40 protein-coding genes and 1 tRNA gene (1 of these 41 only partly in view) are annotated in these 51,462 nt (G+C 70.7%); 15 read left to right on the forward strand and 26 right to left on the reverse strand.

The window, feature by feature from the left end; genetic code table 11:
* Nucleotides 1-972, forward strand: the 3' portion of a protein-coding gene (locus ACFVH5_RS11540; RefSeq protein WP_385833334.1) for an aKG-HExxH-type peptide beta-hydroxylase. It extends 684 nt beyond the left edge of the window; the window shows 972 of its 1,656 coding nt (coding positions 685-1,656); its start codon lies off the left edge, out of view; the stop codon is at nt 970-972.
* A gap of 3 nt (nt 973-975) precedes the next feature.
* Here ACFVH5_RS11540 and ACFVH5_RS11545 read toward each other — a convergent pair whose 3' ends face one another.
* From ACFVH5_RS11545 to sucC, 5 genes are all read right to left on the reverse strand, one after another.
* Nucleotides 976-1,674: a response regulator gene (locus ACFVH5_RS11545; RefSeq protein WP_385833335.1), complete on the reverse strand. Its 699-nt coding sequence runs from the start codon at nt 1,672-1,674 to the stop codon at nt 976-978.
* 239 nt (nt 1,675-1,913) lie between these two features.
* Nucleotides 1,914-1,998 (reverse strand) — tRNA-Leu (locus ACFVH5_RS11550).
* Between the two features lie 214 nt (nt 1,999-2,212).
* Nucleotides 2,213-3,778 (reverse strand): aldehyde dehydrogenase family protein, encoded by a 1,566-nt coding sequence (locus tag ACFVH5_RS11555; protein ID WP_385833336.1) that lies wholly within the window; start codon nt 3,776-3,778, stop codon nt 2,213-2,215.
* Between the two features lie 218 nt (nt 3,779-3,996).
* The gene (gene sucD / locus ACFVH5_RS11560) at nt 3,997-4,896 is read right to left on the reverse strand and encodes a succinate--CoA ligase subunit alpha (RefSeq protein ID WP_385833337.1); all 900 of its coding nucleotides are present in this window, start codon (nt 4,894-4,896) and stop codon (nt 3,997-3,999) included.
* A gap of 11 nt (nt 4,897-4,907) precedes the next feature.
* Nucleotides 4,908-6,038 (reverse strand): ADP-forming succinate--CoA ligase subunit beta, encoded by a 1,131-nt coding sequence (gene sucC, locus ACFVH5_RS11565; RefSeq protein ID WP_385833338.1) that lies wholly within the window; start codon nt 6,036-6,038, stop codon nt 4,908-4,910.
* 187 nt (nt 6,039-6,225) lie between these two features.
* Here sucC and ACFVH5_RS11570 point away from each other — a divergent pair, with 187 nt between their 5' ends.
* From ACFVH5_RS11570 to ACFVH5_RS11585, 4 genes are all read left to right on the forward strand, one after another.
* Complete coding sequence (locus ACFVH5_RS11570; RefSeq protein WP_385833339.1) at nt 6,226-7,911, forward strand: thiamine pyrophosphate-binding protein; 1,686 nt, start codon at nt 6,226-6,228, stop codon at nt 7,909-7,911.
* A 31-nt stretch (nt 7,912-7,942) separates the two neighbouring features.
* Nucleotides 7,943-9,196: a formyl-CoA transferase gene (gene frc / locus ACFVH5_RS11575; RefSeq protein WP_385833367.1), complete on the forward strand. Its 1,254-nt coding sequence runs from the start codon at nt 7,943-7,945 to the stop codon at nt 9,194-9,196.
* A 3-nt stretch (nt 9,197-9,199) separates the two neighbouring features.
* Nucleotides 9,200-11,344, forward strand: coding sequence for an acetate--CoA ligase family protein (locus ACFVH5_RS11580; protein ID WP_385833340.1), 2,145 nt, complete (start codon nt 9,200-9,202; stop codon nt 11,342-11,344).
* A gap of 123 nt (nt 11,345-11,467) precedes the next feature.
* Complete coding sequence (locus ACFVH5_RS11585) at nt 11,468-12,856, forward strand: OFA family MFS transporter (RefSeq protein ID WP_384804738.1); 1,389 nt, start codon at nt 11,468-11,470, stop codon at nt 12,854-12,856.
* A gap of 238 nt (nt 12,857-13,094) precedes the next feature.
* Here the strand turns inward: ACFVH5_RS11585 and ACFVH5_RS11590 are convergent, their stop codons facing one another.
* The 16 genes from ACFVH5_RS11590 to ACFVH5_RS11665 form a co-directional block, all read right to left on the reverse strand.
* Entirely contained in the window at nt 13,095-14,276 is a 1,182-nt protein-coding gene (locus tag ACFVH5_RS11590) for a sugar phosphate isomerase/epimerase family protein (protein ID WP_385833341.1), read from the reverse strand.
* Nucleotides 14,277-14,463: 187 nt separating this feature from the next.
* Nucleotides 14,464-15,873, reverse strand: coding sequence for an alkaline phosphatase family protein (locus ACFVH5_RS11595; RefSeq protein WP_385833368.1), 1,410 nt, complete (start codon nt 15,871-15,873; stop codon nt 14,464-14,466).
* Between the two features lie 119 nt (nt 15,874-15,992).
* Nucleotides 15,993-17,162: a metabolite traffic protein EboE gene (gene eboE / locus ACFVH5_RS11600; RefSeq protein ID WP_385833342.1), complete on the reverse strand. Its 1,170-nt coding sequence runs from the start codon at nt 17,160-17,162 to the stop codon at nt 15,993-15,995.
* A gap of 3 nt (nt 17,163-17,165) precedes the next feature.
* Nucleotides 17,166-18,083, reverse strand: a complete 918-nt coding sequence (locus tag ACFVH5_RS11605) for a TatD family hydrolase (RefSeq protein ID WP_385833343.1) — start codon at nt 18,081-18,083, stop codon at nt 17,166-17,168.
* Entirely contained in the window at nt 18,083-18,820 is a 738-nt protein-coding gene (locus tag ACFVH5_RS11610) for an EboA domain-containing protein (RefSeq protein WP_385833344.1), read from the reverse strand. The genes ACFVH5_RS11605 and ACFVH5_RS11610 overlap by 1 nt, the downstream gene beginning before the upstream one ends.
* Nucleotides 18,817-19,809 (reverse strand): sugar phosphate isomerase/epimerase family protein, encoded by a 993-nt coding sequence (locus ACFVH5_RS11615; RefSeq protein WP_385833345.1) that lies wholly within the window; start codon nt 19,807-19,809, stop codon nt 18,817-18,819. The genes ACFVH5_RS11610 and ACFVH5_RS11615 overlap by 4 nt, the downstream gene beginning before the upstream one ends.
* The gene (locus tag ACFVH5_RS11620) at nt 19,806-20,876 is read right to left on the reverse strand and encodes an SCO3242 family prenyltransferase (protein WP_385833369.1); all 1,071 of its coding nucleotides are present in this window, start codon (nt 20,874-20,876) and stop codon (nt 19,806-19,808) included. Before ACFVH5_RS11620 ends, ACFVH5_RS11615 begins: the two co-directional genes overlap by 4 nt.
* Nucleotides 20,877-21,217: 341 nt before the next feature.
* A complete protein-coding gene (locus ACFVH5_RS11625) occupies nt 21,218-22,429 on the reverse strand; it encodes an inositol-3-phosphate synthase (protein ID WP_385833346.1) in 1,212 nt (403 codons plus the stop codon).
* 123 nt (nt 22,430-22,552) lie between these two features.
* A complete protein-coding gene (locus tag ACFVH5_RS11630; protein ID WP_385833347.1) occupies nt 22,553-23,938 on the reverse strand; it encodes a ThuA domain-containing protein in 1,386 nt (461 codons plus the stop codon).
* Nucleotides 23,939-23,973: 35 nt separating this feature from the next.
* Nucleotides 23,974-26,430, reverse strand: coding sequence for a PQQ-dependent sugar dehydrogenase (locus tag ACFVH5_RS11635; protein WP_385833371.1), 2,457 nt, complete (start codon nt 26,428-26,430; stop codon nt 23,974-23,976).
* Between the two features lie 195 nt (nt 26,431-26,625).
* A complete protein-coding gene (locus tag ACFVH5_RS11640; protein ID WP_384804758.1) occupies nt 26,626-27,630 on the reverse strand; it encodes a sugar phosphate isomerase/epimerase family protein in 1,005 nt (334 codons plus the stop codon).
* A 15-nt stretch (nt 27,631-27,645) separates the two neighbouring features.
* Nucleotides 27,646-28,878, reverse strand: coding sequence for a Gfo/Idh/MocA family protein (locus tag ACFVH5_RS11645; protein WP_385833349.1), 1,233 nt, complete (start codon nt 28,876-28,878; stop codon nt 27,646-27,648).
* A gap of 156 nt (nt 28,879-29,034) precedes the next feature.
* Nucleotides 29,035-30,072: a substrate-binding domain-containing protein gene (locus tag ACFVH5_RS11650; RefSeq protein ID WP_385833350.1), complete on the reverse strand. Its 1,038-nt coding sequence runs from the start codon at nt 30,070-30,072 to the stop codon at nt 29,035-29,037.
* 89 nt (nt 30,073-30,161) lie between these two features.
* Nucleotides 30,162-31,181 (reverse strand): ABC transporter permease, encoded by a 1,020-nt coding sequence (locus tag ACFVH5_RS11655; RefSeq protein ID WP_384804762.1) that lies wholly within the window; start codon nt 31,179-31,181, stop codon nt 30,162-30,164.
* Nucleotides 31,178-32,695 (reverse strand): sugar ABC transporter ATP-binding protein, encoded by a 1,518-nt coding sequence (locus ACFVH5_RS11660; RefSeq protein WP_385833351.1) that lies wholly within the window; start codon nt 32,693-32,695, stop codon nt 31,178-31,180. The genes ACFVH5_RS11655 and ACFVH5_RS11660 overlap by 4 nt, the downstream gene beginning before the upstream one ends.
* 196 nt (nt 32,696-32,891) lie before the next feature.
* The gene (locus ACFVH5_RS11665) at nt 32,892-34,073 is read right to left on the reverse strand and encodes an ROK family transcriptional regulator (protein WP_107016858.1); all 1,182 of its coding nucleotides are present in this window, start codon (nt 34,071-34,073) and stop codon (nt 32,892-32,894) included.
* Nucleotides 34,074-34,477: 404 nt separating this feature from the next.
* Between ACFVH5_RS11665 and ACFVH5_RS11670 the strand changes: the two genes are divergently transcribed.
* The 3 genes from ACFVH5_RS11670 (at nt 34,478) to ACFVH5_RS11680 (ending at nt 38,837) form a co-directional block, all read left to right on the forward strand.
* Complete coding sequence (locus ACFVH5_RS11670; RefSeq protein WP_385833352.1) at nt 34,478-36,046, forward strand: flavin-containing monooxygenase; 1,569 nt, start codon at nt 34,478-34,480, stop codon at nt 36,044-36,046.
* Between the two features lie 122 nt (nt 36,047-36,168).
* The gene (locus ACFVH5_RS11675) at nt 36,169-37,140 is read left to right on the forward strand and encodes a diiron oxygenase (protein ID WP_384804768.1); all 972 of its coding nucleotides are present in this window, start codon (nt 36,169-36,171) and stop codon (nt 37,138-37,140) included.
* Between the two features lie 50 nt (nt 37,141-37,190).
* A complete protein-coding gene (locus ACFVH5_RS11680) occupies nt 37,191-38,837 on the forward strand; it encodes an FAD-dependent oxidoreductase (protein ID WP_385833353.1) in 1,647 nt (548 codons plus the stop codon).
* A gap of 100 nt (nt 38,838-38,937) precedes the next feature.
* Here the strand turns inward: ACFVH5_RS11680 and ACFVH5_RS11685 are convergent, their stop codons facing one another.
* The 5 genes from ACFVH5_RS11685 to ACFVH5_RS11705 all read right to left on the reverse strand — a co-directional run bounded on the left by ACFVH5_RS11685 (nt 38,938) and on the right by ACFVH5_RS11705 (nt 43,114).
* The gene (locus tag ACFVH5_RS11685) at nt 38,938-39,618 is read right to left on the reverse strand and encodes a TetR/AcrR family transcriptional regulator (protein WP_385833354.1); all 681 of its coding nucleotides are present in this window, start codon (nt 39,616-39,618) and stop codon (nt 38,938-38,940) included.
* A 48-nt stretch (nt 39,619-39,666) separates the two neighbouring features.
* Nucleotides 39,667-40,347 (reverse strand): GntR family transcriptional regulator, encoded by a 681-nt coding sequence (locus tag ACFVH5_RS11690; RefSeq protein ID WP_385833355.1) that lies wholly within the window; start codon nt 40,345-40,347, stop codon nt 39,667-39,669.
* 150 nt (nt 40,348-40,497) lie between these two features.
* On the reverse strand, nt 40,498-41,436 hold the full coding sequence (locus tag ACFVH5_RS11695; RefSeq protein ID WP_385833356.1) for a beta-ketoacyl-ACP synthase III: 939 nt from the start codon (nt 41,434-41,436) through the stop codon (nt 40,498-40,500).
* 207 nt (nt 41,437-41,643) lie between these two features.
* On the reverse strand, nt 41,644-41,805 hold the full coding sequence (locus ACFVH5_RS11700) for a hypothetical protein (RefSeq protein WP_384804777.1): 162 nt from the start codon (nt 41,803-41,805) through the stop codon (nt 41,644-41,646).
* Complete coding sequence (locus tag ACFVH5_RS11705; protein ID WP_107016851.1) at nt 41,792-43,114, reverse strand: OFA family MFS transporter; 1,323 nt, start codon at nt 43,112-43,114, stop codon at nt 41,792-41,794. Before ACFVH5_RS11705 ends, ACFVH5_RS11700 begins: the two co-directional genes overlap by 14 nt.
* Before the next feature lie 444 nt (nt 43,115-43,558).
* Here ACFVH5_RS11705 and ACFVH5_RS11710 point away from each other — a divergent pair, with 444 nt between their 5' ends.
* From ACFVH5_RS11710 to ACFVH5_RS11740, 7 genes are all read left to right on the forward strand, one after another.
* Nucleotides 43,559-44,530 carry a 2-dehydropantoate 2-reductase gene (locus tag ACFVH5_RS11710; RefSeq protein WP_384804781.1) on the forward strand — a complete coding sequence of 324 codons (972 nt, stop codon included), beginning with the start codon at nt 43,559-43,561 and terminating at the stop codon, nt 44,528-44,530.
* Between the two features lie 31 nt (nt 44,531-44,561).
* Nucleotides 44,562-46,487 carry a molybdopterin oxidoreductase family protein gene (locus ACFVH5_RS11715; protein WP_385833357.1) on the forward strand — a complete coding sequence of 642 codons (1,926 nt, stop codon included), beginning with the start codon at nt 44,562-44,564 and terminating at the stop codon, nt 46,485-46,487.
* Nucleotides 46,488-46,493: 6 nt separating this feature from the next.
* Nucleotides 46,494-48,317, forward strand: coding sequence for an NAD(P)H-dependent oxidoreductase subunit E (locus ACFVH5_RS11720; protein WP_385833358.1), 1,824 nt, complete (start codon nt 46,494-46,496; stop codon nt 48,315-48,317).
* The gene (locus ACFVH5_RS11725; protein ID WP_385833359.1) at nt 48,314-49,174 is read left to right on the forward strand and encodes a 2Fe-2S iron-sulfur cluster-binding protein; all 861 of its coding nucleotides are present in this window, start codon (nt 48,314-48,316) and stop codon (nt 49,172-49,174) included. Before ACFVH5_RS11720 ends, ACFVH5_RS11725 begins: the two co-directional genes overlap by 4 nt.
* Nucleotides 49,175-49,181: 7 nt before the next feature.
* Entirely contained in the window at nt 49,182-50,045 is an 864-nt protein-coding gene (fdhD, locus tag ACFVH5_RS11730; RefSeq protein WP_385833361.1) for a formate dehydrogenase accessory sulfurtransferase FdhD, read from the forward strand.
* 235 nt (nt 50,046-50,280) lie between these two features.
* A complete protein-coding gene (locus tag ACFVH5_RS11735; protein WP_384804791.1) occupies nt 50,281-50,553 on the forward strand; it encodes a hypothetical protein in 273 nt (90 codons plus the stop codon).
* A complete protein-coding gene (locus tag ACFVH5_RS11740; RefSeq protein ID WP_385833362.1) occupies nt 50,550-51,365 on the forward strand; it encodes a collagen-like protein in 816 nt (271 codons plus the stop codon). Before ACFVH5_RS11735 ends, ACFVH5_RS11740 begins: the two co-directional genes overlap by 4 nt.
* Nucleotides 51,366-51,462: the final 97 nt, after the last annotated feature.

Below are 51,462 nucleotides of genomic sequence, written 5' to 3' on the forward strand. Positions count from 1 at the left end.
GAGACCCTCGCCGTCCTGCGGGACGGCGCGGAACTCCTCGCCACCCTGCTGCCCGCCGCCGGAGCCGGCGTGCTCGGACACGTCGGCGTGGTCGGCTTCACCAGCCGGGAGAGCGAGGAAGGTCCCCTGCAGTCCATGTCGGGCGGCGATCCGCTGCCCTCGACCGTGCTGCTCGCGCCCGAACGCTGCACGTCTCCGTGGCTCGCCGCCGAGAGCCTGCTGCACGAGGGCGCCCACCTCAAGCTCTTCGACGCGCTCCGGACGGGTTCCGTGGTCAGGAACGCCACCGAGCAGGTCCCCATCCCGTGGCGGATCGGCTCCTGGACGGTCATCCGGGTGTTCGTCGCCCTGCACTTCTACGTGCACCTGCTGGTCTTCCGGGCCGCGGCCGACACGGCAGGTGAAGCGGTCCGTGAGCGGTTCGGTCCGCCCCCGCCCGCCGAGGACCTCGACGAGCCGAGCCCGGGTACCCCCGCCGCCCTGAACGGCGCGTACCGCACCAGTGGGGAAAGGGCCCGCTACCTCGCCGAGTGCGTTCTGTCGCTGCCGGACGAGGCACTCACCGAACACGGGCACCGGTTCGCCCGCTGGCTCCTCACCGCCCTGCGCCTCGTGGACGAGGACGCCCCGCGGCCTCGTGAGCGGGCGGCCACGACTCGGCCCGCCGAACCGGGGCCCTCTCAGCAGGGCGGTCCCACAGGCGCGCTCCAGCGCGTGACGCCGGTGGACGCGTGCGCCCTGCCCGGCCTCGGGCAACTCGTCGTCAGCCCCGCGCGGTCGGCCCGGATGCACTGGCTGAACGCGCGCTCCTGGACCGTCTACTCCCTGTGCGACGGACGCGACCTCGGCTCGCTGCACACGGCCTACGCGCGCGCGGCGGGTCTCACCGCCGGCTCGGAGGAGGTCGGCCGGCAGGTCGGCGACAGCCTGCGCCTGCTCGTGGCCTCCGGCCTGGTCACCCATGACGGGTGACGCCTACACACCCACGGAGCCCGTGTCCGGATAGGTCGTCTCCAGGCCGGTCAGCCGGGCGGACACGATGGCCTCCAGCCGGTTCGACACGTTGATCTTCGGCAGGATGGCGGAGACGTAGTTGCGTACGGTCTTCTCGGATATGAACAGCTCCTGGGCTATCCGGCGGTTTCCGTAGCCGAGGGAGACCAGTCGCAGCACTTCTCGTTCCCGGTTCGTCAGGGCCGGGAACGGGAGCGTCTCGTCGGCCTCCGCCAGGCGCTTCAGCAACGTGAAGAGCTCGCTGCCGGTCCGGGGCCCCAGCGTCACGTACCCGCGTCGCACGGCTCGTACGGTACGCAGCAGGTCTCCCGTCTCCGTGTTCTTGAGCAGGTAGCCCGTGGCTCCCGCCATCAGCGCGGTCAGCAGCAACTTGTCGTCGTCGTGGTCCGGGGAGACCATGGCGACCAGCCGCAGGGGCGGGCTCTGCCGGCGCAACTGCTGAAGCAGCCCGATTCCCGCGTGGGCCGGCAGGTCGAGGTCGACGAGGACCACGTCGGGCTTCTCCTCCCGGACCGCCCGGACGCCGGCGTGCGGATCGTGGGTCCCCGCGACAACGCCGATCCCGCCGTCCTCAAGCGCGGAACGCAAGCCGCTCAGGACCAGGGGGATGCTCTCTATCAACACCACAGACGTATCGGCGTCGTGGACCTCTTCGGCCATTCTCGATCTTCCTCACACCCGGACTGGCGTGAGGCGTTACGGAGCGCTACCTCACGCCGTCATGATCAGCGTCCGGTTGCAGCGTAGAACTCCTGTCGCACGACGGGCTGTTGCGCCGCGACGGCAGTCCCGAGGACTCCGGGAAATCACGCGGTCCGGCAGGTGGGCCGTGGCGGCGGCATACGAAAAGGGCCACGACCCTCAGGTCGTAGCCCTCATCCGCGTACCGCTGTAGTGAGTGTCCGAGGGGGGACTTGAACCCCCACGCCCGATAAAGGGCACTAGCACCTCAAGCTAGCGCGTCTGCCATTCCGCCACCCGGACCAGGTGTCTGCCGCTTGTACGGGGGTGTTCCCCGTGGCGACATGGACAACAATACCAAGCTTTCGGAGTGGCTTTCACCTGCGTTTCCGCGCCTCGGCGGGGTGCCGCTCGGGGCGCGGACGACGCTCTACGACCTCACTCTGGGTGACCAACAAGCTACGGGTCGGGTGGGGACGGTCATGACATCAGAGGTCACGGCGGGGGCACGGCGGGGTCACGGCATCAGGTGGTACTCCGGGAAGTTCCCCGGCAGCCGCTCCCCCGCCGGCCCGTGCGTGACGGCGCGCACCAGCAGTTCGCCGCCCACGAACGCGCCGCGCCAGGACGCGCCGAAGCCGCCGAACAGCTCGTCGCGGTCGCCCCGGGAGCGGGGCCTGCCGTGGCCGACCTTGAAGGCACGGATCTGCGGGGCCAGCCGCTTGTACGTGGCCTCGTCGTCGGTGGACAGGGTCGCGACCAGCGCGCCGTTCGACGCGTTCATCGCGGCCAGCAGTTCCGCCTCCGTGTCGACCAGGACGATCGTGTCGACCGGGCCGAAGGGTTCCGCGTGGTGGAGCGGGGAGGAGGGGGGCGGATTCAGGATCGTGACCGGCTGGACGTACGCCGAGGTGTCCTGGCCGGGCAGGAAGCGGGCGTCGGCGAGCTTGCCGCGGTGCAGGGGGACGGCACCGCGGTCGATGGCCTCGGCGACCTGGTCGTGCAGTTCCTTCGCCTTGGCCGCGTTGATCACCGGCCCGAAGTCCAGCTGCGGATACGGGTCGTCGGGGTGCTCGACGGCCAGCGGGTGGCCGACGCGGAGGGTCTCGACCGCCGAGAGGTACGCCGCGAGGAACTCGTCGAACAGTTCACGCTGGACGACGAAGCGCGGGTAGGCCGTGCAGCGCTGCTTGCCGTAGTCGAAGAGCTTCGGGACGACGGCCGTCAGCGCGTCCCAGTCGGTGTGGTTCCAGATGCCCCAGGTGTTCAGTCCCTCCTGTTCCAGTACGTGCCGTTTGCCGAGGTCGGCGACGGCCGTGGCCACCGCGGCGCCCGTGTCCCGGCCGCCGACGAAGGAGACGCAGCCGATCTCGGGCGCGCGCACGAGCGCTTGGGACAGTTCGCCTCCGCTGCCGCTGACGAGGGTGACGGGTATCCCCTCGCGGGCGGCGAGCGCGCAGGCCAGGGTGAGGCATGCGACGCCGCCGTCGGTCGGGGTCTTGGCGATGACCGCGTTGCCTGCCAGTGCCTGTACCAGCATTGCGTGAACGAGCACGCTCATCGGGTAGTTCCAGCTCGCGATGTTGGACACGGGTCCGTCCAGCGGGGTCCGGTCCGCGAGCATGGGTTCGATTCCGTCGACGTACCAGCGCACGCCGTCGATGGCGCGGTCGACGTCGGCCTGCGCGAGCCGCCAGGGCTTGCCGATCTCCCAGACGAGGAGGAGGGCGAGCAGTTCCCGGTGCTGGGTGAGGGCGTCCAGGGTGGCCGCGACGCGGGCCCGGCGCTCTTCGAGGGGTACGTGGCGCCAGGCGCGGTGGTGGTCGAGGGCGGCGCGGACGGCCTGGTGGGCCGTGGCGCCGTCCAGTCGCGGCGGCCCGGCGATGGGACTGCCGTCGACGGGGCTGGTGGCGGGCAGTGTCCGGCCGTCCGCCTGCCAGGCGGCGCCCCAGAGGTTACGGACGCGGTCGTCCTGGAAGGCCTCGGGTGCCACGGCGAGACAGCGCTGCCAGGCGTCGGTCCACGAGGTGTGGGCCTTGAGGGTGAGGGTGGGCGTGAGGTCGGGTGTGAGGGTGGGTGCCATTCGGTTGCTCCGCTCTCGGTGCACAGTCGGGGGCGGTCGTTCATGGCTGGTCCCGCGTGCGCGAGCACCGGCGGTGCGTGCTCGGCACGGAGACGTCGTACGGGAACGTGCGGGAAGGTCGTCGGGGAAAGCCGTCAGGGACTACGGACCTTCGCACCGGCGGACCTTCGTACCGGCGACGCTAGCGACGCATCTCGGCGTCCGTAAGTGACGCCGGGTCAACTATGAGTGACATCACGTCCCGCTTCGAGGCGGGCCAGTACCAGCCGGGCCGTCTCGGTCGGGGTGCCGCCCACCTGTACGCCGGCCGCCTCCAGGGCCTCCTTCTTGGCCTGGGCGGTGCCGGACGAGCCGGACACGATGGCGCCCGCGTGGCCCATCGTCTTGCCCTCGGGGGCGGTGAAGCCGGCGATGTAGCCGATGACGGGTTTGGTGACGTGGTCGCGGACGTACGCGGCCGCGCGTTCCTCGGCGTCGCCGCCGATCTCCCCGATGAGGACGATGAGTTCGGTGTCGGGGTCGTCCTGGAAGGCGGCGAGGCAGTCGATGTGGGTGGTGCCGACGACGGGGTCGCCGCCGATGCCGACACAGGTGGAGAAGCCGATGTCCCGCAGCTCGTACATGAGTTGGTAGGTGAGCGTGCCGGACTTGGAAACCAGGCCGATACGGCCGGGCTTGGTGATGTCGGCGGGGATGATGCCCGCGTTGGCCTGGCCCGGGGTGATCAGACCGGGGCAGTTGGGGCCGACGATCCGCGTGCCCCTGGCCTTCGCGTACGTCGTGAAGGCGACCGAGTCGTGGACCGGGATGCCCTCGGTGATGACGACGGCGAGGCCTATGCCCGCGTCGGCCGCCTCGACCACCGCCGCTTTGGCGAAGGCCGGCGGGACGAAGACGACACTGACGTCGGCGCCGGTCGCCTCGATGCCTTCTCGTACGGAGCCGAAGACGGGGACGGCGCGATCGTCGAAGTCGACGCTCCGGCCGGCCTTGCGCGGGTTGACGCCGCCGACCACGTCGGTTCCCGCGGCGAGCATGCGCCGGGTGTGCTTCATGCCCTCGCCGCCGGTCATTCCCTGGACGAGGACCTTGCTCTCTTTGGTGAGGTAGATGGCCATGTCCCGCTCCTTCAGGCTGCGTTCGCGAGTTGGGCGGCGCGGCGCGCGGCGCCGTCCATGGTGGTGGCCTGCTGGACCAGGGGGTGCGCGCGGTCGTCGAGGATCGCGCGGCCCCGTACGGCGTTGTTGCCGTCGAGTCGGACGACCAGCGGTTTGGTCAACTGGACGGTGTCCAGGGCCTGGACGATGCCGTCGGCGACCGCGTCGCAGGCGGTGATGCCGCCGAAGACGTTGACGAAGACGGACTTGACGGCCGGGTCAGAGAGGATGACGGAGAGGCCGTCGGCCATGATCTGGGCGGAGGCACCGCCGCCGATGTCGAGGAAGTTGGCGGGGCGCGCGCCGCAGCCGGCGACCACGTCGAGCGTCGACATGACGAGACCGGCGCCGTTTCCGATGATGCCGACCTCGCCGTCCAGTTTCACGTAGTTGAGGCCCTTGCCCGCGGCGGCGGCCTCCAGCGGGTCGTCGTGGGCCGATTCCTGATCACCCCAGCGTGCCTGCCGGAAGCGGGCGTTGTCGTCGAGGGTGACCTTGCCGTCGAGGGCGAGGATCTGCCCCTGTGCCGTACGGACGAGGGGGTTGACCTCGACGAGTACGGCGTCTTCTCGGGTGAGTACGTCCCAGAGCCTGACCAGGACGTCGACGGTCTGCGGGGGCAGCCCCGCGGCCTCCGCGATCTCGGCGGCCTTCGCCGAGGTGACGCCCTCGGCCGGGTCGATGTGGATCCGCGCCACCGCGTCGGGGCGGGTGGCGGCGACCTCCTCGATGTCCATGCCGCCCTCGGCCGAGGCGATCGCGAGGAACCGGCCGGCCGCGCGGTCGAGTACGTAACTGACGTAGAACTCGGCTTCGATGTCGACCGGTTGGGCCAGCATCACCTTGCCGACCGTGTGGCCCTTGATGTCCATGCCGAGGATCTGGCGTGCCGTGATCTCTGCGGCTGCCGGGTCTGCCGCGAGTTTCACGCCGCCCGCCTTGCCCCGTCCACCGGTCTTCACCTGCGCCTTGACGACGACGCGGCCGCCCAGCCTGCGGGCCATCTCGCGTGCCTCCTTGGGCGAGTCGGTGACCTCCGCCCTCGGCACCAAGATGCCGTGTTCTTCGAAGAGTTCCCTTGCCTGGTGCTCGAACAGGTCCATCTCGGCTCCCTCTTAAAAGTGCCGCACGCCCCCTGGACACCACCCACCGGATGCGGGATAACAAGCTTCATACAGTATTCGTCGACTGTATGCAATGTACCGCGACGGCATCCACGAACAGTGCGCGCACCCCGTATGAGCTGCGTTTCCGCGCGCCACATCCCCTACGAAGGGACAGGACTTCGCCATGCCCGACGACAACAGCCAGAACCTCATCTCCGGTGGGCACCTGGTCGCCAAGGCACTCAAAGCGGAGGGTGTGGAGGTCATCTACACCCTCTGTGGCGGCCACATCATCGACATCTACGACGGCTGCGTCGACGAAGGCATCGAGGTTGTCGACGTACGCCACGAGCAGGTCGCCGCCCACGCCGCCGACGGTTACGCACGCATCACCGGCAAGCCCGGCTGCGCCGTCGTCACCGCCGGCCCCGGCACGACCGACGCCGTGACGGGTGTCGCCAACGCCTTCCGCGCGGAGTCCCCCATGCTGCTGATCGGCGGCCAGGGGGCCCACACGCAGCACAAGATGGGGTCCCTGCAGGACCTGCCGCACGTCGACATGATGACGCCGATCACCAAGTTCGCAGCGACCGTGCCGGACACCGCGCGGGCCGCCGACATGGTGTCCATGGCGTTCCGCGAGTGCTACCACGGAGCGCCGGGACCGTCCTTCCTGGAGATCCCGCGCGATGTCCTGGACGCCAAGGTGCCGGTGGAGAAGGCCCGGGTGCCCGCCGCCGGGCAGTACCGGGCCTCGACCCGCTCGGCCGGTGACCCCGAGGCCGTCGAGAAGCTCGCCGACCTCCTCGTGCACGCCGAGAAGCCGGCGATCCTGCTGGGCAGCCAGGTGTGGACGACCCGGGGCACCGCGTCCGCCATCGATCTCGTACGCACCCTCAACATCCCCGCCTACATGAACGGCGCCGGACGCGGCACGCTGCCGCCCGGAGACCCGCACCACTTCCAGCTCTCCCGCAGGTACGCCTTCTCCAACGCCGACGTCATCGTGATCGTCGGCACGCCCTTCGACTTCCGCATGGGCTACGGCAAGCGGCTGTCGCAGGACGCGACCGTCGTGCAGATCGACCTCGACTACCGGACCGTCGGCAAGAACCGGGACATCGACCTCGGCATCGTCGGCGACCCGGGGCTCGTCCTGAAGTCGGTCGCGGAGGCCGCCTCCGGACGCCTCAACGGGGGTGCGTCGAAGCGCAAGGAGTGGCTCGACGAGTTGCGCGCCGCCGAGCAGACCGCCATCGAGAAGCGGCTGCCGAGCCTGAAGTCCGACGCCTCGCCCATCCACCCGTACCGGCTGGTGAGCGAGATCAACGACTTCCTGACCGAGGACTCCATCTACATCGGCGACGGCGGCGACATCGTCACCTTCTCCGGGCAGGTCGTGCAGCCCAAGTCACCCGGGCACTGGATGGACCCGGGCCCGCTCGGCACGCTCGGCGTCGGCATCCCGTTCGTGCTGGCCGCCAAGAAGGCGCGGCCCGACAAGGAGGTCGTCGCCCTCTTCGGGGACGGCGCGTTCTCCCTCACAGGCTGGGACTTCGAGACCCTCGTCCGCTACGACCTCCCCTTCGTCGGCATCGTCGGCAACAACTCCTCCATGAACCAGATCCGCTACGGCCAGGCCGCCAAGTACGGCCTGGAGCGCGAGCGCGTCGGCAACACCCTCGGCGACGTCCACTACGACAAGTTCGCGCAGATGCTGGGCGGTTACGGCGAGGAGGTCCGCGACCCCGCCGACATCGGCCCCGCCCTCCAGCGCGCCCGTGAGTCGGGCAAGCCGTCGCTCATCAACGTCTGGGTCGACCCGGACGCGTACGCCCCCGGAACCATGAACCAGACGATGTACAAGTGAGGTGGAACCGTTGACCACAACGACAGCGACGATGCCCACGGCGACGCCGGCGGCCTCGGCCAAGGCCCTAGAAGGCGTCCGTGTCCTCGACATGACGCACGTCCAGTCCGGTCCCTCCGCCACCCAGCTGCTCGCCTGGCTCGGCGCGGACGTCGTGAAGCTGGAGGCGCCGACCGGGGACATCACACGCAAGCAGCTGCGCGACCTTCCCGACGTCGACTCCCTCTACTTCACGATGCTCAACTGCAACAAGCGGAGCATCACCCTCAACACCAAGACCGAGCGCGGCAAGGAGATCCTCACCGAGCTGATCCGGCGCTCGGACGTCATGGTCGAGAACTTCGGACCGGGCGCGGTCGACCGCATGGGCTTCACCTGGGACCGCATCCAGGAGATCAATCCGCGGATCGTCTATGCCTCCATCAAGGGGTTCGGGGACGGCCCGTACACCAACTTCAAGGCGTACGAGGTCGTCGCTCAGGCCATGGGCGGGTCGATGTCGACCACCGGTTTCGAGGACGGGCCGCCGCTGGCGACGGGAGCCCAGATCGGTGACTCGGGCACGGGCATCCACGCGGTGGCCGCGATCCTCGCCGCCCTGTTCCAGCGGGAGAACACGGGACGCGGGCAGCGCGTCAACGTGGCCATGCAGCACGCGGTACTGAATCTGTGCCGGGTGAAACTGCGGGACCAGCAGCGCCTCGGGCACGGGCCGCTGGCTGAATATCCCAACGACGACTTCGCCGACGAAGTTCCCAGGTCCGGAAACGCGTCCGGCGGCGGCCAGCCCGGCTGGGCCGTCAAGTGCGCGCCGGGCGGCCCCAACGACTACGTCTACGTCATCGTGCAGCCCGTCGGCTGGAAGCCGCTCTCCGAGCTGATCGGGCGGCCGGAGCTGGCGGACGACCCCGAGTGGGCCACGCCGGAGGCACGCCTTCCCCAGCTCACCAAGATGTTCCAGCTGATCGAGGAGTGGTCGTCCACGCTCCCCAAGTGGCAGGTGCTGGAGAAGCTCAACGCCCACAACATCCCGTGCGGCCCGATCCTCTCCACCAAGGAGATCATCGAGGACGAGTCGCTGGTCGCCAACGAGATGGTCGTGACGGTGCCGCACCCCGAGCGGGGCGACTTCGTGACCGTGGGCAGCCCCCTGAAGCTCTCCGACTCCCCCGTGGACGTGACCAGTTCGCCGCTGCTCGGCGAGCACAACGAAGAGGTGTACGTCGGCGAGCTCGGGCTCGGCGACGAGGAGCTGCGCCTGCTCAAGTCGAACGGAGTGATCTGATTGATGGCCGAAGACCGGGTGCTGAGGGTACGCAGGCTCCTCGACGCCGTGCGGGCCTCAGGACGGACGGCGCTGACCGCACCCGAGGGCAAGGTGGTCGCCGACGCGTACGCGATCGCCGTTCCGGGTGAGGAGCTGGCGACCGACGTCGACGAGGCGGTCGCCTACGCGGCGCGCTTCGGCGGTCCCGTCGTGATGAAGATCGTCTCTCCGGACATCCTCCACAAGACCGACGCGGGCGGCGTGATCGTCGGTGTGGAGGGCGCGGCGGATGTACGCGCCGCCTTCCACAAGATCGTCGAGAACGCCCGGGCGTACGACGCGCAGGCCCGCATCGAGGGCGTACAGGTGCAGGAACTGCTGCCCCAGGGGCAGGAGGTGATCGTCGGCGCGGTGACCGATCCGACGTTCGGGAAGGTCGTGGCGTTCGGGCTCGGCGGTGTGCTGGTCGAGGTCCTGAAGGACGTCACGTTCCGGCTGGCGCCCGTCGACCCGGACGAGGCGCTGTCGATGCTGGACTCGATCCGGGCCGCGGAGATCCTGCGCGGGGTGCGGGGCGCGCCGGCGGTGGACCGGTGGGCGGTCGCCGAGCAGATCCGCAGGGTCTCCGAACTGGTCGCGGACTTCCCCGAGATCGCCGAGGTGGACCTGAACCCGGTGATCTCCACCCCGGAGGGCGCGATGGCCGCGGACATCCGGGTCATCCTGGCCGAGTCGGTGCCCAAGCCCCGCCGCAAGTACGGCCGCGACGAGATCCTCACCTCGATGCGCCGGTTGATGCAGCCGTCGTCGGTGGCCGTGATCGGCGCCTCCAACGAACAGGGCAAGATCGGCAATTCGGTCATGCGCAACCTCATCGACGGCGGTTTCTCCGGAGAGATCCATCCGGTGAACCCCCGGGCCGATGACATTCTCGGCCGCAAGGCGTACAAGAGTGTCACCGACGTTCCCGGTGAGGTGGATGTGGCGGTCTTCGCCATCCCGGCCAAGTTCGTGGCCTCGGCCCTGGAGGAGGTGGGACGCAAGGGGATCGCCAACGCCGTACTGATCCCCTCCGGCTTCGCGGAGACCGGTGAGCACGAGTTGCAGGACGAGATCGTGGCCATCGGCGAGCGGTACGGCGTCCGGCTGCTCGGGCCGAACATCTACGGCTACTACTCGACGTGGCAGGACCTGTGCGCCACGTTCTGCACGCCGTACGACGTGAAGGGCGGTGTCGCCCTCACCTCGCAGTCCGGTGGCATAGGGATGGCCATTCTGGGCTTCGCGCGCACCACGAAGACGGGTGTTTCCGCGATCGTGGGGCTCGGCAACAAGTCGGACCTCGACGAGGACGACCTGCTGACCTGGTTCGGCGAGGACCCCAACACCAAGTGCATCGCCATGCACCTGGAGGACCTCAAGGACGGGCGGGCCTTCGTGGAGGCCGCGCGGGCGACCGTTCCCAAGAAGCCGGTGGTCGTCCTGAAGGCGGGCCGTACGGCGGCCGGGGCGAAGGCCGCGGGCTCGCACACGGGCGCCCTCGCGGGCGACGACGCCGTGTACGAGGACATCCTCAAGCAGGCCGGTGTCATCAGGGCGCCCGGCCTGAACGAAATGCTGGAGTACGCGCGCGCGTTGCCGGTGCTGCCGACCCCTCAGGGCGACAACATCGTGATCATCACGGGCGCCGGCGGCAGTGGCGTACTCCTGTCCGACGCGGTGACCGACAACGGCCTGACCCTGATGGAGATCCCGCCGGACCTGGACGCCTCCTTCAGGAAGTTCATCCCGCCCTTCGGGGCCGCCGGCAACCCGGTGGACATCACGGGCGGCGAGCCCCCGTCGACATACGAGGCGACGATCAGGCTCGGTCTGGAGGACCCGCGGATCCACTCGCTGGTCCTCGGCTACTGGCACACCATCGTGACCCCTCCCATGGTCTTCGCCGAGCTCACCGCGCGCGTGGTGGCCGAATTCAGGGAGCGCGGGATCGAGAAGCCCGTCGTGGCGTCGCTCGCGGGCGACGTCGAGGTCGAGGAGGCCTGCCAGTACCTCTACGAGCACGGGGTCGTGGCCTACCCGTACACCACGGAGAAGCCGGTGGCGGTGCTCGGTGCGAAGTACCGCTGGGCGCGGGCGGCGGGGCTGTTGGGGGGCGGTTCATGACCTGACCCGGTGAAGGGGCGGGCCGACGGTGCGCGTCGGCCCGCCCCGGGACCCGTGCGCACACGAAAGGCATTGGACAGGGGGCGCTGGCCAGATCTTTCGACGCAAGGGGTGCTACGAGACATGACAACCACCGACTTCACTACACCCGTCCCCTACAGGGAGGTGACGGACCGCAACGGCCGCCTGTACCGGATCGGCGAGACCGACCGGGACATCATGGGGCGACCACGCTGGACCATGGTGCTCTTCCCCTGGATGGGCATGCTCGGCATCAGCTCCTCGGAGTACGCGTTCACCTCCGCCGAGGACACCCTGCACGAGGCCCATCTCTGGAACAGTGGGCACATCTTCTGGCTGATGGGCGTCTGGATCTTCTTCCAGGCGGCCGTGGCCTTCCCGGCCGGCCAACTGCGCGAGAGCGGACGGCTCCCCGCGCGGTACGCCATGATGCTGGGCGCGTGCGGCACACTCCTGGGCTATCTCTCGCTGGCGTTCGCGCCGCATGTGATCGTCGCCTACATAGGCTTCGGCATGTTCAGCGGCATCGGCGCCGGACTCGTCTACGCGACCTGTGTGAACATGGTCGGCAAGTGGTATCCGGAGCGCAAGGGCGGCAAGACCGGCATGGTCAACGGCGGTTTCGCCTACGGCTCCGTGCCCTTCGTGTTCCTGTTCACCTCGTACATGGACCTGTCCAACTACGAGACGGTGCTGGTCTTCGTAGGCGTGATCTGCTGCACGGTCGTCGCGTTCGCCGGCTGGTTCTTCAAGGACCCGCCGAAGAACTGGTGGCCCGCGCACGTGGACCCGCTGAAGACCTCGACCGACCCGCGGGTCGTACGGGCGCTGGCGAAGAACCCGCCGGCGGTCAAGCAGTACACACCGCGCGAGGCGGCCAGGACGCCCGTGCTGTGGATGATGTGGTTCTGTCTCCTGTGCACGGCCGGCATCAACATCTTCGGTATCGCCATGCAGGTCCCCTTCGGAAAGGAGATGGGGTTCGCCGGCGGCATCGTGGCCACCGCCATGTCGCTCAAGGCCATCGTGAACGGCACCGGACGGGGTGTCATCGGCTGGATCTCGGACCGCTACGGCCGCCGGAACACCCTCGTCATCGTCTGTGTCGTGCTCGGCTGCTCGCAGTTCGGCGTGTTCTTCTCCGGGAACCTGGGCTCGATGCCGTTCTTCCTGGTCTGCTCGATGATCTCCGGCTTCGGCGGCGGCGCGATCTTCCCGCTGTTCGCGGCGATGACGGCGGACTACTTCGGAGAGAACAACAACGCCTCCAACTACGGCATGGTCTACAGCTCCAAGCTCATCTCCGGTCTCGTCGGCTCCGGCGTGGGAGCGATCGTCGTGAGCGCCTGGGGCTACGGGGGCGCCTTCGCACTGGCCGGCAGCATCGGTCTCGGCTCCGCGGTCCTGGCGCTCTTCCTGCGGGCTCCCGGCCGGCCCAGCGCCAAGAGCGTCGTACCCAACCCGCACCCCATCGGTGAGGAGATGGCCTGACCGGTGTTCCCCACGCCGCATCCGTCCCCGACACCCGGAAACCCCGAGATCCGCTTCAGTTCTTGAGAACGACGGCGGTCCTCCCCACGACAGTGCGTGGGAAGGACCGCCTGTTGTACGTCCGGCCGTGGTACGCCCGGCCGTGATACGTGCGGCCGTTGTACGTCCGGCCTTTGCATGTCCGGCTGTTGTACGTCCGGACTGCGCCGTGCGGGGTGCGTGCGGGACGCGCCCCGGGTCAGTGCTTCTTGGCGCGCAGGGCCGCGAGGTTGTCGTAACTGATCTTGGCCTCGCGCAGCGACTGCGCCGGGTCGGTGGCACTGGGCGAGTTGTCGTCCTCGACCATCGGGTTGTGGTAGTTCCGCTCGCCGACCCGCGAGAAGAACGTGGTGTAGTCGATGACGCCTGTTCCGAAGGGCACCATGTCGTAGCCCATGCCGTTGGTGGTGCTCACGACACCGTCCTTGGCGTGGAACAGCGGGTAGCGCTTGTTGTGCCGGGCGACGAGCCCCGCCGGGTCGAAGACCTTCTCGCGAGTGGAGCCGTCAAGGGCGGTGTAGGTGTGGAACTTGTACTGCGCCACGTGCGCCCAGAAGATGTCCATCTCCAGCCAGACCAGCTTCGGGTCGGTGACCTTCAGGAAGTACTCCAGCTTGCGGATGCCGGAGCTGCGGGTGGGCCGGCCCTGTGCGTCCAGCGGGCCCCCGTCGAGCAGGAAGCCGTACGCCGCGTCGTGGTTGTGCGTGTACAGCTTGATGCCCTCGCGGCGGGCGATCTTGCCCAGCGCGTTCCACTTCTCGGCCGCCACGTCCCAGTCGGCCCGGTAGGAGCTGCCGGTGGGGTCGCCACCGGTGCCCATGTGGTCCATGCCGAGGATGTTGGCGATCTCCAGGTGCTTCTTGAAGGTGTCCAGGTCGGCGCTGGTCAGCGGCCAGGAGGGCGGTATGAAGCCGTGGTTGCCCTGGGCGCGCAGCCCGTACTCGTCGAGCCAGGAGCGGAGCAGCCTGGCGCCCGCGACGGACTCCAGGCTGGCACCGCCCGGCGCGTTGGCGTGCTGGTTGTAACCGGCGAACTCCACCTGGCGGTACCCGTGACGGGCCAGTTGCTTGAACACCTCGCGGAAGCCGGAGGGCAGGTCCGAGGCGAGCGGGTCGCGGGCCGTGGCGTCACGGACGGTGTAGAGGATGATGCCGCGCTTGCCCGCCGGGACGAGGACGTGCCCGCGGCCGTGACCGTGGTCATGGCCGTGGCCGTGGCCTCTGCCCCGGTCCTGGGCCAGGGCGGGTGAGGCTCCCAGCACCGGGGCGGCGACCGCCCCGGCGGCGACGGCGGTGCAGGTGCTGAGGAAGCGGCGGCGGTGGACGCCGAGCGTGCGACGCAGGGCGTCGCCGGATCCGGATTCGTCGTTGAACGCGGTCACGGTGTCTCTCTTTCGGTTGGTGCACGACCGTGTACGGCCGTGTGCGGGATCGGCGTCCGGCTGGGACGGTAAGCCTCTGGCCAGGGAAAATGGCGAGGGACAGGAGAGTTATCCACAGGCCGGGCACGATGTCGGTGCCGTGTGTTTCACTTTTCGTGTTCGCCCGTCCGGTCGTTCCCGGGTGCTGTCACCCGAGGCCGGCCAGATCGAGCAGCAGGGATTTCACATCGGTGGCCGCGACGCGGTCGCCGACAGCGCGGGGGGTGGAGCAGATGATGAGCGGACCTTCGTCGTCGCTCAGGGGGAGGCGGCCGTGGCTGCCTCGAATAGGTGAGGGATCGAGGGGCACGACCGCCATGCGGTAGCGCATGCCGAGCTTCTTGCGGGCCAGCGCGCCCGCGGCCTTGACCTTGACGTACGGGTCGAGCGGATCCATGAAGAGCTCGACCGGGTCGTAGCCGGGTTTGCGATGGATCTCGACGAGCTGCGCGAAGTCGGGCGCGCGGGCGTCGTCGAGCCAGTAGTAGTACGTGAACCAGGCGTCCGGCTCCGCGACGGCGACCAGCTCGCCGGAGCGGGGATGGTCGAGATGGTGGGTCTTCTTGCCCTCGTCGTCCAGGAGTTGCTCGATGCCGGGCAGGTCGGCGAGCGCCGCCTTGGTGGCTTCCATGTCCTCGGGGCGGCGCACATAGACATGGGCGATCTGGTGGTCGGCGACGGCGAAGGCCCGTGAGGTCATCGGGTCGAGGTACTCCATGCCGTCCTGGGTGTGCACCTCAAGGAGTCCGGCGCGGCGCAGCGCGCGGTTGATGTCGACGGGGCGGTCCGCGCGGGTGATGCCGTACTCGGACAGGGCGACGACGGTACGGCCCTCCGCGCGGGCGTCGTCGAGCAGTGGGGCCAGGGCCGCGTCCAGGTCGGCGGCCGCTTTCAGGGAGCGCGGGTCGTCGGGGCCGAAGCGCTGCAGGTCGTAGTCGAGATGAGGGAGGTAACAGAGGGTCAGGTCCGGCCGGCGGGTGGCGATGACGTGACGGGTGGCGTCGATGATCCACTGGCTGGAGACGAGGTCGGCGCCGGGGCCCCAGAAGTGAAAGAGCGGGAACGTGCCGAATTTCTCGGTGAGTTCGTCGTGCAGGGCCGGGGGCCGGGTGTAGCAGTCGGGTTCCTTGCGGCCGTCGGCGTAGTAGACCGGACGGGGGGTGATGGTGATGTCGGTGTCGGCGCCCATGGCGTACCACCAGCAGATGTTGGCGACCGTGTAGTCGGGGTGGACGCGCCGGGCGGCGTCCCAGATCTTGTCCCCGGACACCAGGCCGTTGTGCTGGCGCCACAGCAGGACGTCACCGAGGTCGCGGAAGTACCAGCCGTTGCCGACGATGCCGTGCTCGGAGGGGTGGGTGCCGGTCAGGAACGTGGACTGGGCGGCGCAGGTGACGGCGGGCAGGACGGTCCCGAGGTGGGCCTTGGAGCCGGACTGGGCCAGGGACTTGAGGTGGGGCATGTGATCGAGAAGACGGGGGGTGAGGCCGACTACGTCCAGGACGAGGAGAGGAGTGGGTGAAGACGGGCCGGCGGTGGCGGTGGCGGCCGGCTCGATCAGGGGCTCGGCTGCCTCCGCGGCCGGCGTCGCGGTCTGCGTCGCGGTCTGCGTCGCGGTCGAGGCCTCGGTCCCGGTCTCGGTCACGGCCCCGGTCTCGGCCGGGGATTCGGGGATGCTCACGGCAGCTCCTTCAGGCCGAGGTCCGTCAACAGGTCTCGGGCGAGCATGAGTTCGGCGGCGATGCCGTCGGCGAGCTGGGCCCGTGCCCGGGGGCGCAGTTCCGGCGGGAGCGCCTGCCAGGTGTAGGTCTCGACCTCAAGGTGGTGGGTGAGCGGCTGCGGGCCGCCGACCAGCCGGGTCAGCGTGTCCTTGAGTACGGGCAGCGTGGAGGTGAGGGGCGCGGCGGGAGCCGCGTGCAGCGGCACGTGGAAGTGGGCGCGCCACGGGGAGGCGTCGGGCAGCGCGTCCTCCTTGATGGCCTCGCCGAGGTCGTCGGTGCCGCGGAGCCCGGCGGCGGTGAGGGTGCGGGTCTGGTGCAGGAAGCGGGGTTCGTCGAAGGCGGCGAGTGCCTCGCGGACTTCGGGGAGGTGGGGCTGTTCGGCGTGCAGGGCGGCCGACAGCTGGGACTTGACGACAGGGACGCCGGCGGCAGCCAGCCGGTCCAGGGCGGTGTGCGGATCTTCGAAGGAGGTGGCGAGATGGCAGGTGTCGACGCAGATACCGATGCGGTCGCGGCCGATGGCGGCGAGCGCGGCGATGGCGTCGGCCGTGGTCTCGACGGTGCAGCCGGGTTCCGGTTCCAGGCCGATGCGGATGGAGCGGCCGGTCAGCTCCTCCAGTGCGTCGAGGCGTTCGGCGAGCGTGCGCAGGGCCGTGTGGGCCAGGGCGGCGCGGTCGTCGTCGTACACGCTGCGCCAGGCGAGCGGCAGGGTGGAGATGGTGCCCTCGGTGACGTCGTCGGGGAGGAGTCCGGCGAGCAGGCGGGCGAGGGCCGTCGTGTGGTCGAGGCGTTCGGGGTCGGCCCAGTCCGGCTTGTAGACGCGGTACTTGACCTCCTCGGCACCGAAGCCCTCATAGGGGAAGCCGTTGAGGGTGACGACTTCGAGGCCTCGGCTGTCGAGTTCCGCGCGCAGGCCGCGCAGGGCGGACGGGTCGGTGACGAGGGCGCGGGCGGCGTCCTTGGCGAGCCACAGGCCGATGCCGAGCCGGTCGCGGCCGAGCCGCTTGCGCACGGGTTCGCAGTGGTCGCGGAGCTGGGCGCGGACCCCGGCGAGGGTTTCCGCGGGGTGGACGTTGGTGCAGTAGGCGAGGTGGACGGTGGAGCCGTCGGGGTGGCGGAAGCGCATCGGTCACGCCTCCGTGGTCGCGGGCTCGGTCCTGGTTCCGGTCCCGGTCCCGGTCGGGGTCTCCGGGGTGGTTTTCGGGACTCCTCGGAGGATGGAGTTGCCCTCGTGGGTGGCGTCCGTGCCGGCGATGTCGAGGTCGAGGCGCCCGCTGAGGCCGTAGAAGGCGACGGGGTTGCGCCACAGCACCTGGTCGACGGCGTCCTCGGTGAACCCGGCCTTCAGCAGGGCGTCGGCGACCTTGCGGGGTTTCAGGGGATCGCTCTTGCCCCAGTCGGCGGCGGAGTTGACCAGCACCTTCTCCGGTCCGTACTCCTGCAGGACCGCGACCATCCGCTCCTCGTCCATCTTGGTGTCCGGATAGACCGAGAAGCCGAGCCAGCAGCCGCCGTCCTTGGCCTCCTTGACCGTCGTCTCGTTGAGGTGGTCGATCAGGACGTGGTCCATGGGCAGTGCGGACTCCCGGACCACGTCGAGGGTGCGGCGCAGACCCGCCAGCTTGTCGCGGTGGGGCGTGTGGACCAGCGCGGGCAGCGCGTACTCGGCGGCGAGCTGGAGCTGTGCGGCCAGCGCGGTGTCCTCGGCGGGTGTCATCGAGTCGTAGCCGATCTCGCCGACGGCCACCACGTGGTCCTTGACGAGATACCGGGGCAGCTCGTCGAGGACGGGCACGCAGCGCGGGTCGTTGGCCTCCTTGGGGTTCAGGGCGATGGTGCAGTGGTGGGCGATGCCGTACTGGGCCGCCCGGAAGGGCTCCCAGCCGAGGAGGGCGTCGAAGTAGTCGAAGAAGGAGGCGGGTGAGGTGCGTGGCTGCCCCAGCCAGAAGGCGGGTTCGACGACGGCACGGACGCCGGCGTCGTGCATGGCCTCGTAGTCGTCGGTGGTCCGTGACGTCATGTGGATGTGGGGGTCGAAGATGCGCATCAGGACTCCTTGCCTTCGGTGCCGCGCACGCCGTCGGGGGTGGTCGGGTCCCCCGGTGCGTCGGTTCCGGTGGGGGTGGCCGGGTGCCCGGTGAGGGCCAGGACGCGGTGCAGGTCGTGGGGGACGGGGCGGTCGGCGGCGGTGCGTTCGGCGGCGTAGTCGCCGAGCATGCGGGCGAGTTCGGCGTCGTCGCGGGCCCGGTCGGGGAGGTCGGCGACGGCGTCCACGGGCACCCCGGTGAACAGGCACTTCAGGACGGCGTGCCGCCAGTTGTGGGCGTCCAGGTGCCGGGCGGCGTACGGGCCGACGGCCGCGGCCACCAGCCGGGTGTCGTTGGTGCGCAGGGCGTCCTCGACGACCGGCAGGCCCTCGGGTCCGGTCACCAGGTGGGGCAGGGCCTCCAGGACGGCCCGGCGTTCGTCGGCGGTGCCCTGGCGGTAGACGCGGGCGAGAGTGGGGGCGTCGGCCCGGGCCGCGTACAGGAGGAGTACGCGGGCCGCCTCCGCGTACTCGGGTCCGCAGCGCCGGCCCGCCTCGGCGATGCGCAACTCCCACACGGAGATGGGGCCGTCGGTGCCCGGGTGGGCGGCAGCCTCGTCGAGGGCCTGGTCGAGCCAGGCCCGGGCGGCGCCGCCGAGGACGGAGTTCAGGCGGGCGTGCAGCGTGGTGAGGGCGGGCGGGGTCTCCGCCGGGAAGGGGGTGCGGGCGGCGCCGGGGGCGTCGTGGAGGTCGTTCACGAGGTTCTCCCTTCAAGGACGCCTTCGGCGGCCGGCCGGGGGTGGTCAGGAGCGCCCCGGGGGACGAAGGACGAGGCCGCGTGCCGGAGGAACGGGAGGGACTGCTGGGCGAATTGAGGGCCGGCGTGGGAGTGGCGGGGCAGTTCGACGGAGACCAGGCCCTGGTAGCCCACGGCGGTGAGGGCTTCGAGTACGGGCGGGAAGTCGATCTCGCCGTCGCCGAAAGGGAGGTGTTCGTGGACGCCGCGGCGCATGTCCTCGATCTGGACGTGCTTCAGCCAGGGCGCGGCGGCGTGTACGCAGTCGGCGGGTGACTGCGGTTCGAGGCACTGGCAGTGGCCGATGTCGAGGGTGAGTCCGAGGGCGTCGGGGCTGCCGAGTGTGGTGCGCAGACGGTGGAAGTCGTCGAGGGTGGCGAGGAGGTGACCGGGTTCGGGTTCGACGGCCAGGGGGATTCCGGCGTCGGTGGCCACGTCGAGGACGGGGGTGAGTGCTTCGGCGAGACGCTTCCAGGCGGTGTCCTCGGCGACCGCTCCGGACTCCTCCTTCGGGAGGACGCCGCTGAAACAGTGCACCGCGTGGGCACCGAGGTCGCCCGCGATCCGGACGGCGCGGACGAGGAGGTCGACGCGCCGGGCCCGCTCGTCCGGGTCCGGGTCGAGCAGGGACGGGCCGTGCTTGCGCCTGGGGTCGAGCACGTAGCGGGCGCCGGTCTCCAGGGTGACGCCCAGGCCCAGTTCGTCCAGCCTGCGGGCGATCCCCTGGGTGCGGGCGGCGAGGCCGGGAGCGAACGGGTCGAGGTGCATGTGGTCGAGGGTCAGCCCCACGCCGTCGTAGCCGAGGTCGGCGAGGAGGGAGAGGGCGTCGTCAAGGCGGAGGTCGGTCAGACCGTTGGTGCCGTAGGAGAAGCGGAGGGGGTGGGGGGTCGGCCGGGCGGCGGGGGCAGGGCTCGACAGCGGGCTCGGGGGAGAGCTGGGCGGAGGGGTCATGTCACGCTCACCTTTCGGCTGAACCTGCGGGCGGCCGGGGCGAGGGCTGCCGTCAGCAGGGCCGTGACGGGGGCTCCTGAGCGGGCGGCGAGGGCCGCCTGGAGCGGGATCATGGCGCGGATTCCACCGCCGACGGCTCTCTGTGTCAGTGGGGGTGACGGGTTGAGGGCGGCATGGAGGAGGGGGCGGGCGGAGGTCACGGCGTAGAGGGTGGTGAGTGCTCCGCTCAGGGTGGCGATGTTCAGGGTGATTCCCCTGGACCGGGGAGGGGGGTGCCTGAGGCTGGGAACGCCCGGCGGGGCGTGCTCCAGCAGCCGGCCGCCGGCGGTACGGGTGGCGTTCGTACGGACGGCGCTCCTCCGGTCGTCACGCGTCAGGTCGGGGCGCGTGCGGTCGGGGCGTGACAGGTCGGCGCGCGTGCGGTCGGCGCGTGACAGGTCACCGCGGGACAGGTCGGCGTCCGTCCGGTTGTCGCGTGTCAGGGACCAGGTCAGGGCTGTCGTCGTGGCCAGGGCGGTCAGCGGGGCCCAGGCGGAGCCGCCCTGGGTCTCGTGGCGGGAGACCGTGGTGACGGCCAGGGTGTGGGTGGCCAGGGTCAGGGCGGACGGCACCGCCTTGCGGGTGTCGCCGCCCGAGGCCACCCCGCCGAGGAGGAGGTCCAGGCCCCGGGCCGCGGCCATCGCCACGGGGCCGGCGGGCGTGCGTTTGAGGACCAGGTCGTACGACCAGACCGTGGCCGCCAGGGCGCCGGCGACCGCGAGCGGTCGGCGGCCCGCGCGGGACGCGAGGGCCAGGCCCGCCAGGGTCAGGCCCCCGGCCGCCGCGAGGGCGGCGGCCGGCCTCACCCGGCCGGAGGGCAGCGGGCGGTGCGGGCGGTCGACGGCGTCCTCGGCGCGGTCGGCCCAGTCGTTGAGGGCCATACCGGCTTCGTACAGACAGAGGGAGGAACCGATGGCGAGGAGGGTTCGGGGGTTCGGGCGGACCCCTGCGGCGGCGGCGCCCGCGAGCGCGTCGCCGGGGACGGTGAACAGGGCGGGCAGGCGCAGGAGTTCCACCCAGGCACGCAGTCCCGAACCGGCCGGGCGCGGACCAGGCCTTGGCCGCTGCCCCGGTTCCGGCGACTGCCCAGCCGGCCCTGCCTTCGGCGCAGCAGTCGCGGTCGGCTCGGCGTCGGGCTGCCGAGGTGCCCCCGCGACGGCGACGGCGACGGCTTCGGGCCGTCGTGGTGTTCCGGGACCGGAGCCGTTCGGTGTCCCCTGTCGGGCGGGCCACCCGAGCCGCTCCCGCCATCCGGGCACACCCCCGGCCCCGGACGCGCCACGTGCCCCGAACGCTCCGCGCGCCCCGGGCCCACCACTGGCCCCGGGTACCGCACCCCGTCCGGGTCGTATCAGCCCGCGCAGGCCGGTCATCGGGGCTCCCCGGCTGTCCCTTGCGGGGTCGTGCCGTCCGGGTTCGCGTGGTCCGCCGCGGGAACCCCCTGCCCCGGCGGTTGCGCGAGTTCGCGCAGGCGGTCGGCGAAGCCGATGAGGTGGGCGTACTGCTCGCCCAGGGGCGCGGGGCCCTCCCCCACCGGGTCCTTGAAGTAGAAGCCGAGTTCGGCGACCGGGCCCGAGACGCCCAGCTCGTGGGCGCGGGCGACCAGGCGGGCCAGGTCCAGGATCAGGGGGGCGGCGAGGGAGGAGTCGCAGCCCTGCCAGGTCGTCTGGAGGACCATCCGGGTGCCGAGGAAGCCGTCGAAGGCGATGTGGTCCCAGGCGGTCTTCCAGTCGCCGAGGGACGGTACGTCGTCGATATGGGTCTCGCCCTCGGGGACCGTGCCGAGGGTGTCGGCGAGGACGCGTTCCTTGCCGGCGTTCTTGGCGGCTGCGGCGGCCGGGTCGGCGAGGGCCGCGCCGTCACCGCCGCCCAGCAGGTTCGTACCGGACCAGGCGCGGACGGCCAGCGCGCGCTGCGCGAACATCGGGCCGAGGACCGACCGCAGCAGGGTCTGGCCGGTCTTGCCGTCGCGGCCGGCGTACGGCAGTCCGGACGAGGCCGCCGCCGGTGCGAGGCGCGGGTGGTGCAGGCCCGCGGACGGTGTGAAGTTGACGTACGGGCAGCCGGCCCGCAGTGCGGCGGCGGCGTACAGGGAGCTGGCGGGGAGGGCGTCGCCCTCGGGGACGGGTTCCGTGGAGGACACGTTGACGACGACGGTTCTGGCGACGCCGCTCCGGTGGGCGAAGTCGCGGATGTCCTGGGCGAGGGCCTCGATCAGTTCGTCCTCGGTCCGGGTGTCGCCGGGGAGCGGGCCGCCGATCCGGATCTCCCGGTCGGCGGCGGCCAGTTCGGCCCCGACGGCGGACGGGAGGTCGTGGGGCAGGACACCGCCGGCGGCGAGGGACTCGGCCCGTTTCGGGAGTGGGCAGTCGACGACGTCGTGGCCGCCGAAGACGAGCGAGGGCAGGGAGGGCAGGCCGGCCTCGTGGAAGGCGCCGGTCTCGGTCACCATGCCGGTCGGTGGATGGAGCCCGGCCGTGACGGCCGCGCAGCCCGCGACGGCGGTCGTGGCGACGGAGCCTCGCGCTCCGATCAGCCACACTCCGACCCGAGAAGGGGAAACAGACGGTTCGGCGGACATGGGCAGCCTCCCTCTCAAACGCGAACTCGGCGCGAACGCAACGCGGAAAAGCCGGTGCCGGAGGGTGGAGGTGGAGAGGTCAAGACGGCGGGCGGGGGTCCGGCGTCCCCCGCCCGCCGCCGCTCAATCGCCCTGTGCGGCGGTTCGCACCGATCGCACCGGCAGTTGCTTGATCCGGACGTCGCGGAAGGACACCCGGTCGTCGGCACCGTGGTTCTGGATGCCGACATGACCGTCCCGCAGGCTCCGCGCCGGATCGGTGTTGGTGTAGTCGTTGATCTTCACGCCGTTGAGCCAGACGCGGAGTCGTTCGCCCTCCACGCGGATCTCGTACGTGTTCCACTCCCCCGGCGGGTTCAGCGCACGGTCGCGCTTCTTGATGTCGGCGGACTGGAAGCTGTACACGGCCCCGGTGGTGCGGTCGGGGGCGTCGGTCGCGTCGATCTGGATCTCGTACCCGTTGTCGACGGCCGACCACGGGTCGTCGGAGGCCGGGAAGCCCACGAAGACACCGGAGTTGTCGTCACCGGAGGCACTCGCCATCCTCCAGTCGAGTTTCAGCGAGTACGAGGTGAACTCCGAGGCGCCGTACCAGAGCATGCCCAGGCCGCCGGACGACGTGAGTGTCCCGTCGTCCGAGAGCGAGAACGCACCCGGTCCCGCCTGCTTCCAGTCGGCCAGCGACTCGGCACTTCCGTCGAAGAGGGGCGTGTAGCCCTTCTCCGGACGGCAGTCGGCCTGGGTGTCGCCGACGGCCCAGCGGATGCCGCCCAGCAGATGCTGCCGGAAGGCGGGATCGGCGTACGACTCCTTGGTGTGGCCGCTGCCCGTGTAGAAGGAACGGCCGCCCCGGTACTCCTGGCACCAGGCGATCGGATGGTCGCCGCTCATCGTGCCGCCGGTGTACGACGACTCGTCGAGCGAGGCCAGTACATGGGCCCGGTCGCGCGGGTTGGAGCGGTAGTTGTACCACTCGTCCGTGCGGTTCCAGGACTCCCCGAGGTGCGCGGTGGCCGGGTGGGCCCGGTCCTCGACCTCGACGCGGGCGGGCTGGATCGCCGGGTGCGACTGGAACCAGGCGCCGGCGAGGCCGCCGTAGAACTCCCAGTCGTACTCGGTGTCGGCGGCGGCGTGGATGCCCACGTAACCGCCGCCCTGCCCGATGTACCGCTCGAACGCCTTCTGCTGTCCGTCGGTGAGGACGTCCCCGGTCGTGGAGAGGAACACCACGGCGTCGTACCGGGCGAGGTTTCGCGCGGAGAAGGCGCGCGAGTCCTCGGTGGCGTCGACCGCGAAGCCGTGTTCGGCTCCGAGGGCCTTCACCGCGGCGATGCCCTCGGGGATGGAGTCGTGCCGGAAGCCGGCGGTCTCGGAGAACACCAGGACCCGGTCGTCGGCCGCGTGCCCCTTCGGCCCGTCCGGTCCCTTCGACTCCGCCGGGCCCGACACACACCCGATGAGCAGGGCGGCGCCGGCCACCGCGGTCACGGTACGGCCAGTTGCTCGCATGAAAGACCTCCCTCAGCGAATCAGCGGATCGGCGGTCAGCGGGTCGTGAAGGTGAAGTCGTCCACGTCGTACAGGGCCCCGGTGCCGCGTCCCTTGAAGACGAGGTAGAGCGTGGTCGTGCCGCGCGGTGCCTTGGACAGGGAGGCGGTGACGTCCTGGAAGGTCTCCCAGCCGCCGGTCACCGGGACGGTCGCGCTGCCCAGGAGGCGTCCGGTGGGCGAGCCCGCGCGGACTTCGAGCTTGCCGCCCGTGCCAGCGGAGGAGACGCGTGCCGTGAGCTTCGTGGCGTTGCTCAGGACGTACGGCTCGAAGGAGATCCAGTCCTTGTTGTTGATGTCGCCGACGGTCTTGCCGCCGTGTGCGCCGGTCCTGGCCGTGACGGTCACGCCCTGGGACGTGCCGAAGTGCTCGGCCTGGCGGTGCTTGGGCTGGACGACGGACTGGTCGTGGGTGGTGAGCGCCTGCTGGCCGCCGCCTCCGCCGTCGGTGTACTCCGCGTCGAAGACACCGAAGATGTTGGCGTCCTCGTCGTGGCCGCCGTCGGCGCTGGTCTGGATGGTGCCGGAGCAGCCGTTCGCCGAGGTCACGGGGTGGCCGTGGCTGTCGTGGCCGAGGACGAAGGTGACCTTCACCTTGGCGCAGTCGATGGTGCCGTCCTCCGGGTCGGTCACCTTCACCTTGAAGGGCACCGCGTCACCGAAGGCGAACAGCTGGCCGTCCTGGGGGAGTTGGAGCGTCACCTTGGGCGCGGTGTTGCCGACGACGATCTGCACGCTGGAGCTGCCGGTGCGGCCGTCGGGGTCCTTCGCCGTCAGGGTCGCGGTGTAGGTGCCGTTCGTCTTGTACTTGTACGTCGGGTTCGCCGACGTCGACGTGCCGCCGTCGCCGAAGTCCCAGCTGTACGTGAGGGTGTCGCCGTCGGCGTCCGTGGAGCCGGCCGAGGAGAACGTGACCTTCAAAGGCGCCTGTCCGGACTGCTTGTCGGCCGTGGCCTGGGCGACGGGCGAGTGGCCGTCGGTGGCGTTCTCGATGCGGTACAGGGCGGAGTTCTCGTCGCCGCCGAACCAGGACACGCCGTAGTCGAGGACGTAGAGCGCGCCGTCCGGGCCGAAGGCCATGTCCATGACCTGGGTGCCGGTCCACGGCACGTCGTTGATGGACTGCACGGTGCCGTCGCCGTCCGAGGAGATCCGCTTGATCCAGCGGCGGCCGAACTCACCGGCGAAGAAGTCGCCGTCGTACGCCTCGGGGAACTTGACCGGCGAGTCGAGCGAGGGGTCGAAGTGGTAGACCGGTCCGCCCATCGGGGACTCGGAGCCGGTGCCGAACTCGGGCACGGAACCGCCGTCGTAGGGGATCCAGGCGGCCTGGGCCGGCGGCAGGTCGGTGAGACCGGTGTTGTTCGGCGAGGTGTTCTTGGGCGCGGCGCAGTCGAAGGCGGCGCCCGAGGTCTTCGTGGCGAAGTCGTAGTCGACGTAGGCGTCGTTGTCGCCGGTGCAGTACGGCCAGCCGAAGTTGCCGGGCTCGGTCACGCGGGCGAACTCGACCTGTCCTGCGGGGCCGCGCGCGGGGTCCGCCGCGCCGGCGTCCGGGCCGTAGTCACCGACGTAGAGGATGCCGGTCTTCTTGTCGACGCTGAAGCGGAACGGGTTGCGGAAGCCCATCGCGTAGATCTCGGGCCGCGTCTTGTCCGTGCCGGGCGCGAAGAGGTTGCCGTCGGGGATGCCGTACGAGCCGTCGGCGTTCACCTTGACGCGCAGGATCTTGCCGCGCAGGTCGTTGGTGTTGCCGGAGGTGCGCTGGGCGTCGAAGACGGGGTTGCGGTCGGCGCGCTCGTCGATGGGCGCGTAGCCGTCCGACTGGAACGGGTTGGAGTCGTCGCCGGTCGACAGGTAGAGGTTGCCGTCCGCGTCGAAGTCGATGTCGCCGCCGACGTGGCAGCAGATGCCGCGGGTCGCGGGGACGTCGAGGACCTTCTTCTCGCTGGCCTTGTCGAGGGTGCCGTCGGCGTTCAGGACGAAGCGCGAGAGGCGGTTGACGCCGTCGAAGGGCGCGAAGTCGGCCGCGGTGCCCGTCTCGGGGGCGTCGCCCGCCGGGGTGTCGAGCGGCGGGGCGTAGTAGAGGTAGATGAAGCGGTTGTCGGCGAAGCCGGGGTCGATGCCGACGCCCTGCAGGCCTTCCTCGTCGTGCGAGTAGACGTCGAGCTTGCCGGCCAGGCGGGTGTTGCCCGCGCTGTCGGTGATCCGCAGCTCGCCGTCGCGCGAGGTGTGCAGCACCGAGCGGTCCGGGAGGACGGCCAGCGACATGGGCTCGCCGGTCTCGGGCTCGCCCTTGGCGAGGGTGACCTGCTGGAAGTCTTCCGCGGCGACCGGCGCGGCGGGCGCCGCGCCCGGGTCCGCGGTGGCCGCGCCCGCCGGTGGTGTGGCGAGGGTGAGTGAGGCTCCGGCGAGGAGTGCGCCGGTGAGCAGGGCCAGCGCCTTGCGGACCCGTATCTTCGGGCGGCCTCGGCGACTGTCGGAGCCATGACTGTCGGCTCTGTGACTGTCGGCTCTGTGGCTGTCAGTTCTATCGGTGCTGGTGGGGTCGTTCGCGTGCACGGGTGCCTCCAGAATGGGGCTGGTGGTACATGCGGGTGCGATACGCCGGGGTGCGCCGTCACCCCGGAGAGAACTCTGCGAGGGGGGTGGCTAGTCGTTGCCGCCGAATGCCGCGTCGAAGGACGCGGTGGGCGGGTCGAAGTCGAAGGCCTTCAGGCGGGTGAGTGCCTCGGGTGCGCCCTGGAGGCGGTCCATGCCCGCGTCCTCCCACTCGACCGAGATCGGTCCCGTGTAGTCGATGGAGCGCAGCATCCGGAACACGTCCTCCCACGGCACGTCGCCGTGGCCCGCGGACACGAAGTCCCAGCCGCGGCGGGGATCGCCCCACGGGAGGTGCGAGCCGAGGCGGCCGTTGCGGCCGTCGAGGCGCTTGCGCGCCTCCTTGCAGTCGACGTGGTAGATCCGGTCGCGGAAGTCGTAGAGGAAGCCGACCGGGTCGAGGTCCTGCCAGACGAAGTGCGACGGGTCGAAGTTCAGCCCGAAGGCCGGCCGGTGGTCGACCGCCTTGAGCGCCTCCTTGGTCGTCCAGTAGTCGTACGCGATCTCGCTGGGGTGGACCTCGTGGGCGAACCGCACGCCCTCGTTGTCGAAGACGTCGAGGATGGGGTTCCAGCGGTCGGCGAAGTCCTCGTAGCCGCGCTGGATCATCGACTCGGGGGCCGGCGGGAACATCGCGACCAGGTGCCAGATCGCGGAGCCGGTGAAGCCGATGACGGTGTCGACGCCGAAGGCCGCGGCGGCCCGCGCGGTGTCGGCGATCTCGGCCGCCGCCCGCTGCCGTACGCCCTCGGCCTCGCCGTCGCCCCAGATGCGGGCGGGCAGGATCGCCTGGTGGCGTTCGTCGATGATGGCGTCGCAGACGGCCTGGCCGACCAGGTGGTTGGAGATGGCCCAGCACTTGAGGCCGTACTTGTCGAGCAGTTCCCGCCGCGAGTCCAGGTATCCGGGGTCCGCGAGGGCCTTGTCGACCTCGAAGTGGTCGCCCCAGCAGGCGAGTTCGAGGCCGTCGTAGCCGAAGTCGCGGGCGAGGCGGCAGACCTCTTCGAGCGGCAGGTCGGCCCACTGGCCGGTGAAGAGCGTGAAGGTGCGCGGCATCGGGACTTGCCCTCCTCAGCTGGCTATGGGGGTGAAGACGGAGTTCTTCTCGGCGCTCTCCTCGACCGCCGCGAGCACGCGCTGCACCTGCAGCCCGTCGGCGAAGGACGGCAGTGGCCGGCCGCCCTCCGCGATCGCGTGGACCAGGTCGCGGGCCTGGTGCACGAAGGTGTGCTCGTAGCCCAGCCCGTGGCCCGGCGGCCACCAGGCCTCCAGGTACGGGTGGTCGGGTTCGGTGACGAGGATGCGGCGGAAGCCCGCGTGCGTGGCGGGCTCCGTGCCGTCGTGGTACGAGAGCTCGTTGAGGCGCTCCAGGTCGAAGGCCAACGAGCCCTTCTCGCCGTTGAGTTCGATGCGCAGGGAGTTCTTGCGGCCGGTCGCGAACCGGGTGGCCTCGAAGGACGCGAGGGCTCCGGAGGCGAACCGTCCGGTGAACAGGGCGGCGTCGTCGACCGTGACGGGCCCGAGTTCGCCCCCGCCGGCCGCCGAGAGGCCTCTGGACGCCCCGGAGAGCAGGGGCCGCTCCCGTACGAACGTCTCGGTGAGCGCGGACACCCCGATCACCGGCTCGCCCGCCAGGTACTGCGCGAGGTCGACGATGTGGGCGCCCAGGTCGCCGAGCGCGCCCGAACCCGCGGTCTCCTTGCGCAGCCGCCAGGTCAGCGGGAACTCCCGGTCCACCAGCCAGTCCTGAAGGTACGTCACCCGTACGTGCCGCAGTGCGCCGATGCGGCCCTCGGCGACCATCTTCCTGGCCAGCGCCGTCGCGGGCACCCGGCGGTAGTTGAAGCCGACCATCGCGACCTGGCCGCGCGCCTCGGCGGCCTCGGCGGCCGCGGTCATCGCCTCGGCCTCCTCGACCGTGTTGGCGAGGGGCTTCTCGCACAGCACGTGCTTGCCCGCGGCGAGCGCGGCGATGGCGATCTCGGCGTGGCTGTCGCCGGGGGTGCAGACGTCCACGAGGTCGACGTCGTCGCGGGCGATCAGGGCGCGCCAGTCGGTCTCGGCGGCGGCCCAGCCGAGCCGGTCGGCCGCCGTTCTCACGGCTGTCGCGTCACGGCCGCAGACGGCGGCGAGGACGGGTCGGAGCGGTAGCTCGAAGACGCGGTCCGCGGTGCGCCAGCCCTGGGAGTGGGCGGCGCCCATGAACGCGTATCCGACCATGCCGACGCCCAGCGGGGGTCTGCCCGTCTGTGCCCCGGCTTGCGCCCCGGCCTGTTCCTCGTCAGGCTGCTGCGGCTGTCCCATCGGGAGGTCCTCCTCTTCGTCATGGCGCGGTGGGGGTGTACGGAGCGCTCCGCGGGTTACGGCGGGTGGGGACCTGCGGGTTCGTCATGGCAGGTCGCGCAGTTCCCCGCGCCCCTCAAGGGCGCCCCTGGCGGGCGCCCTCGACGAGGCCAGGCTCTACTTGAACCCCGTGGGCAGGTACGTCTTGACGTTCTCCTTGTCCACGACCGCCGAGTAGAGCGTCAGGGACGAGGGGATCTCGAACTCCGCGAGGCCGCTGATGCCCTTGCCCTGGCCGAGCGCGCGGGCGAGGTCGATCGCGGACGCGGCCATGGTGGGCGGGTACAGGACGGTGGCCTTGAGGACGCTGTTGTCCGACTCGATGGCCTGCATGGCGGACAGCGCGCCCGCTCCGCCGACCATCAGGAAGTCGTCGCGGCCGGCCTGCTCGATGGCGCGCAGGGCGCCGACGCCCTGGTCGTCGTCGTGGTTCCACAGCGCGTCGAAGCTCGACTGCGCCTGCAGCAGCTGGGACATCTTGGCCTGTCCCGACTCGACGGTGAACTCGGCGGCCTGGCGGGCCACCTTCTTGATGTTCGGGTAGTTCTTGAGGGCCGCGTCGAAGCCGGCCGTGCGCTGCTTGGTGAGTTCCAGGTTGTCGAGTCCGGCCAGCTCGATGACCTTGGCGTTCTTCTTGTCCTTGAGCTTCTCGCCGATGTAGTGACCGGCGTTGAGACCCATGCCGAAGTTGTCGCCGCCGATGTAACAGCGGTATGCCTGCGGGGAGTTGAAGATGCGGTCGAGGTTGACCACCGGGATGCCGGCCCGCATGGCCTTGAGGCCGACCTGGGTGAGGGCCTTGCCGTCGGCGGGCAGGATGACCAGGACGTCGACCTTCTTGTTGATCAGCGTCTCTATCTGGCCGATCTGGGCCGCGGTGTCGTTGGAGCCCTCGGTGATCTCCAGCGTCACGTCCTCGTACTTCTTGGCGCGGCTCTTGGCGTTGTCGTTGATCGCGTTGAGCCAGCCGTGGTCGGCCTGCGGGCCGGCGAAGCCGATGGTGACCTGCTTGCCCTTCTTGTCGTCGGCGGCGGGCTGGTCGTTGGAGGCCGGCTCGTCATCGGAGTCGTTGCTGGTGCAACCGGCGAGGAGGACACCGGCCGAGACGGCGGCGGTGCCGAAGAGCAGTCCTCTGCGGCTCGTGAGCTCTGGCATGGCGGTGGTCCCTTTCCTCAAGGCGAGTCCCTCGGGTCGTGCAGGGCGGTGCTGTGCGGGGTGCTTCGTGTGCTGCTGCACCTGCGGCTCTACGTGGTGTTCGCGGTGCGGCGCTGGACGAGTACGGCGGCGACGATGATCGCGCCCTTGGCGATCTGCTGGACGTCGCTCTGCAGGTTGTTCAGAGCGAAGATGTTCGTGATCGTGGTGAAGATCAGCACCCCGAGCACCGAGCCGACGATGGTGCCGCGTCCCCCCGTGAGCAGGGTGCCGCCGATGATCGCGGCGGCGATCGCGTCGAGCTCGTACAGGTTGCCGTTGGTGTTCTGGCCCGAGCCGGACAGGATGATCAGCATGAAGGCCGCGATGCCGCAGCACAGTCCGGAGAGCAGGTAGAGGTAGAGGCGCTGGCGGCGTACGTCGATGCCGGCGAGCCGGGTCGCCTCCGCGTTGCCGCCGACGGCCACCGTGCGCCGCCCGAAGGTGGTGCGGTTGAGCACGAGCCAGCCGATGATCGTCACGACCGCGAACATCAGGACCAGCGGCGGGACACCGAGGATGTAGGAGTCCCGTTCACCGAGGTCGAGGATGCCGTCGATGGTGACGACCTGGGTGTTGCCGTCGGTGATCTGCAGGGCGAGACCGCGGGCCGAGGCGAGCATGGCGAGGGTCGCGATGAACGGGACCATGGCGCCGTACGCGATCAGCACCCCGTTCACGAGGCCGCAGCCGACGCCGACGAGCACCGCCGTGAAGAGGACCCCCATGAAGCCGAAGTCCTGGGTGGCGACGGTGGTCGCCCAGACCGAGGCGAGTGCCACGATCGCGCCGACGGACAGGTCGATGCCGCCGGAGATGATGACGAAGGTCATCCCGACGGTGACGACACCGATCACCGAGGCCTGGGTGAGGACGAGTTGGAGGTTGCGGGTGTCGAGGAACTCGTCGGGCTTGGTGATGCCTCCGATGAGGATCAGGGCGGCGAGCACGCCGAGCAGTGACAGGGTGCGGACGTCGGCGCGGGCCACGACCGCCCGCCAGGGGCTGCGCTCCGCCTGCGATGACAGCTTCGGGGTGTCGTCCCGGGGCGGGGACACGGGCTGCGTCATGACGCCGGGCTTCCTTCCATGACGAGGTCGAGTACGCGGTGTTCGTCGAGCTCCTGGGCGGGCGCCCGGTGGACGACCCGGCCCTCTCGGAGCACCAGGACGCGGTCGGCGAGGCCGAGGACCTCGGGTACTTCACTGGAGACCATGAGCACGGCCAGGCCTTCGTCGGCGAGGCGGCGGATGACGGCGTACAGCTCGGCGCGGGCGCCGACGTCGACGCCGCGGGTGGGTTCGTCGAGCAGCAGCACCCGGCAGCCGCGCAGCAGCCAGCGGGCGAGGACCGCCTTCTGCTGGTTGCCGCCGGAGAGGGTGCGGATCAGGGCGGACGGGTTGTCGGGGCGCAGCGACAGTTCGCGGGTCGCCTTGCGCGCCGCGTCCCGTTCGGCGGTCCGGTCCAGCCAACCCCCGTACGAGAAGCGGGACATGGAGGACACGGAGACGTTCCGGGTGACGGACTCCAGCATCAGCAGGGCCTGCGCCTTGCGTTCCTCGGGGGCGAGGCCGAGTCCGGCGGCGACGGCGGCCCGGACACTGCCGGGCTTCAACTGCTTCCCCTGCACCCGCACTTGTCCGGTGCTCGGCTTACGGGCGCCGTAGATGGTCTCCAGGATCTCGGAGCGGCCGGAGCCGACGAGTCCCGCGAGGCCGACGATCTCACCGGGGCGCAGGGTGAGGTCGAGCGACTCGAACTCACCCTGACGCGAGAGACCTTGGACCTCAAGCACCGGCTCGGGCAGGTCCTGGTGCCCCGGGCGCGGCGGGAAGACGTACTCGACGTTCCGGCCGGTCATCAGCGCGACGACCTCACGGGTCGGCGTCGACTTCGCGGGCAGGCCGTTCGCCACCGCGCGGCCGTCCTTGAGGACGGTGACCCGGTCGCCGATGCGGCGGATCTCCTCCAGGCGGTGCGAGATGTAGACGACGGCGACGCCCTCGGCGGTGAGGTCCCCGACGATGCGGAAGAGGTTGTCGACCTCGTCCGGGTCCAGGGCCGCGGACGGTTCGTCCATCACGATGAGGCGTACGTCGTGGGAGAGCGCCCGGGCCATGGAGACGATCTGCTGGTGGGCGGCGGACAGTTCACCGACGAGCCGCCCCGGATCGATCTCGGGGTGCCCGAGTCGCTTGAGGAGAGCGGCAGTCGAGGCCCGTGCGTCCTTGCCGCGTACGACGAATCCGGCGGAGGTCGGTTCATGGCCGAGGTAGACGTTCTCGGCCACCGACAGGCCCTCCACCAGGTCGAGTTCCTGGTAGATGGTGGCGATGCCCAGGCGCATGGCGGCGATCGGCGAGCGCAGGGTGACCTGCTCGCCGCGCCAGCCGATGGCGCCGTCGTCCGGCTGGTGGGCGCCGGCCAGGACCTTGATGAGCGTGGACTTTCCGGCGCCGTTCTGGCCGAGCAGGCAGTGCACTTCGCCGGTCAGGACGTCGAGGTCGACGCCGTCGAGGGCCCGGACACCGGGGAACGACTTGGTGATGCCGGACATCGTGAGAAGGGGTGGTTCTGGTGCCATGACGGTTCCCCTCGGCATGTGGGCCGGTTTCAGGGCAGGGCGGAGTGAGGCAGGGCGAAGCCGGGTGGGTGGCGGCTCGGAAGGAGTGCGGCTCGGGAAGAGGGCGGCTCTGGGAGAGACGCTTACTGGTGACTGGCTGCTGGTTCCGGGGTCGGCTCAGGGAGAAGTGGCGTGTGTGCGGCTCTGGAAGCGGGTGTTACGCGGGTGAGAACAGGTGGTCGCTGATGAGGCGGGCCGCGCCGATGACTCCGGCGGTGGGGCCCAACTCCCCCAGGACGATGGGTAGGTTGCCGGTCGCGAGAGGCAGCGACTGGCGGTAGACCTGGGTGCGGATCGCGGCGAGCAGGGTGTGGCCGAGGCCGGTCACTCCGCCGCCGATGACCACCAGGCCCGGGTTGAAGAAGCTGACGAGTCCGGCGATGACCTGGCCGGTGCGGGTACCGCCCTCGCGGATCAGATCGAGCGCGGTGGCGTCCCCCGCGGCAGCGGCGGCGGCGACGTCGATGGCGCTCAGGGCGCCCGCCGCCTCCAGTCGTGCCGCGAGTTCCTGGGAAAGTCCCTGGTGGGCGGCGTCCGTGGCGTCGCGGGCCAGGGCCGCTCCGCTGAAGTGGGCCTCCAGGCAGCCCCGGTTGCCGCACGCGCACGGACGGCCGTCCGGTACGGCCTGGATGTGGCCGATGTCGCCCGCGCTGCCCGTCGTACCGCGGTAGACCTCTCCGCCGACGACGATCCCGCAGCCGATACCGGTACCGATCTTGACGCAGAGGAAGTCGCCCACGGAGCGGGCCACGCCCGCGTGCTGCTCCCCCATCGCCATCAGGTTCACATCGTTGTCGACCATGACGGGGCAGCCGAGGTCCTGACTCAGCGCCTCGCGGACGGGGAATCCGTCCCAGCCCGGCATGATCGGCGGGGCGACCGGCACACCCTCGGGGAAGCGAACCGGACCGGGTACCCCGATGCCGGCGCCGTCGAACCCCTCGGCGAGTCCCGATGCCTTCAACTTCGCCGCCATGGACAGGACCTGCTCGAAGACCGCGACCGGGCCCTCGCGTACGTCCATGGGCTGGTTGATGTGTCCCAGCACCTCCAGCTCCGCGTTGGTGACGGCGACGTCTATCGACGTGGCCCCGATGTCGACGCCCAGGAAGCGCAGCGCCGGAGCGAGCCGGATGTTGTGGGACCTGCGGCCGCCGCGGGAGGCGGCGAGTCCGTCGGCCACCACGAGGCCGGTCTCCAGGAGCCGTTCGACCTCCACGGCCAGTTTCGACCGGGAGAGATCGACCTGATCCCCCAGCTGCGCCCGCGAGTTGGGGCCGCCGTCACGCAGCAGTCTGAGCAGGCGCGCCTGGTGGGCGTTCCCGGGTCGCGCTGTCATACGTCTCACGAGCCCCTCCCCGCCTCATCGGCACCGCCGTCGTTGTCTTTCGAGGGGAACGTAGCAGTGGCTGCCGGGGGTGGGAAGAAGTTGCGCAGGAATTACCTCTTACTTTTTCCACTGAGTGGACAAAGAAGCGTGCGCCGGAGGCTCGCGGGGCAGTCCGGGCTCCGCCCGGGGGTGGTTCTTTGGCTGCGGGTACGTCGCGGCCGGTCGCGCAGTTCCCCGCACCCCTGCCGGGGCGCATACCGGTGCCAATCGCCCAACCTTGTGGCTCCCGCTGTGATCCACGACACGTTACCGGGGGTATCTGAAACATGGTGTCGCAGGTAAATTGCGGGGAGCGCGCTGAAGTCGAGCCATGTTTCTGAGTAGCCGTCAGTCGTCAGTGAGGATCCTTCGCGATGGAGCAGCAGCACGTCGACGTCCTGGTCATCGGCGCCGGAATCTCCGGTGTCAGTGCCGCATGCCACGTACTGCGTGCCGTCCCGGGCGCGTCACTCGTCGTCCTGGAACGCCGTGCCCGCGTCGGTGGCACCTGGGACCTCTTCCGGTATCCCGGTGTCCGCTCCGACTCCGACATGCACACCTTCGGATTCGGGTTCCGCCCCTGGCACGACGCGCGCATCCTCGCCGAGGGCGCGCAGATCCGGCAGTACGTCGAGGACACCGCGGCCCACGACGGCGTGCTGGAGCGCATCCGCTTCCGCCGCCGGGCGATCGGCGCCGACTTCTCGCACGCCACCGGCCGCTGGACCGTCGAGGTCGAGGACGAGAGCACCGGCGCGCGCGAGTCGTACAGCGCGGGCTACGTCATCGGATCGACCGGCTACTACGACTACGACACCCCCTATCGGCCGCGGTTCCCGGGCGAGGCCGACTACCGGGGCACCCTGGTCCATCCGCAGCAGTGGCCGGCCGATCTCGACCACACCGGCCGACGCGTGGTCGTCATCGGTTCGGGGGCCACCGCCATCACCCTGCTGCCCGCGATGGCGGACGACGCGGCGCACGTCACCATGCTGCAGCGCTCCCCCACCTACGTCCTCGGGCTGCCCGAGATCGACCCGCTCACCCGCGTCCTGCAGCTGCTGCGCGCCCCGGCCCGGCTGACGCACAGGATCGCCCGCGCCCGCAACATCGCGCTGCAGCGCGGGAGTTACGTCTTCTGCCGCAGGTACCCGCGCCTCGCCCGCAGGATTCTTCTCGGGCTGGTACGGGTCCGGGCCGGCAGGGACGTCGACATGCGCCACTTCAGCCCGGCGTACAAGCCCTGGGACCAGCGGCTGTGCGTCGTCCCCGGCGGCGACCTGTTCAAGGTGCTCAGGAGCAGGAAGGCGTCGATCGCCACCGGCCACATCGACACCTTCACCGCCGACGGCATCCGGCTGAAGTCCGGCGAGGAACTGAAGGCCGACATCGTCGTGACCGCCACGGGCCTGAACGTCCGCCTCCTGGGCGGTATGGCGCTCACCGTCGACGGCCGCCCGGTGGACGTCAAGGACCGCGTCCTCTACAAGGCGGTCCTGCTGGAGGGCGTCCCCAACATGTCCCTCGTCATCGGCTACACCAACGCCTCCTGGACCCTGAAGGCGGACCTGGCGGCCGACTACACCGCCCGGCTCATCGCGCACATGCGGCGCGAAGGGCACGACGTCGCCACCCCGGTGGCCTCCGACGGTGACCGCTCGGCGGCCTCCGTCATGGGCGAGGCGCTGACCTCCGGCTACATCACCCGCGCCGACGAGGTCATGCCGCGCCAGGGCACCCGCGCCCCGTGGCGGCTGTGGAACAGCTACTACCGCGACCGCGCCATGCTCCGGGACGCCCCCGTCGAGGACGGCCCGTTGCATTTCACCACGGCGGGGCCGCAGACCTCCGTACGCACGCCCGCCACGGACACGCCCACCACGTCCACCTCGGGCATCGCGGACACCGAGGCAGGCGCCCAGGAAGCCCCTCGCGTCGCCTGACCGTCCGGCCCGCACCCCCCCAAAAAAAAGCCCCACCCCCAGCCCCGTACGAATGCACAGCACGCACCGGCCCGCGCACCCGCCTCCCCCCATGGCGGCCGAGCAGACAACCGAGGACGAAGATGACTGCGCACCTGACCAGGAAGCTCTACGACGAGCGCCTGCGGACCCTGTCCGAGGGCTCCGTGAACGTCAACTTCAACGCCTTCGTCGACATCAGGTGGGACGACCCCGAGTTCGCCGTGGACCTCGACGACCCGCGCTGGGTGCTCACCAGCGCGGACGCCCTGGGCGCCCACCCCTGGTACCAGGAGCAGTCGCTCGAAGCCCGCATCCGGATCGGGATCTGGCGCTGGGCGGTCATCGCGAAGGTCGGCATGCAGTTCGAGAACCTCCTCATGCGCGGAGCCCTCGACTACATCTACCAACTGGACAACCGGGACCAGGAGTTCAGGTATCTCACCCACGAGATCACCGAGGAGACCCACCACACCCAGATGTTCCAGGAGCTGGTCAACCGCACCGGCGTGGACACCGCGGGCGGCAAGCGCTGGTTCCGGCAGCTCAGCCGCATCCTGCCGCTGGCCGGTTCGCTCTACCCCGAGGCGTTCTTCACCGGCATCCTGGCCGGCGAGGAGCCCATCGACCACCTGCAGAAGGGCGCCCTGCGCAGCGGGGAGCCGGTGCATCCCCTCCCGCAGCGGATCATGCAGATCCACATCGCCGAGGAGGCCCGGCACATCTCCTTCGCGCATGAGTTCCTGCGTCTGCGGGTGCCGCGCTTCGGCAAGGTCCGCCGCGGCGCCCTGTCCGTCCTGTTCCCGCTGATCATGCGGTCCCTGTGCGACGTCATCATGATCCCCGACCGGAAGTCCGCCGCCCAGGTCGGCATCCCGGCCTGGGTGGTCAAGGACGTCTTCTGGAAGTCCGAGGCCGGGCAGCGGATGCTCCACGACCTCTTCTCCGACGTGCGGATGCTCGCCCAGGACATCGGTCTGATGAACAAGGTGTCCCGGCCCCTGTGGAAGGCCCTGCGCATCGACGGCCGCCCGGCGCGCTTCCGCGGTGAGCCCGCCGCCCTGCACACCGACTGAGCCGCCACCAGCCGCGCCTCGCCCTTCCCCCGAACGGAGACCAGCCCGCCGTGCCGTACGTCGTCACCCGATCCTGCTGCGCCGACGCCTCCTGCGTGCTGGCCTGTCCGGTCAACTGCATCCACCCCGCGCCGGGCGAAGCCGGATTCGCGACGGCCGAGATGCTGTACGTCGATCCGCTCACCTGCGTGGACTGCGGCGCCTGCACGACCGCCTGCCCGGTGGACGCGCTCAAGCCCCATACGGCCCTCGGCGAGCCCGAGTTGCCGTTCCTGGAACTGAACGCCTCCTACTACAAGGAGAACCCGCACGCCGACCGCACACCCATGTACGTCGTGCCCCGGCAACGCGAGCTCCCGGCGGGCGAGTTGTCCGTCGCCGTCGTCGGCGCGGGGCCCGCCGGTCTCTTCGCCGCCGACGAGCTGCTGCGCCACCCCGGTGTACGCGTCACGGTCCACGACCGCCTCCCCACGCCGTACGGTCTCGCGCGGGCCGGTGTCGCACCGGACCACCAGGACACCAAGCAGGTCACCCAGCTCTTCCGGACCATCGAGTCCCAGCCCGGCTTCGGCTACCGCCTCGGCGTCGAGGTCGGCACCCACCTCACGCACGCCGATCTCCTGCGCGAGCACCACGCGGTGATCTACGCGGTGGGCGCCGCGACCGACAAGCGCCTCGGCATCGAGGGCGAGGACCTGCGGGGCAGCGCCTCCGCGACGGACTTCGTCGCCTGGTACAACGGCCACCCCGACCGTGCGGACGACGCGTACGACCTGGACACCGAGCGGGCCGTCGTCATCGGCAACGGGAACGTCGCCCTCGACGTCGCCCGCATCCTCACCGCCGACCCCGACGTCCTGGCCCGTACCGACATCTCCGACCGCGCGCTCGCCGCGCTCCGCGCCAGCAAGGTCCGTGAGGTCGTTCTGCTGGGCCGGCGCGGCCCCGCCCAGGCGGCCTTCACCGTGCCCGAACTGCTCGCCCTCTCCGCCGTCGAGGACGTGGACGTCCGCGTCGAGGGCTGGCCGGACGGTCTGGACCCCGCCGCCACCGAGAAGACCCGGCTGCTGTCGCGGCTGGCCGCCCGGACGCCGGTCGGGGGCCGCCGCCGTATCGTGCTGCGCTTCCTGACCAGTCCCGTCCGCCTCACCGGAGACACGTCCGTCCGGGCCCTGGAGGTCACCGCCACCGCGCTGCACACGGACGAGGACGGCTCCGTACGCGCCCTGCCCACCGGCGGGACACAGGCCCTGGAGACCGGTCTCGTCCTGCGCTCGGTCGGCTACCGCGCCCGGCCCGTCCCCGGCCTGCCCTTCGACGAGGACAGCGCGACCGTCCCCCACGAGGGCGGCAGGGTCGAGCCGGGCGTCTACGTCGCGGGCTGGATCAAGCGCGGGCCCACCGGCTTCATCGGGACGAACAAGACCTGCGCCCACGAGACGGTCGAGTCCCTTCTCGACGACTTCGCCGCCGGTCGGCTCGCACAGCCGGTGCGCGGCGGTGTCAGGACGACGACGGACGCGCTGGGAGTGACCGCTCCGGGAGTGGACGCGCTGGGAGTGGACGCCTGGCGTGCGATAGACCGTGCGGAACGGGCGGCGGGCGAGGCACAGGGCCGTCCGCGCGTGAAGTTCACGGACACCGAGTCGTTGCGCCGGGCCGCACGCGCCGTCCCGGCGACGGCGGCACGCGGCTGATACCCACAAGGCCCGGGGAGCACACGGCCGACACCCACGCCGACCCCCGCACAGCCCGGGGCGGAGGGCTCAGACCCTCCGCCGATCCGGCTGAAAACGCCTACAGATCCGCCACGCGCTGCTGCGGCGACAGCTCCACACCCAGGTTGCGCAGTGTCGCGTCCAGCACCGCCCAGACCGAACGGCACAGCATCTCGCGCAGCTCCTCCTCGGACAGCTCGCGCTGCTCGTCGCGCACCCACTGGTTGACGGAGGTGTCCACGAAGCCCACGATGCCGATCGCCACCGACCGGATCGGCGCCTCGGGCACCCCCAGTGCCTTGAGCACGTCCCCGAACCGGTCGCTGAGCATCAGCGCGATGGCCGCCTTGGTGTCCGCGACCAGCGACCCGTCGCCCATCGCGTGCTCCCCGACGCCCATGTAGGCGTACAGGCGCGGGTGTTGGGACACCCAGTCCAGATGCGCGCCCACCACGCGCCGTACGGACTCCTCGATCGTCCCGTCGAAGGTGAGGGTGGGTTCGATCCCCCGCATGAACGACTCCACCACCCGCCGGCGGATCAACTCGTCCAGCGTGGCGCGGTCCTTGAAGTGGCGGTACAGCACCGATCGCGGCAGCCCCACGCGCTCCGCCAGCCGCTGCAGTTTGAAGCGCGTGCCCTCGTCCTCGATGAGGGCCACCGCCGCGTCCACCAGGTCGAGCTGTCGCTGCGCCTTGTGGTCGTCCCAGCGGGTGGAGCGCCCGTCGGTCTGCGGCTCGCCGCCGGTTCTGTCAGCCATCTCGCCACACTACCGACGTCCCGGCGAGGGCACGGACGCGACGAACCACTACTGGTCACGCGGGCGGGCGTGGTACGTCGTGCGGGTGTGTTCGGTGTGGGTACGCATGACCTCGGTCGCGCGCTGTTCGTCGCGGGCCGCGATCGCGGCGATCAGGTCGCGGTGCTCGATCCAGGACTGCTGCCCGCGCTGCCGGGCGACCGGGGTGTAGTACCAGCGCACCCGCCGGTCGACCTGCGCGGCCAGTTCGGCGAGGACCGTGTTCCCGGCGAGGTCCATGACCTTGGCGTGGAAGCGGGCGTTCGTCGCGACCGCGGCGTCCACGTCGTCGGCGGCCACGGCCGCCTCGCCCTCGGCGCACAGCGCCTCCAGGTCGGCGATGTCGGAGGTGCCCGTGTTGGCCGCCGCGAGCCGGGCGGCCTCGGCCTCCAGCAGTGTGCGCACGGTGAGGAGTTGGTCCGCCTCCGCCTCGGTCGGCTCGTGCACGAACGCGCCCTGGGCGGGCCGCAGATCGACCCACCCTTCCGTGTTGAGCCGCTGCAGCGCCTCGCGCACGGGCTGCCGGGAGACCCCGAGGTGTCCGGCCAGTTCACTCTCGACCAGGTGCTGACCGGGCTGGAGGGCGCGTGTCGTGATCAGTTCGAGCAGGGCCTCGTAGACGCGGTCCCTGAGCGGCCCCGGCCGTTCGAGCTTCGGCACGGACCCCTGCGGCAGTCCGGTCGACAACATCGCGGTCCCCCTCCTGGGCAGTGGCGGCGTGTGCGCCGACGGCACGGCAGCCTGAAAGCCAGTATCAATTGTCTTTCGTCTACAGTCTACGGCGCACAAGGGCCAGGCCGAGGGGGAGTTGGCCTCGTCACACTCCGCAGGACCCGCAGGTCACGGGCAGTGGATGACCTGACCCGCGTACGAGAGATTGCCGCCGAAGCCGAAGAGGAGGACGCGGTCGCCGGTGGAGATCTCGCCGCGTTCGACGAGCTTGGACAGGGCCATCGGGATGCTGGCGGCGGAGGTGTTGCCGGACTCGACGACATCGCGGGCGATGACGGCGTTCACGGCGCCGATCTTCCCGGCGAGGGGTTCGATGATCCGCAGGTTCGCCTGGTGCAGCACGACCGCGGCGAGGTCCTCGGGGGTGACTCCGGCGCGCTCGCAGGCCTTGCGCGCGATGGCCGGCAGTTTGGTGGTGGCCCACCGGTAGACGCTCTGGCCCTCCTGCGCGAACCGGGCGGGGGTGCCCTCGATGCGTACCGCGTGCCCCATCTCGGGCACCGAGCCCCAGAGCACCGGTCCGATGGCGGATTCCTCGGCGGCCTCGACGACGGCGGCGCCCGCCCCGTCCCCGACGAGGACGCAGGTCGTACGGTCCGTCCAGTCGGTGACCTCGGACATCTTGTCGGCGCCGATCACCAGGACGCGGGTCGCGCCCCCGGCCCGTACGGCGTGGTCGGCGGTGGCCAGCGCGTGCGTGAAGCCGGCGCAGACCACGTTCAGGTCCATCACGGCCGGTGACGGGATGCCGAGGCGGGCGGCGACGCGGGCGGCCATGTTCGGCGAGCGGTCGACGGCGGTGGAGGTGGCCACCAGGACGAGGTCGATGTCCTCGGGGGTGAGGCCGGCGGCGGCCAGGGCCTTGGCGGCGGCGTGCGCGGCCAGCTCGTCGACCGGTTCGTCGGGTCCGGCGATGTGGCGGGTACGGATGCCCACCCGGCTCGTGATCCACTCGTCGCTGGTGTCGACCAGCTCCGCCAGGTCCTCGTTGGTGAGAACCCTGGCGGGCTGGTAGTGGCCGACGGCGGTGATGCGTGAGCCGTTCATGGGCGGTCCCTTGCTTGCCGGGGTAACGGGACTCACCAGTCTGATCAGGTACTCACGGGTACGCGGGCACGTAAAGTCACAGGATTGCCGCGTCACCCTTGTCGGCTTCCGTCAGACCCTCGGACGCCCGAACACCCCTCCAGCGGACGTTCGGGTACCTATCCCATGATCACGCCCGGCGGCCCGCCCATGGTCGCGGGCGGGTGTTCATCCCGTGAACAACTGGGTCGCTTTCTGTACGAGCTCGTACAGACCATAGGCCAGCGGCGCTCCCACCCAGACCCAGGCGAAGACGATCAGCGGGCGGCGGTCGGGCACCGGGCCGTCCGCCGCGGCACCGCCCGGCGGGCTGCTGTCACTCGTGGACATCGGCGGCCTCCTTCTTCTTCTGGGCGGGGACGTGGTGGCGGGCGTCGACGGGCCGGACGAGTTCGTTGGCCACGAACCCGACGGCGAGCAGTCCGATCATGATGACCAGTGACAGTCCGTAGAGGGACGCTCCGGATTTGCCGGCCTCCTCCTGCCGGTCCGCGATCCAGTTGACGATCAGCGGTCCGAGCACCCCGGCCGTGGACCAGGCGGTGAGCAGCCGCCCGTGGATCGCACCGACCTGGTAGGTCCCGAAGAGGTCCTTCAGATAGGCGGGGACGGTCGCGAAGCCGCCTCCGTAGAAGGAGAGGATCACCAGCGCGGCGATGATGAAGACGGGCTTGGAGGAGTCCCCGACCCAGGCGATGAGCGCGTACATCAGCGCGCCGACGCCCAGGTAGACGCGGTAGATGTTCTTGCGCCCGATCAGGTCGGACGTGGACGACCAGCCGATGCGGCCCGCCATGTTCGCCGCCGAGAGCAGCGCGACGAAACCGGCCGCCGCCGACACCGAGACGGGGGTCGAGGTGTCCGCGAAGAAGTCCGTGATCATCGGCGCGGCCTTCTCCAGGATGCCGATGCCCGCGGTCACGTTCATGCAGAGCACGATCCACAGCAGCCAGAACTGCGGGGTGCGCACGGCACTGTTCGCGGAGACCTGGACGCCCTCCAGCGGGGCCGGGGTGCCGTCGGCCGCGGTCTTCGCGGGGCGCGGCACGCGCACGAGCAGCACACCGAGCGACATGAAGACGGCGTACGTCAGTCCGTGCACGAGGAAGGCGAGCGCGATGCCCGAGCTGTCGGAGCCGAAGGACTCCAGCATCTGCGCGGACCACGGCGAGGCGATCAGCGCGCCGCCGCCGAAGCCCATGATGGCGATGCCGGTGGCCATGCCGGGCCGGTCCGGGAACCACTTGATGAGCGTGGAGACGGGCGAGATGTAGCCGATGCCCAGGCCGATGCCGCCGACGAAGCCGTAGCCGAACACGATCAGCCAGTACTGCTCGGTGGCGGCGCCGAGGGCGGAGATCAGGAAGCCCGAGGAGAAGCAGATCAGGGCGACCGTCATCGCCCAGCGCGGCCCGTTGCGCTCCACGAGCGTGCCGCCGAACGCGGCGGACAGGCCGAGCATCACGATGCCGAGCTGGAAGGGCAGGGCGCTCTGGGTGCCGCTGAGGTCGAGCGCGGACTCCAGGGAGGGCTTGAACACGGACCAGGCGTAGGCCTGTCCGATGGAGAGGTGGACCGACAGGGCCGCGGGCGGGACCAGCCAGCGGCTCCAGCCCGGTGGGGCTACAGGGGGACTCATGATCCCGGACGATAGGAAGCGGTTGTTCAGTTGGGAAGGCGGTCCGCCCCAACTGGTCGACCGTATGCGGTGAACGGTATGCGGGCTGCGGTGAACGGTCGGTTTCGGCCGACGAACGGTGTTTCCGGCCGAACTCCGTCTCTCTACCAAGGGTGTTCGGGAGACGACCCTCAGCGAACCCTTGAGCCGGCTCCAACCCGCGAGGGCGCCCGCGGACGCCTCGTCCCAGGTGCTGCGCGAACCCTTGCTGCCCCAACTCCCATACTGTAGACAATATTCAGTCGACATGGTTCATCACGCTTCAACGCTGTTCAGCGTCTCCTCGGTACCCTCGACCGAACGGAGCCCCCAAGTGACTGTGCTATCCCGGGGAGCAACCCCCGGACCCCCGGCAGAAAAGCAGGTCGGCCGGCACGGCCGGAACCTCTTCGCGAGGAGGTTCCGGTGAAGGTGGCAGTTCTCGGCGCCGGTGCGATCGGCGCCTACGTCGGAGCCGCGCTGCATCGCGCGGGTGCCGATGTGCACCTCATCGCCCGTGGACCGCATCTCGCGGCCATGAGGCAGCACGGAGTGCGCGTGCTCAGTCCGCGCGGTGACTTCACCGCCCGGGCCCACGCCACCGACGACCCGGCCGAGGTCGGCCCGGTCGACTTCGTCCTCCTGGGCCTGAAGGCCAACTCGTACGCGGCGTGCGGGCCGCTCATCGAGCCCCTGCTCCACGACTCGACCGCGGTGATCGCCGCGCAGAACGGCATTCCCTGGTGGTACTTCCACCGGCACGGCGGCCCGCACGACGGCCACCGCGTCGAGAGCGTGGACCCCGGCGGCGCGGTCAGTGCGGTGATCGCGCCCTCCCGGGCCATCGGCTGTGTCGTCTACGCGGCCACCGAACTGGCGGGCCCCGGAGTGGTCCGCCATCTCGAAGGCACCCGCTTCTCCATCGGCGAACCCGACCGTACGGTCTCGGTGCGCTGCAGCGAGTTCGGCGAGGCCATGGTGGCCGGCGGGCTCAAGTGCCCGGTGGAACCGGACCTGCGCAACGACATCTGGCTCAAGCTGCTCGGCAACATCTCCTTCAACCCCATCAGCGCCCTGGCCCGGGCCACCATGCGGCAGATGTGCCTGCACGGCGGCACCCGCCGGGTCATCGAGATCATGATGACCGAGACGCTCGCGGTCGCCGAGGCACTGGGCTGCCGGGTGGGTGTCTCCATCGAGCGGCGCCTCGCCGGCGCGGAACGGGTCGGCGACCACCGCACCTCGACGCTCCAGGACCTGGAGCGCGGCAAACCGCTCGAACTCGACGTGCTGCTCGCCGCCGTCGTCGAACTGGCGGAGATCACCGACGTCCCGGTGCCCACACTCCGCACCGTCCACGCCATCTCGGACCTGCTCGCACTGAGGACCGCCGCATGAGGAGCCCCATGCAGAACCTGAGGACCGCCGTATGAGGAAGCGAGACCGAACTCCCAAGGTCTACAACCGACTTCAGTACCCCATGGTCCGTGACTCCCGTGACGAGCCCTTCCGCAGGGCGAGTTGGGACGAGGCCCTGGACCGGGCCGCCCGGGGCCTGGGCGCGGCGCGCGACGCGTTCGGCCTGTTCTCCTGCGCCCGCGCGACCAACGAGATGAACTACGTGGCGCAGAAGTTCGCCCGCGTGGTCATGGGCACCAACAACGTCGACTCCTGCAACCGCACCTGCCACGCACCCAGCGTGGCGGGCCTGTCGGCGGCCTTCGGCTCGGGCGGCGGCACCTCCTCGTACGCGGAGGTCGAACACACCGACCTGGTCGTGATGTGGGGCTCCAACGCCCGTTTCGCGCACCCGATCTTCTTCCAGCACGTCCTGAAGGGCATCAGGAACGGCGCCCGGATGTACGCGGTCGACCCGCGCCGCACCTCCACGGCGGAGTGGGCCGAGAGCTGGCTCGGGCTGAACGTGGGCACGGACATCCCGATGGCCCACGCGATCGGCCGCGAGATCATCCGGGCGGGTCTCGCGAACGACGCGTTCATCGCGCGGGCGACCACCGGTTTCGAGGAGTACAAGCAGCTCGTCGAGCCGTGGACGCTGTCGCTCGCGGAGAAGGTGACGGGCGTACCGGCCGCCGCGATACGGGAGTTGGCGCACGCCTACGCCCGCGCCGAGCGCGCCCAGCTGTGCTGGACGCTCGGCATCACCGAGCACCACAACGGCACGGACAACGTCCGGGCGCTCATCAATCTGTCGCTCCTGACCGGGCACGTGGGCCGCTTCGGTTCCGGGTTGCAGCCCCTGCGCGGACAGAACAACGTGCAGGGCGGCGGTGACATGGGCGCCATCCCGAACCGGCTGCCCGGCTTCCAGGACATCCTCGATCCGGACACCCGGCTGAAGTTCGAGTCGGCGTGGGACACCGTCATCCAGCCGCACTACGGGATGAACCTGACGGAGATGTTCGAGGCCATGGAGGAGGGCTCGCTCAGGGCCGTCTACTGCATCGGGGAGAACCCGGCGCAGTCGGAGGCCGACAGCGAGCAGGCGGTACGCCGTATGAAGGCCCTGGACTTCCTCGTCGTCCAGGACATCTTCCTGACGAAGACGGCCGAGCTGGCGGACGTGATCCTGCCCGCGACGGCCGGCTGGGCCGAGACCGAGGGCACGACCACCAACAGTGAGCGGCGGGTTCAGCGGGTGCGGCGGGCGGTCGTCCCGCCCGGCGAGGCCCGCGAGGACATCGACATCCTCTGCGACCTCGCCTCCCGCATGGGACACGAGTGGAAGTACGAGGACTCCGAGGCGGTGTGGGACGAGCTGCGCTCGGTGTCCCCGGACCACTACGGGATGACGTACGAGCGGCTGGAGGAGCATCAGGGCATCCAGTGGCCGTGCCCGCGGACGGACCGGATCGAACCGACCTATCTGCACGGCAGGTTGTGGGAGTCCGACCCGGCCGCGCGGGGTCGGCTCGCGCCCTTCGGGATCGTCCAGCACGATCCGCCCGTCGATCTGACGGACGAGCAGTTTCCCATCCGGCTGACCACCGGGCGGCGGCTCGACTCGTACAACACCGGGGTGCAGAGCGGTGGTTTCGCCTCGCCGATGCGGCGGGGTGAGTTCGTCGAGCTGTGCCCGGAGGACGCGGAGCGCTACGGCGTGGTGGTCGGCGAGCAGGTCCAGGTCTCCTCGCGGCGCGGTGCGGTGGTGGCCCCGGTGTGGGTCGACACCGCGCTGCGGCCCGGGCTCGCGTTCATGACCATGCACTTTCCCGACGAGGTGGACACCAACCAGCTGACGATCGAGGCCAACTGCCCGATCGCGGGGACGGCGGAGTTCAAGGCGTCGGCGATCCGGATCGAAAAACTGCCGGTCGCTACTCAAGTGAGGTGATGTCAAGTGGACCTGCACTTCGGTGACAGCAAACCGACGGACGAGGAACGGGCGGCGATCGACACGCTGCTCGGCCCTCCGGAGTCTTCGTGGGAGGGCGCCGACCGGTCCGACGCCGACCTGAGGTGGGCACGCGGCGGGCGAGAGGCCCGGGAACGTCGTGACCTGCTGTTGCCGGGGCTGCACGCCGTCCACGACCGGATCGGCTGGATCAGCGAGGGCGCCCTCGACTACCTGTGCCGGCGGCTCACCGTGCCGCCGGCGGAGGCCTACGGTGTCGCCACCTTCTACGCGATGTTCTCGGTGAAGCCGCGCCCCGCCACGGTCCTGCACGTGTGCACGGACCTGGCGTGCGCGGCGGCCGGGTCCGCGGAACTCTGCGCGGGCGTCGAGGCCCGCCTCGGCCTCGGCAGCGGCGTCAGCGTCGAGCGCAGCCCCTGCCTCGGCCTGTGCGAACGGGCCCCGGCCGCCCTCGCGGTCAAGGCCGGCGACCCGGTGCGTACGGCCGTGTCGGCGCCCGCGACCGTCGAACGGGCCGTGCTCGCGGCGGGCGCGCCCGACTCGGCGCCCGAGGAACCGGCCGCCGCGCTGGCGGTCCCGCAGGCCGGGGACCCCTCGCTGATGCTGCTCGGCCGGATCGGCGTGGTCGATCCGGCGTCGATCGACGACTACCGGGCGCACGGCGGTTACACGGCCCTGCGGCAGGCCTTCGCGATCGGCCCCGCCGGGGTCATCCGCGAGGTCACCGACGCGGGCCTGGTCGGGCGCGGCGGCGCCGCCTTCCCCACCGGCCGCAAATGGCAGGCCACGGCGTCGCAGCCCGACCACCCGCACTACCTCGTCTGCAACGCCGACGAATCCGAGCCCGGCACCTTCAAGGACCGTGTGGTCATGGAGGGCGACCCGTACTCCCTCGTGGAGGCGATGACGATCGCGGCGTACGCGGTCGGAGCGCACAAGGGCTACCTCTATCTGCGCGGCGAGTACCCGCGGGCCCTGCGCCGCATGGAGCACGCCGTCGGACAGGCCCGCACGCGTGGTCTGCTCGGGGACGACATCCTCGGCCAGGGCTACGCCTTCGACATCGAGATCCGGCGCGGCGCGGGCGCGTACATCTGCGGTGAGGAGACCGCCCTCTTCAACTCCATCGAGGGGTACAGGGGTGAGCCGCGGTCGAAGCCGCCCTTCCCCGTGGAGAAGGGTCTGTTCGGCAAACCGACCGCCGAGAACAACGTCGAGACCCTGGTCAACGTCCTGCCGATCCTCACCATGGGCGCCCCGGCGTACGCGGCGATCGGCACCGGCACCTCCACCGGGCCGAAGCTGTTCTGCGTGTCCGGCAGCGTGGACCGGCCCGGCATCTACGAGCTGCCGTTCGGCGCCACGCTCGGCGAGCTGCTGGAACTGGCGGGCGTACGCGAGCGGCTGCGCGCGGTGCTCCTCGGCGGCGCGGCCGGCGGCTTCGTACGGCCCGACGAGCTGGACATCCCGCTCACCTTCGAGGGCACCCGGGCGGCCGGCACGACGCTCGGCTCCGGGGTGGTGCTGGCCTTCGACGACACCGTGCCGCTGCCGCGCCTGCTGCTGCGGATCGCCGAGTTCTTCCGCGACGAGTCGTGCGGGCAGTGCGTGCCGTGCCGGGTCGGGACCGTGCGCCAGGAGGAGGCCCTGCACCGCATCGTCGAGCGGACCGGCGCCGACGCGGCGGCCGACATCACGCTGCTGCGGGAGGTGGGCCGGGCCATGAAGGACGCCTCGATCTGCGGTCTGGGACAGACCGCGTGGAACGCCGTGGAATCCGCCATCGACCGCCTGGGGGCGTACGAATGACCGTGACATCGCTGGGGATCCCCCGCCGACTGCTGGAGTTCCGGATCGACGGCGAGCCCGTGCGGGCGCCGGAGGGCTCGACGATCCTCGACGCCTGCCGGTCGGCGGGCAAGGACGTGCCGACCCTGTGCCAGGGCGACACCCTCACCCCCAAGAACGCCTGCCGGGTCTGCGTCGTCGAGGTCGAGGGCGCCCGCACCCTCGTCCCGGCCTGTTCTCGCAAGGCCGAGGCGGGCATGGAGGTGCGCACGGACACCGAGCGCGCCAGACACAGCCGCAAGATCGTCCTTGAGCTGCTCGCGTCCTCCGTGGACCTGTCGACCACACCGGAGGTCGCCGGCTGGCTCAAGGAGTACGAGGCCAAGCCCGACCGGTTCGGCCCCGGCGCGGCCCGCGTCGACGAGCAGCCGAGGATCGACAACGACCTCTACGTCCGCGACTACGACAAGTGCATCCTCTGCTACAAGTGCGTGGACGCCTGCGGCGACCAGTGGCAGAACACCTTCGCGATCTCGGTCGTCGGCCGCGGTTTCGACGCCCGGATCGCCGTGGAGCACGACGGCCCCCTCACCGATTCGGCCTGCGTGTACTGCGGCAACTGCATCGAGGTGTGCCCGACGGGCGCGCTTTCGTTCAGATCGGAGTTCGACATGCGTGCGGCGGGTACGTGGGACGAGTCGGCGCAGACCGAGACGACCACGGTGTGCGCCTACTGCGGAGTGGGCTGCAACCTCACCCTGCACGTACAGGACAATGAGATCGTCAAGGTCACCTCGCCGCACGACAACCCGGTGACCCACGGCAACCTCTGCATCAAGGGCCGCTTCGGCTACCAGCACGTACAGAACCGGGACTGATCAGGACATGGGACGAGTCACGGAACGACGCAAGGTGATCCGCATCCGCGACGGGGTGGTCTCCGCCCGTCCGGACACGCTCGTCGCCGAGGAACCACTGGAGATCCGCCTCAACGGAAAACCCCTCGCGATCACGATGCGCACCCCGGGCGACGACTTCGCGCTCGCGGCGGGCTTCCTGGTCAGCGAGGGGGTGCTGGGCGCGGCGGACGAACTGCAGAACATCGTCTACTGCGCCGGCGCCACCGTGGACGGCTCGAACACGTACAACATCGTCGACGTACGGACGGCGCCCGGCGTCGTCATCCCCGACATCACGCTCGAACGCAACGTGTACACGACGTCGTCCTGCGGGCTGTGCGGCAAGGCCAGCCTGGACGCGGTCCGTACGACGGCCCGCTGGACGATCGACGACACGCACGGCGGCACGACTCCCCCGGTACGGCTCGGGCCCGAACTGCTCGCGAGCCTCCCCGACCGGCTGCGCGCGGCGCAGCGCGTGTTCGACCGGACCGGGGGTCTGCACGCGGCGGCCCTGTTCACCGAGGACGGCGAGCTGGTCGACATCAGGGAGGACGTGGGCCGGCACAACGCGGTCGACAAACTGGTCGGCCGCGCCCTCCAGAACGGCTCCCTGCCGCTCTCCCGCACGGTCCTGCTGGTCTCGGGGCGCGCCTCCTTCGAGCTGGCCCAGAAGGCGGTGATGGCGGGCATCCCGGTGCTCGCCGCGGTCTCGGCGCCGTCCTCGCTCGCGGTCGACCTGGCCGCCGAGTCCAATCTGACCCTCGTCGGTTTCCTGCGGGGCACCTCCATGAACGTGTACGCGGGCGAGCACCGCATCGCTCTGCAGGCCGCGGCCGCCCAGGGCTGACCGGTCTCCCCGCTGCACGGCGGCGGGGCCCCGATCCGGCGGGGAGCGCCCCCTGCGCCGGAGGGGCCCCGCCTCACGCCCACAGAGCGGTGGTACGCGCCTATCTGACGCTCCATCAGCACCCATCCGGAGGTACCCGCGCGGCAGGCGCGTACCCCGGTGGCCCCCGTCTCGTTTTCCTGACGACCTCGAACGGGCCGCCATACGGCCCGTCGTCCGGGTAGGAGGCGGTTACTTGGATGCCGGCACGACCCTGTTCGGTTCGTTACTTGCCTGCGTGGGCGTGCTGGGCGCGGCCCTCGTGGCATATATGGGAAAGCGGGGCGAGAACGCCCTGAACGGATTTTCGAGCCTGACCGAGAAGCTGCAGTCCGAGCGCGACCGGCTGGAACGGCAGATCGCCGAACGCGACACGCGCATCGACGAGTTGGCGACGATGCATGTCGCCGACCAGTCGGAGATCGCTCGCCTCCGCCTCGACATCGACCGACTCGGAGGGGCTCCGTGAGCAGGTTCCAACGGGTGCTCGCCGTGCGCTGGCGCAGCATGTTCCTCGTCTGTGTGCTGATCGCGCTCAGTGGCGTCGCGGTGATCCTGTGGGCGCGGATCGACGCCGGTGACCGCAGGGCCGACGAACTGCGCGCCGAGGCGGACCGGCGCGGTGACGCCGTGTCGACGCTGGCGCAGGACGTACGCGCGCTGCGCGCCCAGGTCGAGGCCGGCGGCGGCACTCCCGCGGCCCCCGACCCCTCCGACGCGGTGGACGACCTGCTCGACCGGGTGCGGGTGCCCACCGCGGCCCACGGCCGGCCGGGCGCCAAGGGCGAGCGCGGCGCCACCGGGGCGGGCGGTGAGGCCGGGGCCGGCGGGAAGCCGGGGCCGGGCGGGGAGCGCGGAGCAAGCGGATCGCGCGGCGAACCCGGGCCGCCGGGGCCGTCCGGTTCGCCGGGACCCTCGGGAGAGCCCGGCGAGCAGGGCCCTCCGGGGACCGACGGCGCGGACGGCACGAACGGGAACAACGGCGCCGACGGGGCCGGAGGACCGGCGGGGCCGCCCGGCCCCGACGGCGCCCAGGGCTATCAGGGCACCAGAGGGGACACCGGGCCCCGGGGGGAGAAGGGCGAGAGAGGCGAGAAAGGGGAGAAGGGCGACCCCGGTCCCGGCTGCCCGGACGGCTACAGCTTCCAGGCGTCCGCGAACGACCCCGACGCGCTGGTCTGCCGCAAGGCCGCGGCCCAGGCCCCGCCCGCCGACCCGTCGGGGATCCCGCCGGTGCCACCGCCGCTGTTCCGGCGCAGGCGACGGACGGTCAGCGACTAGGACCTGTCGTCAAATTCCCGACGTCCGCCCGGAGGGCGGGCCGGGCGGCGTCTGGTGCGTGCTCTCGGTGTGCCGGGCGGAAGGCCTCGTACTGGAC

This window comes from Streptomyces sp. NPDC127119, assembly GCF_042677425.1.
Taxonomy (GTDB): Bacteria; Actinomycetota; Actinomycetes; order Streptomycetales; family Streptomycetaceae; genus Streptomyces.

Bases quoted from the DNA above. Each gene is read 5' to 3' on its own strand.
- ACFVH5_RS11545 (WP_385833335.1), bottom strand. From the start codon at position 1,674: ATGGCCGAAGAGGTCCACGACGCCGATACGTCTGTGGTGTTGATAGAG.
- ACFVH5_RS11555 (WP_385833336.1), bottom strand. From the start codon at position 3,778: ATGGCACCCACCCTCACACCCGACCTCACGCCCACCCTCACCCTCAAG.
- sucD (WP_385833337.1), bottom strand. From the start codon at position 4,896: ATGGCCATCTACCTCACCAAAGAGAGCAAGGTCCTCGTCCAGGGAATG.
- sucC (WP_385833338.1), bottom strand. From the start codon at position 6,038: ATGGACCTGTTCGAGCACCAGGCAAGGGAACTCTTCGAAGAACACGGC.
- ACFVH5_RS11570 (WP_385833339.1), top strand. From the start codon at position 6,226: ATGCCCGACGACAACAGCCAGAACCTCATCTCCGGTGGGCACCTGGTC.
- frc (WP_385833367.1), top strand. From the start codon at position 7,943: ATGCCCACGGCGACGCCGGCGGCCTCGGCCAAGGCCCTAGAAGGCGTC.
- ACFVH5_RS11580 (WP_385833340.1), top strand. From the start codon at position 9,200: ATGGCCGAAGACCGGGTGCTGAGGGTACGCAGGCTCCTCGACGCCGTG.
- ACFVH5_RS11585 (WP_384804738.1), top strand. From the start codon at position 11,468: ATGACAACCACCGACTTCACTACACCCGTCCCCTACAGGGAGGTGACG.
- eboE (WP_385833342.1), bottom strand. From the start codon at position 17,162: ATGCGCTTCCGCCACCCCGACGGCTCCACCGTCCACCTCGCCTACTGC.
- ACFVH5_RS11605 (WP_385833343.1), bottom strand. From the start codon at position 18,083: ATGCGCATCTTCGACCCCCACATCCACATGACGTCACGGACCACCGAC.
- ACFVH5_RS11615 (WP_385833345.1), bottom strand. From the start codon at position 19,809: ATGACCCCTCCGCCCAGCTCTCCCCCGAGCCCGCTGTCGAGCCCTGCC.
- ACFVH5_RS11625 (WP_385833346.1), bottom strand. From the start codon at position 22,429: ATGTCCGCCGAACCGTCTGTTTCCCCTTCTCGGGTCGGAGTGTGGCTG.
- ACFVH5_RS11630 (WP_385833347.1), bottom strand. From the start codon at position 23,938: ATGCGAGCAACTGGCCGTACCGTGACCGCGGTGGCCGGCGCCGCCCTG.
- ACFVH5_RS11640 (WP_384804758.1), bottom strand. From the start codon at position 27,630: ATGCCGCGCACCTTCACGCTCTTCACCGGCCAGTGGGCCGACCTGCCG.
- ACFVH5_RS11645 (WP_385833349.1), bottom strand. From the start codon at position 28,878: ATGGGACAGCCGCAGCAGCCTGACGAGGAACAGGCCGGGGCGCAAGCC.
- ACFVH5_RS11650 (WP_385833350.1), bottom strand. From the start codon at position 30,072: ATGCCAGAGCTCACGAGCCGCAGAGGACTGCTCTTCGGCACCGCCGCC.
- ACFVH5_RS11655 (WP_384804762.1), bottom strand. From the start codon at position 31,181: ATGACGCAGCCCGTGTCCCCGCCCCGGGACGACACCCCGAAGCTGTCA.
- ACFVH5_RS11660 (WP_385833351.1), bottom strand. From the start codon at position 32,695: ATGGCACCAGAACCACCCCTTCTCACGATGTCCGGCATCACCAAGTCG.
- ACFVH5_RS11665 (WP_107016858.1), bottom strand. From the start codon at position 34,073: ATGACAGCGCGACCCGGGAACGCCCACCAGGCGCGCCTGCTCAGACTG.
- ACFVH5_RS11670 (WP_385833352.1), top strand. From the start codon at position 34,478: ATGGAGCAGCAGCACGTCGACGTCCTGGTCATCGGCGCCGGAATCTCC.
- ACFVH5_RS11675 (WP_384804768.1), top strand. From the start codon at position 36,169: ATGACTGCGCACCTGACCAGGAAGCTCTACGACGAGCGCCTGCGGACC.
- ACFVH5_RS11685 (WP_385833354.1), bottom strand. From the start codon at position 39,618: ATGGCTGACAGAACCGGCGGCGAGCCGCAGACCGACGGGCGCTCCACC.
- ACFVH5_RS11690 (WP_385833355.1), bottom strand. From the start codon at position 40,347: ATGTTGTCGACCGGACTGCCGCAGGGGTCCGTGCCGAAGCTCGAACGG.
- ACFVH5_RS11695 (WP_385833356.1), bottom strand. From the start codon at position 41,436: ATGAACGGCTCACGCATCACCGCCGTCGGCCACTACCAGCCCGCCAGG.
- ACFVH5_RS11700 (WP_384804777.1), bottom strand. From the start codon at position 41,805: ATGTCCACGAGTGACAGCAGCCCGCCGGGCGGTGCCGCGGCGGACGGC.
- ACFVH5_RS11705 (WP_107016851.1), bottom strand. From the start codon at position 43,114: ATGAGTCCCCCTGTAGCCCCACCGGGCTGGAGCCGCTGGCTGGTCCCG.
- ACFVH5_RS11715 (WP_385833357.1), top strand. From the start codon at position 44,562: ATGAGGAAGCGAGACCGAACTCCCAAGGTCTACAACCGACTTCAGTAC.
- ACFVH5_RS11725 (WP_385833359.1), top strand. From the start codon at position 48,314: ATGACCGTGACATCGCTGGGGATCCCCCGCCGACTGCTGGAGTTCCGG.
- fdhD (WP_385833361.1), top strand. From the start codon at position 49,182: ATGGGACGAGTCACGGAACGACGCAAGGTGATCCGCATCCGCGACGGG.